Genomic DNA, 57,671 nt, shown 5'->3' on the forward strand with positions numbered 1-57,671 from the left:
GCTGGCGACAATAGCAAGAGTGAACCACCTGATCCCTTCCCGAACTCAGAAGTGAAACCTCTTAGCGCTGATGGTAGTGTGGGGTTACCCATGTGAGAGTAAGTCATCGCCAGCTCATTATTCGAAAACACCCCCTGATACGTCAGGGGGTGTTTTTTTATGCACGAAGAAAAAGGGGAAGCTGAATGGAGAGGGAATTAGAGTAAAATTAATAATAAATCTAATTAAATAATTCATTTATAAGGCGAATTGTTCCTAATAGAAGAATGAATTAGCTGAATAATGAGTCTAAAAAAGACAAAAAATCGGGCGTTCTCTTCGAAATTATGCTATAAAAAATAAAACGGCATAAAAATTGCTTATAAAGTGCGGTTAATTATAGGGGGAGTTATTAATGAAATTAGCGATGGGGTTAAAGGTTGCCAATTCCTTATCATTAACACCTCAATTACAACAAGCCATTCGTTTATTACAGCTTTCAAGTTTGGAATTGGAACAAGAAATTCAAATCCAACTCGACAGTAATCCTCTATTAGAGAAAGTTGAAGAACAAAATACCGTTGAAAGTTTAAATAGCTTACAAAAACAAGAAAGGGAAAATAAAGACTTAACCAATGAATTAAATGCCGATCATTTACCTGATGAGTTACCAGTGGATACAGAATGGGATGATGTATATACCCATCAACCCACAAGTTTAGGTGCTGCTGAATTTGAAGAGCGCGAAGATAATCGGCAGGGGCATCAAAGTTTACAAGCGCATATGCTTGAGCAAGTTAATCTTTTACACTTTTCTATGATCGATAAACTAATTGCACACTGTATTATCGATGCTTTAGATAACAAAGGTTTTTTAGATTGTGACTTAAATGAAATTACCCAATCGGTTCAGCATCTTTTAGACTCTATGGATTATGAAGAAGAAGTCGAAGATGACGAAGTTTTAGTAGTTTTAAAGCATATTCAGCGTCTAGATCCTGTAGGGGTAGGCTCACGCAATCTTGCCGAATGTTTAATGGTGCAAGTTGAAAATCTTCCTGAACATGTTGAATATCGATATGAAGCTATTTTATTATTGAAAAATTATGAATTGCTGATTAGTAATGAATTACCCAAGTTGATTAAGCAAACGGGATTAAATACAGAACAGCTCAAACTAGCCATTTCTTTGTTAAAAACATTAAAAGCGCATCCAGGGCAAGAGTTTGAAGATAAAGATTCAGACTATCAAATACCAGATGTTGTGGTCTTAAAAAAGAATGAACATTGGTTGGTTCAATTAAATCCTGATGTAATGCCAAAACTACGGGTAAATTCTTTTTATGCCAATATGATCAAGCGTGCAGATCAAAGTGACGATAATCAATATTTACGAAATCAAATGCTTGAAGCAAAGAATTTCATTAAAAGTATTGATGAACGACATAAAACATTATTAAAAGTAGCGACATGTATTGTTGAGCATCAACGAGCGTTCTTTGAACAAGGTCCTGAGGCAATGAAGCCTTTGGTACTACGAGACATTGCCGAAGAAGTCGAACTCCATGAATCCACAGTTTCCCGTGTAACCACAAATAAATATATGCTCACACCACGTGGATTATTTGAGTTGAAATATTTCTTCTCAAGTCATGTTGGAACGTCATCGGGTGGGGAAGCGTCTTCGACTGCAATTCGTGCAAAAATTAAAAAGCTGATTGCAGAAGAAAATACACGTAAGCCTTTGTCTGATAATGCAATTGCAGTTTTGCTTAATGCGGAAGGTATTGATGTTGCTCGTCGTACGGTTGCGAAGTATCGTGAATCGTTACATATTCCATCATCTTCAGAGCGAAAAGTGTTGATCTAAATTTGAAAATCTGACTATTCTAGAGGTTCATTATGACGAAATAATGAATCTCTTTTTTATATAAGGAATAGCCGAAATGATCTGATCGTGTAAATGTATGCTTCGCATATTGAGTTGGATAATTCGGCTTGAACTTTTCCAGTCCTGAAAGAAGGTGAGGGATAGAATTATGCAGATTACAATTCGTGGCCACCATTTAACAATTACGCCAGCAATAGAAGAAAATATTCGTCTTAAATTTGCGGAAATGACCAAACATTTAGATCAGGTCAATAGTATGCAAGTTAAATTGACCAAAGATCATCAAGTTGATAAACGTTCAAAAAAAGGTAGTGATAATCATATTGCGGAAGCGATTATACGATTACCTGGGACAGAACTTTTTGCACAAGCGTGCGCTGATGATATGTATACCTCGATCAAAAAATTGTCTGAAAAATTAAAAAAACAATTACATAAACATCGAAAAATGCAGCTCATTTATATGCCTTTAACGGTTTAGATTGTAAATTGTACAAAAAGAGGTTTTTTATAACCTCTTTTTTTATATATATAATGTATGTGACTAATGAATTATTTTTTAGATTTATAGTAAAATGACGGGTTTTACACCGTTAGTCCTATATGGGGTCTTGTGATGAATAGTGAACAGCTCACTGAAATTTTAAAAGCTGCTTTTCCAGAAGCTGAGGTTGCAGTTAGTGGGCAAGGCGGCAAATTTGATCTACGCATTGTCGATGATCAATTTGAAGGCAAACGTCCTGTTGCTCGTCAACAATCTGTTTATGCACCTTTGAACTCCTACATTGCCAGCGGTGAAGTACATGCAGTAACAATTCGTGCAATGACCAAAGAAGAATGGCGCAAAGCAAGCTTATTCGGAGCTTAATAATTAATGGATAAATTTCTGATTCAGGGCGGTACTAAGCTCGAAGGTGAAGTTCGTATTTCTGGTGCGAAAAATGCTGCATTGCCATTACTCGCTGCAACTATCCTTGCGGATACACCTATTACATTAACTAATGTGCCAAATCTAAAAGATGTGAACACCTTAGTGAAATTGATCGCAGGTTTAGGTGTTCAAATCAGTTATGAAGGTGATACGGTTAAGGCTGATACTTCTAGCTTAGATAATCAATTTGCACCATATGAACTCGTGAAAACCATGCGTGCATCTATTTTGGTGCTTGGCCCGTTATTGGCGCGCTATGGTAGTGCAAAAGTGTCTTTGCCGGGTGGATGTGCAATTGGTTCACGCCCTGTAGATCAACATTTAAAAGCTTTAGAAGCACTTGGTGCTGAGATCGAAGTTGAAGCAGGTTATGTGCATGCCAAAGTGGATGGTCGTCTAAAAGGTGGCGAAGTTGTCTTTGATATGGTCACAGTTGGTGGTACTGAAAATATTCTAACTGCTGCGGTTCTTGCAGACGGTGTAACGACCATTCGTAACGCGGCTCGTGAACCTGAAATTACCGATCTTGCTAATATGTTGATCAAGATGGGTGCAAAAATCGAAGGTTTGGACACAGATACTTTGGTTGTTACAGGTGTTGAAAGCCTACATGGCTGTGAATATGCCGTTGTTGCTGATCGTATTGAGACAGGTTCTTATCTCGCTGCAGCAGCGATCACTGGCGGTAAAATCAAAACCACACATACTGATCCAAACTTGTTGGAGTCTGTGCTAGATAAATTTGAAGAAATGGGCGCGGAAGTTACGCGCGGTGAAGATTGGATTGAACTGGATATGATGGGTAAACGCCCGAAAGCAGTTAGTTTCCAGACTTTACCACATCCAGAATTTCCAACCGATATGCAAGCACAGCTGATGGCTGTGAATGCAATTGGTCGTGGTTTTGCCACAATTTCTGAAACGATTTTCGAAAACCGTTTCATGCATGTACCTGAATTAGCACGTATGGGTGCCAATATTCAGGTTGAAGGTAATGATGCTGTTGTTACAGGTGTAGAGAAATTATCTGCTGCACCCGTGATGGCAACTGATTTACGAGCTTCTTTCTCATTGGTTTTAGCAGCACTTGCCGCTGATGGGGAAACGTTGATTGACCGTATCTATCATATTGACCGTGGTTATGAAGATGTTGAAGCGAAGTTACAAGGTTTAGGTGCCCAAATTAAGCGAGTAAGTTAATGAGCGATATGAGAAACGATGATCCCAATTTTGACGTAATGGGCAATTTTGATCATGGTTTAACTTTAGCATTAAGTAAGGGACGTATCTTAAAAGAAACTTTGCCATTGTTGGAAACAGCTGGCATTAACTTATTGGAAGATCCGGATAAATCTCGTAAGTTAATTTTTCCAACGACCCATAAGCACGTACGTATTTTAATTTTACGTGCTTCTGATGTACCAACTTATGTTGAAAATGGTGCTGCAGATATTGGGGTGGCAGGTAAAGATGTGCTGATGGAGCATGGTGCACAAAATGTGTATGAACCATTGGACTTAAAAATTGCCAACTGTAAGTTAATGACGGCTGGTAAAGTCGGCATGGTTCGTCCGAAAGGTCGTTTAAAGATTGCAACCAAGTACGTCAATTTGACCCGTCAATATTATGCAAGCTTAGGCGAGCAAGTTGATGTGATCAAACTGTATGGTTCTATGGAACTTGCACCTTTGGTTGGTTTAGGTGATTACATCGTCGATGTTGTGGATACAGGGAACACTTTACGTGCCAATGGTTTAGAGCCTTTGGAAGAAATCTGTAAAGTGTCTTCACGTTTAATCGTGAACAAAGCAAGCTTTAAACGTAAACAAATTTTGTTGAATCCAATTCTTGCACAGCTAGAAAAAGCCGTGGAAGAACGCGAGCAAGCAAAAAAAGCATAAGTTGTTAAGTTTCTAGCTATGCTGATCAAACCGCTCAAATTTGGGCGGTTTTTTTATGAAAACTGAAAAATAATGATAAAACTGTATTTTCATCAATTTTAACGAAAGTTATTTTCAATAAAACTCCACATGAACACATGCGATAGATGTCCACAAGCTGCTGTAAAACAGGTAAACTAATCTTTTCCAATAGATTACCTTGTGGGTAAATTGATGCGACGTTTATCGACTCAAGATCAAAACTTCAAGCAAGCTTTTGCTGACTTGTTGGCTTTTGAAACTGTGAATGATCCAGAACTTTTAAAAACCGTTGACCAAATCATTGCTGATGTTCGTCAGCATGGTGATGCTCATGTTCTTAAATTGACACAGCAGTTCGATCGACATCCAGCGCATCAATTCTCAGAATTAGAGCTGACACAAGAACAGCTGAAAGCAGCATTTGATGGTTTAAGTTCAGAAGTGCGTGAAGCCTTAGAACTTGCTGCGAACCGTGTTCGTGAATTTCACCAAGCACAAAAGCAAGACGGCTGGACCTATGTTGATGCTTTAGGAAATACCCTTGGTCAAAAGGTCACACCGCTGGACCGTGTAGGTATCTATGTACCAGGTGGTTTAGCTTCTTATCCGTCTTCTGTATTGATGAATGCTGTACCTGCGCATGTTGCTGGCGTGCCTGAAATTATTATGGTGGTGCCTGCGCCGAATGGTGATTTGAATCCATTGGTTTTGGCAGCAGCTTACTTAGCCGGCGTACACCGTGTATTTACCATTGGCGGCGCGCAAGCGGTTGCAGCATTGGCTTATGGTACAGAAACTATTCCATCTGTGGACAAAATTACTGGCCCGGGCAACCGTTTTGTTGCTGCAGCAAAACGTGCAGTATTTGGTCAAGTCGGTATTGATATGATTGCAGGGCCATCCGAAATTTTGGTCTATGCCGAAGGCCAAAACAATGCTGAATGGCTGGCAATGGATTTATTGTCACAAGCGGAACATGACACTGTGGCTCAAGCGGTATTTATTACGCCAGATGCAGAACTTTTAGATCAAGTTGAGCAATGGATTGAAAAGCATTTAGAAGCGTTACCAAAAGCGGATATTGCGCGTACTTCAATCGAAAACCGCGGCGCATTGGTTTTAGTCAAAGACCGTGCTGAAGGCGCTGAATTGATTAACCAAGTTGCGCCTGAACATTTGATGCTGTGCTTGGATCAAGCACAGGAAATGGCTGAAGATATCCGCCATGCCGGCGCGATTTTCATGGGTCGATATACACCGGAAGCGATTGGTGATTATTGTGCAGGTCCAAACCACGTGTTGCCAACCTCCGGCACAGCGCGTTTCTCATCACCGCTCGGTGTTTATGATTTCCAAAAGCGCTCAAGTTTAATCATGTGTTCTGAAGATGGCGTGAAAACTTTAGCGAAAACGGCTGATACATTAGCGCAGCAGGAAAACTTAGATGCGCATGCGAGATCTGCGAGATATCGTTACCAGTAATAAAATATAGACTAGGTGAAAAACTTAGTTTTCCAAAACTATAAACCTCTCCCTAACCCTCTCCTGAAAGGAAAGGGGAAATCTCATAAAATGAATATTCCTCTCCCTGAACGAGCTTTAAGGATTCCTTTAAAGCGAAGTGCAAGAGAGGTTAGGATAGGGTGAAAAAGAGCAAAATAAAATGCCAAATATTACCTCTGAACAAATGCGTTTTTGGAGCCCTGATGTACGTGAATTAGAACCGTACACACCGGGTGAGCAGCCTAAAATCCAAAATATTTTAAAACTCAATACCAATGAAAATCCGTATCCGCCATCGCCAAAAGTGGTGGAAGCAGTACAAAAAGTGTTGGTAAATTCTGCTGATGTTTTACGTTTATACCCAGATCCAGATGCGTCAGAGTTAAAGCAAGCGATTGCCAAACAGCAGCATGTGCCTGTTGAGCAAGTCTTTGTCGGCAATGGCTCGGACGAAGTGCTGGCGCATATTTTTAAAGCCTTTTTTGTGCAAGAGCTACCGGTTTTGTATCCAGACATTACCTACAGTTTTTATCCAGTATATAGCCAATTTTTTGGCATTGCGGCCAATACTAAAATTTTGCCGCTGAACGATGACTTTGAAATTGTGGTGGATGACTATAAACAGCCGAATGGCGGTATCATCATTACCAATCCGAATGCGCCTACCAGTATTGCTTTAGGTTTGTCTGCAATTGAGGAAGTGTTGCAAGCCAATCCGAATTCAGTGGTTGTGATTGATGAAGCGTATGTCGATTTCGGTGCAGAATCTGCTGTGGCTTTGGTTGCGAAATATGAAAACCTTGTGGTTTGTCAAACGACGTCTAAGTCGCGTTCACTTGCTGGTTTGCGTGTGGGTTTCGCGATTGCGCAGCCGCATTTAATCGCAGCGCTTGAGGCAGTAAAAAACAGCTTTAACTCCTATCCGATGGACCGTTTTGCGATTGCAGCAGCCGTGGCGTCATTTGAGGATCAAGCGTATTTTGAAGCGCAAAATGCCAAGGTGATTGTGAGCCGTGAAAAACTTGTAGAGCAGCTTTCTGAGCTGGGCTTTAAAGTATTACCCTCTGCGGCAAACTTTATTTTTGCATCATTGCCAACGAAAGACGCGGGTGAATTAGCTGCTGAATTGCGCGAACGCGGAATTATTGTGCGTTACTTCAATAAGCCGCGGATTAATCAGTTCCTGCGGATCACCATTGGTACAGATGAACAAAATCAGCGCCTTGTGGATACTTTGAAAAACGATATTTTGGCTTAATCTTTGCAAGCTCCGCGAAATGTAAATCTAGCCGAACCCTCCTTTTGAAAAGGGTAGTTGGGAGTGATTCATTAAAAAAGCGATTCAATTGAATCGCTTTTTTGTTATTCAGGTTTATGCCAGGTATTTAACAAATTCAGCATCGCTTCAACTTTATCAAAACATTCTTGATATTCAGCATCGCAATCTGATGCGATGGTGATTCCGCCGCCTGCCCACAGCGAAACCTGATCTTGGTATTTTTGAATAGAGCGGATCAAAATATTCCAAGAGCCCGTGCCATCGTGATTAAAATAACCCATCGAGCCGCAATAGGCACCGCGTGGGGAGCCTTCAAGTTCTTCAATGATTTGCATCGCACGAATTTTAGGCGCGCCGGTAATCGAACCGCCCGGCAGTGCCGACATCAGAACCTCAAAAGGATTTACATTTGTTTTCAGCACGGCTTCAACTTCACTGACCATGTGATGCACTTGATTAAAACTTTCAATATCAAAAAGTTTAGGTGTTTTTACAGAACCTGTTTCTGCATAAACACTCAAATCATTACGCAGTAAATCGACAATCATGACATTCTCAGCCATGTCTTTTTCAGATGATTTTAACCGTTGTTTTGACTGCTCATCTAAAATTGGATCTTCATAGCGAGGCATCGTGCCCTTGATTGGCTTAGTAATCATCTTGCGTTCAGGCTTAAAATCTATAAAAAGTTCAGGCGAACAACTTAAAATTTCAAAATCATCAATACGTAAGTAGCCTGAATATGGTGCATCAGTCAGTGACCAAAATTCTTGAGCGGTTTCTAAGAGTGAACCGTTTGCTTGAGCTGTGAATTCTTGGGTTAAATTAATTTGATAGCAATCGCCCGCTTTAATATATTCCTGCACTTGATCAAAGGCTTTTGTGTAGTCTGACTTGGACCATCTTGCAATACATTTTTGCGTTAATTTAAATCGATCTTGAGCGATCTCGGTTTGAATTAGGTGATCAATGTAGTCGTAAATCTTAGCTGCAGAATGATCAGAACTATAAAAATACCAACCATCATCTTCTAATTTTAAAAAACTGGAAAATTGTCCTAAAAACAAGCGAGGTTGCGCTTTGGCATGCAGGGAAATCTGTTGCTGCGCTGCATAATCATAGCTAATAAAACCAGCCCAGCCCCCAGAAAACCCGCTGCCCAATTTTGAACATAAATCTTGGAAGGCGATATCTTGTAAGGGCTGAGTATCACATTCCTCATATTGATCTAAATGACTACGGACATAAGTTTTAAGTTCATCATTCTTAAATTGCTGATATTGATTTGCCAAAAAGCAAATAACAGGTTGGTTTTGATCTTCTAAAAAAATCACATGTGACAAGGGTGCAAGCGCTTGCAAAAATTTTTGAGCACTAATAGTTTGTTTAAGAATAAATTTTTTAAAAAAAATCGGCTTTTGCATCAACAGAGAAATTAAATTTAAAAACTAAAATGGATTTTATACCATTCCTAATTCATTTGGTTTGCAAATACCGTTTATCGGTAAGAATTAGATTGCGACCAACGACAGTTGAACAAATTTTAGCTTGGATATAATTTAATCGAGCGAGCAAACGACTCAAGGAAAGGTTTAACAGTTGTCACAAAATAATATTACAGCTGAATAAATCGAGTGGTTGAAAATCAAAAAAAAATAAATACTCTTGGGAGAGTACCGTATGAAAAATTTCACTAAATTAGCTCTAGTTTCTTCAATCGCATTTAGTGCGAATGCTATGGCTATGCAAGCAATGGACGATGCTGCACTTAGTTCAACCACTGGTCAAGATGGTATTAACATCGGGATTGGTATTTCAAAAGTTGCAATCGAGAAACTTTACATTCACGATAATGACGGTTTAGCAACTGATGCAAAAAACGTTGTGACAGGTACAAAAGTTACTTTTGATACAACTACAACTCCTCCTACGCCAACAGGTTTTGCTGCAAATGCAGAAGTTTCTTCAACAAATATTGTTGGTGGTACAGGTGTAGCAGGTGCTCTTTTAATTAAGGGGAACGGGATAGCCGGTGATGCTAATGAAAAGCATGGTCTTGTAATTACTGCGAATTCACAAGCTTTGTTAGCAAGTCATAATTTGGCTGATTTACGTATTGACTCAGATGCTGGTAATTCTGCAAAAGGTGGAGCATTTGTTAATATTGCAGCACAAGTTTCAGGCTTAGATATTAAAATTGGTGAAATTGGTGTGACTGCATCAGGTACGGCTGGTACAACAGGTATTCGTCGTGGTGGTGATGATAGCAACTACAATGCAATTCTTTCTGGTTTAACTTTGAAAACAGGTCAGATGGCTGCAAATATTCAACTTGGTGCAGCTCCACAGGGTGCAATGATCAAATTGAATACAACTATGATTGGTGGTTTAGAGATTCAAAATCTAGGTATTCTGGATGCATCAACTAAAAACGCTACACGTGCTGCTGGTGAAATCTTTGTTGAAAGCATAAAAGTTGCTGATGCGGGTAAAACAGACTTAACCATTAACCAAGATATTAGTGTTTATGGTGCAGAAGGAACATCAAAAGGATATATTAAAATGGTGAGCAACTCTGGTCCAATTGATAACTATGTGAAAGGTGTTCATTTAGGTAGTCGTACTGCTGGTTCAATTGGTGATATCGAAGTTCAAGGCTTGCAAACATATTATAGCCCTAGTTTAGGTGTTTATAATCCAGGTTCTGTGATTACGATTTCTAGTAAGTAATTTAGAATAAAATAAGGCGCGTGTTGATCACGCGCTTTTTTTTACAAAAAAGTGCGGAATGACCCAACAAAGCATAAAAAAATGCTGTTTTTTTATAAAAAAAAAGGTATCTTGCATAATACATGGATGTAGAGCATTAGCTCTAAAAAATAATGAAAAAAGGCACATCATTGCCGATAACTAAAAGTTAGAAGATATGTTAGAGATAGCTGTAGGCTCGGCATTGATGTATTACTTTGCCAAAGAGTCCTTCGATTTAAAAGAAAAGCCAGTCGGAACAGTTCACTATACCGAAACATTGGATTCACGAAATGATTCCTTTACTCGGATGCACCGTGAATCTGTAAAAATTAAACCTGCCATAGAAGATCAATTTCGAGGCATCGTTCGGCAAGCCTACGACTACAGTTGTGGTTCAGCAGCCTTAACCACTTTATTAAATGGTTATGTAGGTACACAGCTGACTGAGCAACAGACCATGAATGGTTTGCTGAAATTTGGTGAAACTGAAAAAATTATCGAACGTCGAAGTTTCTCCTTATTAGACATGAAACGTTTTGTCGCTGCTGTCGGGCTAGAAAGTGGGGGCTACAAAGGGGAGTTTTCAGATCTAGTTAAGCAAGGTCAGCCTGCGATTGTTCCCATTTCATATGCTGGTTTTAAACATTTTGTGGTGTTTAAAGCCTATAAAGATGGGCGTGTTTATGTTGCAGATCCAGCACTGGGCAATATCAGTTTCGATGAAGTTCGATTCCAAGAAATATGGGAAAACAACACATTATTTTTAATCAATGTTGCGCCTGAGCAACGTAAAAATTTATTGGCTTTGCAAGATTCAGACTTGCGACATGTTGAAGATGCAACCGTGAACCGTTATGCATTGGTTGATATTCAATATCCGCAGTTTTACATGGAAAAAATTGCAGACAAGGCATCTACGATACGACTTGATAAAAATATGAATGAAGAGTCGGAGTCATATGGTAAATCGAATTACAACTTTCTAAGGCTTTACTATAAGAGTAAATAATTAGATGAATGCGTATAACAAAGCGTCAGGATTAAAAAAATAAAAACGGTGGGAAGGAACATGAATCGTAAATGGATGAACAAAACACTACTAGCCATGAGTATTCAGGTGGTGATGGGGGTTGCCTATGCAGCTGAAGAGCCAAGCCTTGGAGAATATGATCCGGTTGAACAAGAGACAGTCGTAGAAGAGTCTGTATCTCCTGCTGCTGTAACCCAAGCTGATACTGCACAAGAAGCTGCTGCCGAGCCAGAAATTGGACAGTATGAATCTGTTGAAGAGCCAGTACAAGCTGAGGCACCACAAGTAGAAAGTGCGACTGCCACTGAAAAGGCATCGACAGCACTTCAACAGCAAGAGGGTGATGCGAGTCAAGAAGCTAACTTACAGGAAGTATTTAGCTCGAATGATCGTCAGTATTCATTGATTAAAAAAGGTGAAATATCATCTTTTTATGATATCGATTATACCTATTATCGTGATACTCAACTTGATATGGAAATGGCACAAGGCCAACTTTATCAACTCCGTGTACAAGAGAATGCCACACACTCAATGACCAATACATTTACCGTGCAATACGGTGTAATGGACAATTTGACATTCTCTGCATCTGTGCCTTTAGTGGCGAAAACTGATTTATTAAAAGATACTTCAACCGCGGGTTTAGGGGATATTTCTTTAGGCGCACGTTGGGAACCCTTCCCATTGAAGCAAGGTCGTTTACCACTGATTTTATTTGGTAATTTGTCTACGAAAACAGGTGACAGTCCATACGAAGTCAATGCAGTAAATGATCTAGCAACAGGTAAAGGTTACTATTCGGCAGGTATCGGTGCCAGCACACGTAAATATATTGATCCCGTTGTGTTGTTTGCATCTGTCTCAGCCAACTATGGTTTCAAAGAAACTGGTTTAAACCAACGTCGTGGTACGCGTGTCATTGAAGAATTTGAACCGGGAATTAGTGGCGGTTTTGCATTCGGTTTTGCATACTCGTTTAACTACGATGTTTCCCTCACCATGTCATATCAACAAAGTTTCAACACTGGCGCAGAATTTACCTATAGCAGTGGCGAATCCTATTCACCTGCAGACCAAACCAGTTCAACTCTAGCGATTTCTTTAGGTGTACGTGTATCACCGGATACGATCGTGAACGGTACGGTGGGGCTAGGTTTAACTGAAGATGCACCAGATGTGTCATTAGGACTGTCTTTCCCGTTAGATATCCTAGGTTTTGGAAAAAAACTTCGTTAAGAGGGCTGTCGTATGCGTAAAATTCGACTCAGCCCACTTGTTAGTGCGATCGTTTTAACGGGCTGTTCTAGTGCTGCTTTTGCACAATTGGGTACCAACCTTTCAGTTGATGTAAGGTCACTTGCATTAGGTAATGCAGTGACTGCTGATCCTCCGGGGATTAGTGCCGTGCATTTTAACCCTGCAGCATTAACCAAAATTGAAGGTTTGCAAACCGATATGCAGGGGATTATTGCAAACTTTGATATTCAACGTGAATTTACCGTCCCTGCGGGTTATAACGTCTTTGGTTATTCTGATGACCCAATGGTCTGTAATGATGGCCCTGAAGTAACGGCAGATATATGTACGGACTTTAAAGATAAGGTTTCTGGTGATGTTGAATATGCATCCCTATATGTACCTGTCTTAAAAAAGATGGTGGATTTTGGTGCTGGACAACCCATTGCCGCGCCAACGATGGGAATTGCCTACAATCCACCAGGTTCTAAAGCAACATTTGCATCAGCCGTTTATGCGCCTTTGATTGCGGGTTTTGGTGCTGAAAATGGCAACCCGGGTAATTTTATGGGGCAACAAGTTGCTCTAGAGCGTATTACTTATCTATCGCCAACGGTGGGTTATCAAGTCAGTGATGAGCTATCGATTGGTGGTGGTGTAGGGATGTCCTATCAAGCCATTGGATTGAAATCTGATCTACGATTTCCCAATGAGTTGATCGGCATGTTAAGGATGATTGATGAGGTCGTCTGTACGCCATTCAAGGAAAATTCGGACATTATTACCGACATCTTGCTATTGGGGATGTGTAATACCGAAGAAGGGATGAACCCATTTGGTAAATTTGGTCAGATGGAGTTAGCTTTAGAGCAGTCACTGAGCCCAAGTTATAACTTAGGGGTTTTGTGGGAGCCACGCGAAGATTTTAGTTTTGGTATGGTGTACCAAAGCGCTGCGAAAATGCGCATGAAAGGCCGATATCGCATTCATAATGCAAAAGCGCCTCAGGAGATGATTAAGGGATTAATGTCATCACCAACAGGTCAAATTTTAGCTGCCATTTTAGGTTTTCCAAATGCCGTGCCTAACTCGGAGTCGGGTTTGGTTTCGATGGATTTTGAATATCCACAGCACGTACAGGCCGGGATCAAATATAAGGTTATGCCTGATTTACAAATTAATTTTGATGTGGGCTGGACCGATTATCGTGCTTGGGACAAATTCCGTTTTGAATTCGACCGTCAAATTTCAGCGCTGAAAATTGCAAAATTATTATCTGAAAATGTGACTGATAATTCTTTGGCCTTACCTTTGAAATTTACATCGCCTTGGAACTGGGGTATTGGTATTGAATATTCTGCAACAGATCGTTTGAAATTACGTGCAGGCTATGAACCACGGAGTACCTCTATTCCTGATGGTAAGCGAAATACCATGGTCCCAATTAATGGTGCGCAGCTCTTTGGTATGGGGATTGGATATCGTTTTGATGCAGATACGGATTTAGATTTATCAATCGGCTTTTTACGCAGTAAAGATAACATTCCAGCAAATACTAGTAGTCTTGCAAACTTAACCGGTGTGAATAACTTACTTTTAAACCCATATGCTGGACTGAATGTAAAAACCGATACGAAAATCACCATCCTAGGATTAAATTACAGAACTCGTTGGTAGGATAAGCAGACAGAATGAAAAGGATTTTATTCATAAAAACGTTACTTGCACTGTCTGTGGTGCAAGTGTCATATACCAACGCTGGGGGGTTTCATACCATTATTGGGCCAGATGGGCGCCCAATGGTGGTACAAGTGCAAGAAAAACCAGCAAAGAAACCTAAAGAAAGTCCAACTGCTAAAACGATAGACTCTCAACCTGTACAACAAATTATTCAACCATCCGTAAGCATTAGTCCGTCTCAAACCAAGACACCGATGACACGTCAAACGAGTCCAACAGCACAGGCTGTTGGACCGGTGAATTCTCAACATTTAAGTATACGCGAGCCGGAAAAACGGGATGAAATTAAAGCTGTCACAGTAGATAAAATTAAAGACGTCTCAGGGGATAAAGTTCGCAAATCTGAAAAGTCAGCACAAGCGGCAGATACGACAGCAAAAGTCTTGCCTTCAACCGCATGGACAGAAAATTTACAGCAATCAGAGCTAGCCCAACCTCGTGAAGCGTATCAGTCCACAGTTCTAGCTGAAAAAGATAAACCTGTCTTCGAGAAAAAGATCCTTGCTGAGAAAGTAGTCAGTACTGATCAATCCGTACGATCTTCAGGTGAAAACTTAGAAAATCATCCTTCAAAACAATCGGCTAAGGCAAAACAAGAGCAAGGCTTTTCGACGATGGCTGGTGAAAAGTATGTCAATAATGAATATCTTGAAGATAAAGAGTTTAACTTAGAAGGCAAAAAGCGCTTTTACACCATGCCCGAAGGCGTTATTGATAGCAAGATGGGGCAAACGCGAATGCAAACCATTGAACGTGAAAAAGGTGTCAGTCGCTCCGTCATTGATAATTTATTTAAACGTAATCAACCCGAAGATACAGGCCCAATCACTTTAGCCACATCATATTATCGGGTGTCACAAGCTGACACCATTCAAGGTTTAGGTCAGCAATGTTTTTCGAATAAAAAAATGAAGAAAGCCAAAGAGCTCGACTTAGCTCAAGATATTAACTTATGGCCTCGAGCACCATTGTCTGACGAATTTGACTATGAAGTCGTAAAACTAAAATCACCATTACAAAATATTCGTATACATTCATTTGCATCCAAAGTACAAAATCCTACATTTTATTGGCCATTTGCGGTATTTTTAGACAAAAATGGGTGTGTCATGGAAGGCGCAGGTGGATTCAAAAATAACCAAGGTGAAGCGGATCATCTTTACCATGAAAAAATTGAAGGCGTGATTCAAGTGCCTAAAGGTAGCCAGTATTTATTCTTAACGCCTTTAGCAACTGCAATAGACGTCGATGGCCGCGTATTAACCAATCAAGGCCAACTTAAATTAACAGCAATCCGTTAAGGACATAAGAAAGAGAATTAGGATGAAAAATAAAATTTTATTACCGTTTGCTTTAACGGCATTGGTTGCAGCGCTCAGTGGCTGTGGCGGTGAAAGTGCAAATGTGAATCCTGAAATTTATGATACCAGTACGACCAATGGTACTTGTAAAAGTAATACCGAAGGCTGTGTTGAGTTCGTTTTAGATTATCCAATTGAAGGTCTGAATTTTAATTGTTCGAGCGACGTTAAAAATACCTACATTACTTTATTTGATCTAAAAGAAGGTGTTTCGACAGGTGCTTGTAAGATTGGCGATACGGTAACTTTCTTTGTCCAAGGTGAAAAATCACGTCGAATTGATTTGGGTAAAGTAGATTTGAAGCAAATTTCAAATGTAGCCAGTGGCACGACACCCCCACGTTTGACCTTATTGGATTTGGCTGCCGGCATCGCAGGTAAACCTGCTGCAACAATTTCAAATAGCGACGCAACGGTTAAAGTGGCCATGCGTTTAGCCAAAATTATTCAAGCCTTGGCTTTGAAAAATAATAGCGCAATTACAGCTACAGATATCCAAGCGGTTTATATCAACAATGCAGATAAAGTACTGATTGATCAAATCACTCGAAATGTCGCGACTGCTGACTTCAGTATCAGTTCAGATACGGAATTTAATAACCTGTTTACGCCTTGGCTAGACTTGTCAGAAGTCAGCAATGAAAACGCATTTACCTTAGTTTCAAAACTCATGAATATCTCAACGGCTGCGGTATATCAGCCTGAGTTTGCGTTGTTTTCAACTGATGGAGTGATTACCAATGCCAGTGGTTCAAATGGACTGGTGGGCTGTGATAAAAATGAATGTTTGCCGACCGATAGTTCAAAAGTCAATTTATTTGGTCATTTCATGTTAATGACGGACCGTCAAGGCATGACCTTTGGTAGCGGTTTACAGTGGAAGGGTAAAGTTGATCAACAGTTGAGTACCATTGGTGGTGTGAATGTCTTGCTCTTGACGCAGGTACGACCAACACGTTTAACAGCAACGCCACAGGATAATTGGATTGATCCGCTTACCAAGCAAATTGATAAACCTGGCATTCTGGGTTTCCGTTTTGATGCAGAAGAAGCCAACTCTGGCCCGCTGATTATTAAACAAGGGACGCTACTTGCCGACAAAATGGTGGTCGGTACGGGTGGAAGTTTATATAAAACGTTAATGGCTAAAAAAGATGATTATGTTCTGACGGCCGATGATAAGAAAAAATTAGGCCTGTGGGAGCAAAACATTAACCAAGTGCAATTTAAAGGCACGATGGATTTATACAAGCTTTATCCGCTGTCGTATTTAGACAAAAAAGTCTTTAAGTCTGTTGAAAATGTTGCTGCTGGACAAAATTATATCTTCCCGTTGTATGCAGATTTAACTTTTAAATTTACCGATACTTCGACCAAAACAGTGAAATTGGGTGTGGTGATTGACCGTAATGGTGATATTCGCACAAATATAAAATCTGGCGTGCCAGACGATGTATTTACTCGTCAAGACAGTCAAATTGTCGATTTGTCTACACACGCGACGGAAGGCTGTAGCGGAAAAGATGTGCTTGACCCACTGTTAATGAAAGATGATAAAGGTGTACAGCAATATCGTATCGGAACGACAACCCGTACCTTTACACCTGAAGGAAATATCAATCCAAATACCATTTCGATTCGTATGATTTTAGCTGACCCATATTTCCATACGCTTGATGGCGCGCTGATTGGAATGAACTCAAGTGTGAAAACTTCAGCGGATACCTCAATGGTTGTAGGCGGTGCTTTAGTGCAGTTACACAATATGATCAATGCCAATGCAGGCACGCGTCCCTCTGGCGTTGCTTTGACGGATTCGGATAATAAAGTGGTGAAGTGGGGGAATAGTTTGGCCAGCTTTAGTTATATTTATAGCTTAAAAAATCCAAATGATACTGCTGCGGCTCAAACGGCGAAGTTAAGCGGTGGTGATATTTCATTAGAATTGGCCCCGTGTTACACCATCAAGGCTAAATAATAGTTTAAATCTTAGAAAAATAAAAAAGCCCATCAGTGATGGGCTTTTTTAATATTGAGAGTAGCAAATTAACCAGTGTGATCGAGTCGCGTACCAAGGGTTTCGAGATGCATTTCAAACTGACCTGTTTTGCGGTCAGCAAAATAATGCCGCAGCGTTCTTTCCACACTTGGAAAGGCTAAATCATCCCAAGGAATATCTTCTTCACTAAACAATCGTGATTCAATGGTTTCATCACCCGCACCAAATTCACCATTGATTAGTTCAGATTTGAACAAGGCATAAATTTGTCCAATACGGGGAATGTTATACATGCAATATAGTTGCTCAATGTTGACTTCTGCTTCGGCTTCTTCGCGCGTTTCACGCGCTGCACCTTGCTCCATTGTCTCATAGAGTTCCATATAGCCAGCGGGTAATGTCCATAGCCCATAACGTGGCTCAATCGCACGACGGCAAAGTAAAACTTGATTGTCCCAAACGGCTAAAGCACCACAAATGACTTTAGGATTCACATAATGAATAAACCCACATGCGGTACAAATACGGCGTATCTGATGATCTCCAAGCGGGATCGCTTCTTTTGTTTTTTGTCCGCAGTTTGAGCAAAAGTTCATATTCATCGTCATGGATTGTGTGAACCGTCAGAATAACTTAAAAATAAAACTTTGGCATCATTTCTAACCAGCTTGGCCGAAATTCAGCTATGATGAAAACAAGATAATTATAAGGATGTAATGTGGATGGATGAGGGTTTATTGACTCAGCGATTGCAGCAAAGTTTACGTTTTTCTAAGCGTATTCAACCTGCGCATGCTGCTGTATTGATTGCGATTACCCAAGAAGATAATCCACGTATTTTATTGACCCGCCGCTCACTCTATATGAATAATCATGCCGGTGAAGTGTCCTTTCCCGGTGGCAAACGTGATGCCCAAGACACCAGTAATATCGTGGTGGCGTTAAGAGAAGCCCAAGAAGAAACCGCTCTAAATCCATTTGATGTGCAGCTTTTGGGTGATTTACCGATGCAAAAAGCACGGAATGGGATGTTGGTTAAACCGATCGTGGGGTTGATCCCGCCTGACGTAAATTTGATACCTCAACCCACTGAAATTGACCGTATTTTTTTTGCATCATTAAGACAGCTTTTAGAAACGCCACCAACGCCGTATGAAGTTCGTTTTGCCCAGCAATCACTATATTTCCCCAGTTTAAGAGTTGAAAATGAAATCGTTTGGGGTTTGACTGCACGGATGTTGATTTCCTTATTTCAATATGGTTTGAATTATCAAAAAGAATGGCCTTTTTTATTAAATTCTCCTTCATTTCATTTGGGCCGTGAGCCTTAAACCTTTTTTAGAAAGTCAAAATAGGATGTTTGATCATGTTGTACAAGTTTCAAGGATATAGCCCGAAAGCCACACATCAACCTTGGGATGGTTGGGTTGCAGAAAATGCAACGGTCATTGGCCAAGTTGAATTAGGCCGAGAAGTGAGTGTCTGGTTCGGAGCCGTCATCCGAGGGGATAATAGTCGTATCAAACTGGGTGATTTTACCAATGTACAAGAAAATGCGGTGCTGCATACCGATGCGGGCATTGAAATGATCATTGGTGATTATGTCACGATTGGGCATCAAGCCATGCTACACGGATGTACCGTAGGTGATAATAGTCTGATCGGAATCAATGCCGTGGTTCTAAATCATGCTGTGATTGGTAAAAATTGCATCATTGGTGCAAATGCTTTAATTCCAGAAGGGAAGGTGATTCCGGATAACTCTGTTGTGATGGGGTCACCGGGTAAAGTTGTTAAGACTTTAGATGAACAAGCGGAAGCACGTCTAAAAATGAGTGCCATGCACTATGCCGCTCATTTTAAACATTTTACTCAACTCGAAGTCGCTGAACTTTAGAGCGCTATATATGGCAAGCAAAAGAGCCTCGACGTTTGTCGAGGCTTTTTTTATGGCTTAAAGACAGAAAGCGCTGTGTCTGAGGTGGAACATCTCGCGAACTGCGATGGAGTGGAGTATCATATTCAACGTTTTTTAAGATTAAATTTAATTAAGGTTGCGCATGAAATTACTGGCATTGGAAACTGCCAATGAGCAGTGTTCCGTCTCGATTGTAGATGAAACTCAAGAGCTTTATTTTCAACTCGATTTACGGGCAAAAGCGCAGACGCAAACCATTCTCCCAATGATTGAGCAAGGGCTTAATCAAACTGCTATTGAGTTAGCGGATTTAAATGCAATTGCATTTAGTCGTGGGCCTGGCTCATTTAGTGGTGTTCGTATTAATGCAGCGGTAACACAGGCTTTGGCATGGGCCAATGACGTACCTGTTGTTCCAGTCTCGACTTTGCAAGCTTTGGCTCAAGCGGCGCATCGTCTACATGGTTTGACTGAAGTAACAGCAGTCCTTGATGCTCGCATGCAAGAAGTGTATATCGCAAGCTATCAACTCGATGCCAATGGCATTATGCAGGCTGTAGATGAAGAACAACTATTAAGTTACGCAGATGCCACCACACCACAGATCAAATTTACTGTCGTGGGTTCTGGTAGTGAGCTCATTCAATCAGAACAAACACAATACAAAGACTTAAGTGCAACAGCACAAGATATTGCTACTATTGCCCGCGAAGCGGCGCAAAGAAAAGCATGGGTGAGTGCTGAACTTGCATTGCCCGTATATTTACGAGATAACGCCTGGAAGAAAATTTCAGAACAAGGCAAGCCATAATTAGGGTTATATATGGATCTTCTACTGCTGCTCAAAGCGGCAATCATGGGTATTGTTGAAGGTATTACCGAATTTTTACCGATTTCAAGTACAGGGCATTTAATTCTGGCTTCAGAATTAATGAACTTTTGGACCAAAGAAAAAAGTGATGTTTTCGTGATCGCAATTCAAATGGGGGCGATTGCGGCGGTGATTTATGAATACTGGGGCCGCCTGTGGGGCGCAGCAACCGGTATGGTGACTGGTGAAGAAAAAGGTCGCCGTTTAGGTTTTGGCTTAATTCTCGCTTCGATTCCAATCGTGTTGATTGGTTTGACGTTTGGTCAGACGGTGAAAGAACTGCTGTTCAATAACATTGCGATTGCTATGGGGTTGATTATCGGTGGTTTGATCATTATTTGGATCGAAAAAAATCCACCGCAGGTGCGTGCCAAAGAAGTAGAAGATTTAACCATTAAAGATGCGATTTGGATTGGTTTAATTCAGGTTTTATCTTTAATTCCAGGGACTTCACGTTCAGGTGCAACCATTATTGGTGCTATGTTCTTGGGTGTTTCCCGTAAAGCAGCCACTGAGTTTTCATTCTTTTTGGGTATTCCGGTTATTGTCGGTGCAGGTTTACTGGATTTATATCAAAGCTATGATGTATTTCAAGGCACTCAAGATTGGACTGTGATCGCCGTTGGTTTAATCGTTTCATTTGTCTCTGCATTGATTTTAATTCGTGCGCTTGTCGCTTATGTGGCAAAACGTGATTTTATGATTTTTGCGTGGTATCGAATTGTTTCAGGTTTATTGATTTTATTGTTCGCATTTACAGGCTGGAAATTATGGTAAGCGAAATCCGCTTATACACAGAACAAGAGTTTCATGAGAAAGCACAGCAGTATTCTGCTGTGCTTTCTTCACGTGGCGTATCTGTAAATATTGAATTAATTGAAAAATTAAACGCGCGTTTTTTACGTTTAAACCCTGAACTCAGTTTGTGTGTCGATGCAGATGGTTTGTGGTTGGCGGCCAATGGCATGAAGATGCAACCCGATTGGAAAGCAGAAGTGGGACGTTTAAAGCGAGCATCTTTAAAGTCTGAGATGATTGCACGTGCGTGTAATTTGGCAGAAAAACCACAGCTTGTGGATGCAACCGCAGGGCTAGGGCACGATAGTTTATTGATGGCCCATTTGGGTGCGCATGTGACCCTTGTGGAACGTCATCCGATTTTATTTACCCTATTGGAAGACTCACATCAACGTGCGCAGCAAGATGTATTTTTAAATTCGGTTGTGGCTCGAATTGAATTGGTCTTTTCAGATTCGGCAGATTATTTGCAACATTTATCGACGACCAATCAAATCTTTGATGTGGTTTATCTCGATCCGATGTTTCCGCAGCGAGATCAAAACCAGCAAGCCGTCAAAAAGCAAGCGCAGGTCAAAAAACAAATGCAATTATTGCATTTACTGTTACCTGAAGATGGTGAAATGGATTTAGGTGATAATTTACTGGATTTAGCACAAAAAATTGCTAAACGTGTTGTGGTTAAACGTCCACGATTGGCGGTTTTTTTAGCGAATCAAGAGCCGCAACATCAGTGGCAAGGTGATGCTTGTCGCTTTGATGCATATTTCCAACATGATCTTGTGACTTAAAATGATATTTGCTTCAATATTGTTCAAAGATTTGTTATATAGTTAAAAAATAGCATTGCTAAAAACGACATCAGGCATAAAATTATTTGTGCAATTAAGCGAGCCAAGGCCACCATCAGAACTCTATGATTGATTTCAAACCCTCCATCAATTTTTGGCATGATTTTAAAAGCAACCAAACTGCGGGGATGTGGTTATTTTTGGGGTCTCGTCGTTCTTTACAAATCGTTCGACCATCGATTTTACAATTGGTGTTTTGGGGGATTTTAGGTGGTTGTGCCAACAGTTTATTTAGTTGGCTCAGCACGGGGCGTATTGGCGAATTTAATGCCCAAGGTCTCATTAGCTACGCATTGTGGCCATTTATTGCTTTAATCGTGGGGATTTTCCTGTCACAACGTGTGAATAATCCACGGTTAATGTTGGTCCCAGCATTGCTCTGGTTGGTGCTTGATACGCACATCATGTTGTTTCAATGTTTGATTCAATATATGGGAGATCTCGATTTTCTCCCATACTTCCTATATGACTACATTCCAACGTTATTCATTATTCTATTTGTTTGGCAAAGTCTAGCTGTCGTTTGGGTATTTTCACGTGAACTGAAATGGCCATGGTGGGAGCGAGCACTGATTATGGGTGCGACGCTATTTACTTTGGTCGTGTGGCAAGTCTCAGTCAAAGATCAGCCGATTTGGAAAGTGGAAGAAGTTCCACCAAGCTTTGCTGAAGATGCCTTGTATGCACAAAGCCGTTTGCTCAATAAATCTTTAGACGCAGTGGAATATGGTGAATTTGCCCAATCCCATTGGTACTTCTTAGGGGTGGCTGGTGCGAGTTATCAAGATGTCTTTAAACTGGAAATTGAACGGATTAAAGAACAGTTTGATACACGTTTTGGCACCTATGGGCGTTCGGTTGAGCTTATCAATAACCCTGCAACGCGTACTGAAATTCCGCTGGCATCTAAAACCAGTATGGAGTTGGCGCTGCGTCGTATTGGTCAACAGATGAACCGAGAAAGTGACGTCTTATTTTTATATATGACCTCACACGGTTTACCTAATGTCTTTGAAATGGAAAATGCACCTTTGGATTTGGCGCAAGTCGATCCTAAATGGTTAAAAGAAGCCTTGGATGCATCCGGAATTCGTTGGCGAGTGATCGTGATTTCTTCATGTTATTCAGGCAGTTTTATTCCAGCATTGCAAAATGATAATACTTTAATCATTACTGCATCGGCAGCTGATCGACAGTCTTTTGGCTGTTCGAATGAAGCTGAATACACCTATTTTGGTCGTGCGTTCTTTGATCAGGCGATGCGTAAGCAGACCAGTATTCAAGCGGCATTTAATGAAACCAAAGCGACTGTTGCGAAATGGGAAGCAGCGCAAGGTTTCGAACCTTCTGAACCGCAGTGGTCGATGGGGAAAAACATGGCATTAATGTTGCCTCAATTAGAACAACGATTGTTCCCGCCGACAACTACTGCACCGGCTACGACGGTTACGCCTTAAAAGATCAAAAAAGTTTAGGATAAAGATCATGGAATTAGTACAACGAAATACCTGTTTTGCGGGTGAGCAGCGTATTTATCAATTGGATTCTTCAAGTTTAAAAACCACGACAAAGTTTGGTATTTTTCTGCCGCAAGCAGCCTTGCAAGGCCAAGCGTGTCCTGCATTGTTTTATTTGGCGGGATTAACCTGTACCGAAGAAACCTTTGCTATTAAAGCGCATGCACAGCGTTTAGCTGCGCAGCTCGGCCTGATTTTAATCAGTCCTGATACTTCTCCACGTGGGGAACAGGTAGCGCAAGGCGATCATTGGGATATTGGGCAAGGCGCAGGCTTTTATATTAATGCAACGGAACAACCGTGGGCCGAGCATTATCAAATGGAACGTTTTCTTACTGAAGAGTTGTATTCGCTAGTACAGGCTGAATTTCCGGTACAAAAAGCTGCGATTGGCATATTCGGACATAGTATGGGCGGTCATGGTGCATTAACTTTAGCGTTGAAGCATCCGGACCTGTTTAAATCGGTTTCTGCTTTTGCACCGATTTGTGCGCCGAGTCAGTGTCCATGGGGTGAAAAAGCTTTTAGCCAATATATAGGTTCAGACCGTCAGCAGTGGCTTCAGCATGATGCAACAGCTTTAGTGCAAACCAAAGGGGCTTTGTTTAAAACCATTTTGATTGACCAAGGCATTGATGATCAATTTTATAGCCAGTTAAATCCGGCGTTGTTTCAGCAAGCGTGTGAGCAAATTGGGCAGCCACTCGAACTGCGTGAACATGCAGGCTATGATCATGGGTATTATTTTATTCAAAGTTTTATGGATGATCATTTGCAATTTCACGCTGTCCAATTGCAAACAGTAGTTCATTAATTTAAAAGCCAGTGGTTAAAAAATATTGAGGCATAGCTTGCTTTGATATACGTATAAATAAAGCATGGTGATGTGCATTGCCATGCAAATGAATAAATTCGACATACCAAAAAAAATAATTTAGGGTACTTATGCAAAATTCACAAATGGAAACGCCGCTTCCGCCAGAGCTGCCCGTGATGAATCCACCGAGTCTATTTGGTGAGACAGAACAGGCTGATGTTTTGGGACGAAATTATCATTTTAGGTTTAAAGGTAATGCGTCTGAATATTTCGGTATTTGGATTGTGAATATCTTACTGACGATTGTCACGCTTGGACTTTATGCGCCTTGGGCAAAGGTCCGCCGTTTACGTTATTTTTACGGTAATACTTGGGTATTTCAGCGTCGTTTTGACTTTACTGGTTTGCCTACAAAAATTTTAGTTGGACGCATCATTGCGCTAGTGGTCTATGGTGGTTTCTCTTTTGCTGCAAAATATTCTTGGGAAGCTTTCTTAGCGGGCTTTGTCCTGATCTTTTTCGCAGTTCCTTGGCTCATCCGATCTACGATTCGTTTCCGTGCTCGTAACAGTAAGTTTAGTAATAGCCGATTCTTTTTTTCAGGGACAAATAAAAGCGCGTATTGGTGCTTTGTTAAATGTCTTGCAGTGGTTGTCTTTACCCTCGGTTTGTTTACACCAGTTGCGGTCTGGCTATATAAACGTGAATGTCTGAATCATTTATATCTAGGTCAGTTGAAATTTAATCTGAATAATACGTGGGGCGATTATATGCGTGCCATGTATGTGCCTTTATTTCTGTTTATGGGCTTTGGTGCATTGCTGGCAGTAATCTTTGCGATACTGTTTGGTAGTTCAGATGGTTTAAATGACGCATCTTATGTCTTCATTATTTTTGGTATGTATTTGATTGGCTATATGTTTATTTGGCCACTCACAGCTGCACGTATTTTTATTACCACTTGGAATAACACTACGTTGAGCCGCAGTCAGTTTCATACGGACTGTAATCAATGGCGCTATGCATGGATTGTCTTGAGCAATTGGTTGGCTAAAGTGATTAGCCTCGGTTTACTGACACCATGGGCAGTTGTACGACTATATAAATATCAGACTGAATCTTTGCACTTAATGTTGGTCGATGATCCAGACCAATTACAAAATCAAATGCAGCAAGATCACAATGCGATTGCTGAAGAATTATCCGATATTTTTGACCTAGATATTTCCTTATAACGCAGGTGAATTACATGAAAACATCAGTAGTGAATGCAACCTATTATGATGGGAAAGTGTCAAAACCCTTTGTTGCTCAAATCAGCGCAGATGGGGAACATGCTGTGATTGTGCGTTATGGTCAAGACCTAGAACAAACACAGCATTACACCTATCAAGATATGACGCTGATCGGTGCTTTGGGTGATATTCAGCCAGTGATCGAGTTAAAGAACGATGCTCGTTTAGAGTTTCATCAACCCTTGCCAGAGTGGTTTAATCTAGATGTAAAGTCGCGTTGGCATTCGATTTGGAAGTTAGAGCGTTCACCTTCTCTAATCATTTTTAGTGTGATTTTCGTGGTGGCTTTTGCTTTTGTATTGATTAAATGGGGCATACCTGCGGCGTCACATGTGGTGGCCAACCAACTTCCTGAGACAGCTTTAAAGAGTTGGGGCGATCAGGCTGAAAAATATATTATTGATATGACTGAACCCACAAAATTGCCACAAGCACGCCAAGATAAGTTGAAGCAAGAATATCAACAATTCGTGGCTGAAAATCGTCCTGCGAAGTTGTTATTCCGCGGTGGTGGCAGCATCGGTGCAAATGCATTGGCGATACCCAATAACACCATTATCGTGACAGATGAGTTGGTTAAATTAGCGAAAAATGATTATGAGTTAATTGGTGTACTTGCACATGAGCAGGGGCATTTAGTTCAACGCCATAGTTTGCAGCAAAGTTTGTCAGGTTTAGGCATCAGTATTATTTTGTTGATGATTACAGGAGATGGCTCTGACATTCTTACCAGTTTGCCGGTGGCTGCGGTGGGTGCGAGTTACTCTCGAGATTTTGAATCTGAAGCAGATTTATATGCCCTAAAACAACTTTCAAAACATCAAATTCCAACGGCACATTTTGCAAACTTCTTACAACGTATGGAAGATGAAGCTGATGGTGAAACAGCAAAAGAGAAAGGTGCAAAGGATGAAAGTGCCAAAGATCAGAGATCTTGGACAGACTTCTTTGAGTCACATCCAGCGACGAAAGCCCGTATTGATGCAGTCAGAAATTATCAATCACATCAGCATTGAGTGAAAGGCTTTGACAATATGGCGACGTAGACTACGGTTCGCGTTGCCATATTGCACTGAGTTCTTCTTGCCCCATGCGGATCAAATGATCTAATACCACATGTTCCAATTGATCTAGATTTGCACTTGGATTTTGGGCTGAAATCATCACGTCTAAAAATGCAGCTTGTGGTAAAAGACTGACTTCTGGAGAGGGCAGTTGAATCTTGAATGCAGTATTTTCTCCAATGATCTGTTCATTGACTTCAAATTTATGTTTCCAATGATTGACTAAGCGCTTAGCAACACGTGCTGCTTGGGCGGTGGTGATGTGTGTTGAACTTTTCATAGATGCAATTTTATTGTTAAGTCGTCAGTTCTTTAACTTAGTAAAGAAAATGGATGCCCGTTAAGTTTAAAAATGCAACGCTGTGTTTCTATCCCTGAGATCTTTATCCATATTAATCACTGATGCTACGCACGCAAAAAATAATTTTGCATTTTTAAAATGATATTTAAGTCAATTCGCCGGAGTCTTACATCTAGGGCTTAAATAAAGGGATTAGCCTTCGGCTGGAGGTACTCTTACGAAACGATGTTTCGCATTAGGCAAAATGAGCAGCGAAGCTTCGCAAGGAAACCATCTTGCAGAGCAATGCTCCTCACCGCAAAACTCGCTCTCTAGCGTCTATTTATTTAAAGTATTGCAAAAAAAAATTGATGAGAAGTCGTGCTGTCTCAAACAATTGCGGATGACGTTACCGCGTATCGTTCTTTTATTTGAACCAATTTCGCTTCTGATGTTACTGCGTAACATCAGTTCATCCTAGGTTTCTTTATTAGAGAGATCTCAATCATTGGCATCGAAAAAACGACTAAGGGCATGGGCAGCGAATAGGGGGACAATTTGCTATAATGCGTCAATCACTCCCTTTTCAAAGCTAGGTTTTTCATGTCCAAGCCATTCTTAATCGCACCTTCAATTTTGTCAGCAGACTTTGCGCGCTTAGGTGAAGAAGTTGAAAATGTTCTAGAAGCCGGTGCAGATGTTGTTCATTTCGATGTCATGGATAATCATTATGTACCGAACTTAACTTTTGGTGCGGGCGTTTGTAAGGCATTGAAAAAATACGGCATTAAAGCGCCAATTGATGTGCATCTAATGGTTTCACCGGTAGACCGTATGATTAGTGATTTCTTAGACGCTGGTGCAGATATCATCACTTTCCACCCAGAAGCGACTGACCATATTGACCGCTCTTTACAGTTAATCAAATCTGGTGGTGCGCAAGCAGGCTTGGTGTTTAACCCTGCGACACCTTTGCATTATTTAGACTATGTTTTAGATAAAGTTGACCAAGTCTTGTTGATGAGTGTGAACCCTGGTTTTGGCGGTCAAAAGTTCATTCCAATGACTTTAGAAAAGCTGCGTCAAGCACGAAAAATTATTGATGCTTCAGGTCGTGATATTCGCTTAGAAGTGGATGGTGGTGTTACCCCAGCCAATATCCGTGACATTGCTGAAGCTGGTGCAGATATGTTCGTTGCAGGTTCAGCGATTTTTGGTAAGCCTGATTATAAAGCTGTGATTGATGACATGCGTTCTGAATTGGCAAAAGTGCATGCTCAAGAGGCTTAAGCCTTTGGGTATAAGTTATTCATGGCTTGTGGATAACTATATGGATAACCGTATGGATATCTGTGTAGATAAGTATATGGATAACTTGAATAAATTATAAACGATTGTGCATCAATGGTTTAATAATTAGACGTATTAAGTATAAAAAGGACTCAATTGAGTCCTTTTTATATGGGTCAAAGTATTTGAAATATTGTGTATTTATTAATCTGTGGTAAATAATTAATCAGTTTAAAAAATAACTTTTATGTTTTAACTGGACGATATGCGCTGATTTTTATGATAGCGCAATAAATTTAAAACTGTTGTGAATAACTGCACAATTAATTATGCTGTTAGCAACTATTGAGATAAGCTGCGACTGGCAAAACACATCATCGATCGCACTGGATAATGCTTTTAGATATTTCTGAATGTATTTTTCATGATGGATAAATCGGTCCAGCTGCATGTCATGTTGATACGAATGTCATGTAATTGCATTTGAATCGTAAATAACTTCATCATGGTGTTTCATGCAGATTTTGGCTGAGCTGATCGCGTGATGTTTCTAAGGATGTGTTATTCGGGACATGTTGTCACAGTGCATCATTGGGTTGAATTAGGATACTAAATTGTTCAATTTTTTGCGTAAGCATCTTGGCTTTGCTTGGCTCATGGCGTTTGTCATGGGGTGGAGCAGCGTGGTCAGTGCACAGCAAAATTTTCAACATCAACAAATGATGACTGCGAATGCCCATCAGGCATCAGTTCATGCAGCACATACTGATCCTTCGCATTTTAAAATGGCAAATTGCCATCAAAATCAGCGGCAAGCTGTTCCTGAGCATGCAGCACATCATGGCAAGCAGACGACACCTGAAGTCATTTCAATGATGGATTGTCATCAATCTTTCGATGCGACATCTGCACTGCAAGATGGTCAGGCGCATCATTCAACGACACAAAGTACAGACTGTCAGGACTGTACACTCGCACACTGCCAAATCGGTACCTCTTATGTCGATAGCGCCTTGGTCGCATTGCAGACCTTCCATGTGCATCACTATACAGAACCTCCTCGTTTCATTTTTGCTGGACAGCATTCAAAAGGCTTTTGGCAAGAAATTCTAAGACCTCCGCAAGCTTAACCTGAGTTTTAAATACGTTTTTTCGTTATTTTATAAAGGTTAAGTCATGTCTAATTTATCTAAATCATGCCTCGTGCTCGGGGTGTGTCTGCTGTCTCCAACGTGGGCGTTTGCAGCCATTAAAGAATATCATCTGAATATTGATGAAAAGACCATCAATTTGACAGGTAAAGCGGTCAAAAAAATCAGTGTCAATGGTCAGTTTCCAGCACCTTTACTGGAGTTTGAAGAAGGCGATGATGCGGTCATCCATGTGCATAATCAGCTCAAAAAACAAAATACCTCGGTGCATTGGCATGGTCTATTGCTGCCCGGTTTAATGGATGGTGTACCCGGCTTTAATGGTTTCAATGAAATTCAGCCTGACGGTAGCTTTACTTACAAATTTAAAGTCCGTCAAAGCGGAACCTATTGGTACCACGCTCATTCCAAAGGCCAAGAACAAGACGGATTGTATGGCGCTTTGGTAATTTATCCGAAAGGTAAACAAGCACTTGCCGCACATGAACAATCGCAACGTGATTATGTGGTCATGCTGTCGGATTTTCATGAATCATCTAGCGCTGAGATTATGGCAAATCTGAAAAAGTCTGCCGAATACTATCAAAATCAGCGTGAAACAGTTTCAGATGTATGGACGCAGATTCAACGAACAGGTTTTAAAAATACGTGGCAAGACCGTTCGATGTGGAATCAGATGCGTATGCTGAAAACGGATTTGTCTGATGTCACGGGTTATACGTTTTTAGTAAACGGCAAAACACCACAGCAGAACTGGACGGGGATGTTTAAGCCCAATGAAAAAGTCAGACTTCGTTTTGTAAATGCTGCGGCCATGTCGTTTTTTGATGTGCGTATTCCTCAGCTCAAAATGACTGTGGTCAGTGCAGACGGTCAAGCGGTCAAGCCTATCGCTGTGGATGAATTCCGCATTGGTGCTGCGGAAACCTACGATGTGATCGTAGAGCCTAAGTCTGCGCATTATCAAATTGAAGCTGAATCGATCGATCGGACAGGATTTGCGATAGGCACTTTACATGATGAAACGCAGCCTCAGCACTCAGGCATTCACATGCCAAAAGCTCGGCCACGCGCTTTGCTGACCATGGAAGATATGGGCCATGGTTCAATGTCGGGTATGGACCATAGCAACATGGGACATACTGCTACAGGTTCAACCCAAACTTCAGCAAGCCAGCAAGCGAATGCTCATGAGCACAGCGCGCATACTGTCAATCCATCAAATATTCAGCCGAATCAAGCACATGATCATGCTGCAATGGGGCATGACATGGACCACTCCCTAGTGACTGCACAGACTGCTTTGCAGCATCCAGACATGCATAAACAGAACATGTCTGATTCAGCACATGCCAATATGGATCATAGCGTGATGGATCATTCCTCTATGAACCACTCTTCAATGGATTCATCAATGAAACATGATACGCATGCAGCGATGGAGCATGCACAGTCTAAAGAGGAGAAGCAAGTAGTTGAAAATTCAGCAACGGTTATGGGTTGGGCCAATGCTTCAACACCTGTCGGTGATAAGGCACTGCAATATAGTGATCTAAAAGCGTTAACCCCGCAGCCTGATACACGTGAAGCGACGCAAGACTTGGTCATTCATTTGGGTGGAACGATGGAACGCTATATGTGGACCATGAATGGCAAAAAATTCAGTGAAGCTGAACCACTAAGGGTGAAATATGGTGAGCGAATTCGACTGAAATTTGTCAATGACAGCATGATGGCGCATCCGATGCATTTACATGGCATGTTTATGCAATTGGAAAATGGGCAAGTGTCTTCTGAAATGCCAAATAAACATACGGTGATTGTGCCGCCGGGGAAAACAGTGACGGCTCTGTTAACGGCCAATGAATTAGGGGAATGGGCGATTCATTGTCACTTGCTGTATCACATGTCCGCAGGGATGATGAATAAACTCGTGGTCGCAAATGTCGCGGAGAATACGAAAACGGCGTCTGTACCGCAAAAGGAGGTGTCTCATGCGCATCATTAAACCATGCACATATACGGTTCTAAGTTTAGCTTTGGCATCGGTCACTCAAATAACCATGGCGCAAGATGCACATCACAGCATGCCGATGTCAGCTCAACATGAGTCGCATTCCTCACATGATTCGTCGCATCAAGAGCTGCAAACAGGGATTGAATCGAGCCAGATAGAGCATACTGCAGAACATGCAGAACATGCAGAACATGCAGAACATGCAGAACATGCAGAACATGCAGAACATGCAGAACATGCAGAACATGCAGAACATGCAGAACATGCAGAACATGCAGAACATGCAAAAGCATCATCTATTGCGTCACGTGCTGATTTTGCGCAGCATCCTGTTGATCATAAGCGTGAACATGGTGGACAGATTTATCAAGCGACCGAAATAGACAATCGATGGCTCAATAATGCCGATGGCCGAGGAAGTTTAAAGACCGAAATTGAGAGTCGAATCGGGACCGATGAAAATAAGCTATTCATCAAACTACATGCCGATAAAGCAGAATCTCAAGACGCTGATTATGCGGCTCAAGTGATGTATAGCCGTATGATCTCCGACTTTTGGGATGCACAAATTGGTGCGCGTTATCGGGTCGATGAACATCAAGTGACGGACAAAGAACAGTTAGATGCTGCGGTGGGTCTGCATGGTCTGGCACCGTATTTCTTTGAAACTGATGCTTATCTATATCTTGGTACAGATAATCAGGTCAGTTTTTCTTTAGAAACCGAACGTGATCTGCTGCTGACGCAAAAATTGATTTTAAAACCGTATCTGAACCTAGATGTGGTGCTGAGTGATGATTCCGCCTATGCACAAAAAACAGGACTCAGTGCTGTATGGCTAGGGCTAGAAACACGCTATGAAATCAATAAAAAGTTGATGCCATTTATCGATGTTGCTTACAGCTCCGAAAAAGGAAATCAGCATACGGCATGGCAAGCTGAAACTGGAAGTGAAAAACACTGGTGGTATGGCGCAGGCCTTCGTCTGAAGTTCTAATCGGCGAATAGACCAAATAAAGAGTGCATCATCAACTGGTTTTGGTGGTGCCTTTTTTATCTCCGAATCTGTCCTTTGAAAAGATATGCCATGTTTTGGCGTAATTCATTTGCACAAGTTTTTTTCCTTAACTGAATAACGCCCTGAATTTGGTCAAAAAATGTAAAGACTGCACTAAAATTCAGCATATTTGCTATACTGAGACAATATTCGGAGGAACGACCTCCCTTACATCTTTGTTCAAAACCAGTAAGAAAAATCGTCAGGACGACCTGACTCTACTAATATGGAGGAAGGCATTATGGCCTGGGTTGTTCTGGTATTCGCTGGTATTTTTGAAATCGTTTGGGCCTATTCGATGAAGCTCTCAGAAGGCTTTACAAAACTTGGCCCAAGTTTAGTCACTTTATTTTTTATGATCCTGAGCTTTGGTTTATTGGCCTATGCCATGAAAACGTTGCCTCTAGGAACGGCTTATACCATTTGGACAGGAATCGGTGCGATTGGCTCATTCCTCGTGGGTATTTTTATACTCGGTGAGCCTGCAACTGCCATGCGGATGTTAGCCGCAGTACTGATCATTTCTGGTCTAATCTTGATGAAATTATCTTCAAGTTAATATGTTCTAAAGCACAGAGCTCATTGACCTCTGTGCTTTTTTTATGGGTAAAAATATGGCTTGGGTTTTATTAATTGTAGCGGGATTGCTTGAGGTAGTCTGGGCATATTGTATGAAAGTCTCTGAAGGCTTTAGCAAACTGACGCCAAGTATTTTGACCATTGTTTTCATGATCGCAAGTTTTGCTTTATTGTCTTATGCAATGAAATCCTTACCGCTGGGTACAGCCTATACAGTATGGACAGGCATTGGTGCAGTGGGTTCATTTATCCTCGGCATCGTTGTATTGGGTGAGCCTGCCAATGCCATGCGTATGCTAGCTGCGGTCCTGATTATTTCAGGACTAGTCTTGATGAAATTATCGTCCTCCTGAATAATGAAGTGTTGCGATTTTGAGCTTGGAGTATGTCATGCAACTTTCTTATCAGTTTTTAGATTCACCCGTTGGACAATTAAAACTTGTTGCACATGAAACCGCATTGGTGGCTGTTCTTTGGGAAAATGAAAACCCTAATCGTGTGCGATTGGCGGCTTTGGTTGAAGATCTGCAACACCCGATTTTGCTCAAAACCGCACAGCAATTAAATGAATATTTTGCAGGTAAAAGACAGCAATTTGACTTGCCGCTAGACTTTGAAGGCACCGCATTTCAGCAACAAGTTTGGCAAGCTTTACTGACGATTCCTTTTGGAGAAACTCGCAGCTATAAACAAATTGCAGAGCAGATCGGCAATGTCAAAGCCGTACGTGCTGTCGGTGCAGTCAATGGTAAAAATCCAATTTCAATTATTGCACCCTGTCATCGTGTCGTGGGCGCAAATGGAAAATTAGTGGGTTTTGCGGGTGGTCTAGAAAATAAAGAAATATTGTTAAAAATTGAGAAATTACAATAAAATAGAAAATATACTTATTTAAAATAATGAATCAAATTAATGAATATTTCTCAAATCTTTGCACCCTTCATTTCGACGTTGTGGTGGCTAATTCCATTGTTACTGATTGTGGGGGCAATCAAAGCATTTAAACCTTATTTAAAGGGGAAAATGGGAGAGTTTGCTGTCGCCGTTCATGTCAAACTTTATTTGAAAGACCATTATATATTGTTAAATGATTTGACCTTACCAGATGGCGAAGGAGCTACAACTCAAATTGATCATCTTCTTTTAAGCCCATTTGGTGTGTTTGTGATTGAAACTAAAAACTATAAGGGCTGGATTTTTGGGAGCGAGAGACAAAAACAATGGACGCAAAAGATTTATAAAAAAAGTTTTAAATTTCAAAATCCAATTCACCAAAATTATAAACATATGAAAGTGTTAGAACAGGTGTTAAGCGATATTGTGGATAAAGACAATATGCATTCTGTGATTGTTTTTATGCCTGAAGCAGTGTTTAAAACAGAGATGCCGTCGAATGTATTTCGGGGTACAGCTTGGGTGGACTATGTTCAAACCTTTCAGCAACCCGTGGTCTCTGAAATGAAACTTAAACGAATACAGTTGCGTTTAGAAAAAGAAATTTTAGAAAAATCGTGGAAAACAAATCGACAGCACGTTGAAGATTTAAATCAACGGCATAATTCATAAACTTCCTGTATGCTGTGGATTGTGAACAGTATCTGACTGATAAAAATAGACGGACAATAACAATGAACGACACGCTTCAACATCTTTATGAATCGACTTTAGATCATCCTGAGCAATACCAAGACTTTTATCAGCAACTTTTAGCCAGCCAAGTATATTGTTTGGGTGAGCGTGATACAGAGCAGCATTTACATTTTCAATTGATGGAAACGGAGCAAGGCGAGCAAGCCATTCCATTTTTTCTGAGTCTTGCGATGCTTCAACAGGATGTTGGTGCAGATGCAGAGTTTGTCATGATCAGTGCTGAAAAATTATTTGCGATTACCAAAGGCGCAAGCTTGGTGATGAACCCGACTTCGGAACATCCTAAAGAGTTCTTGGCAGATGAGATCGACGCAATATTAGAGTTTGCCAAACAACAAAGCCTTTGAACACTGTAGGTATAATCAAAGGCTCTGCGGCTACGCTTAGATAGGTGTTTTCACACTTTTTCGTTTTCATATTGGGCGATGTGCTTTAAAACTTACATACCGGCTTTGAGTTTTTGCACGATTTCATCAAGTGGTTTGACACGTTTTACTTCATCCCAAAGGACTTTGGCTTCTGGATAGTGCTTCGACATCATGCCGAGCCATTGTTTATAACGACCGACCATATTCATTTCTTTTTTATACGAGCCATTTAAGAAACGAATTTGTAATCCAAGTAGTTCATGCCATGTAATCAGCGGTTCATCGGTATTACGACGGATACACTGTGTAATGTCAGGAGTGGTCACCGCAGCACGACCAATCATTAGGTCTTCACAACCGGATTCGAGTTGGCACTGTTTGGCATCGGCATTATTCCAAATTTCACCGTTAGCAATCACATTGATTTTCAATGCTTTACGAATGGGTTGCAATTGATCCCAAAAGGCAGGCGGGGTATAACCATCGGCTTTGGTCCGCGCATGGACTGTAACCCATGCAGCTCCTGCATCTTCGATGGCATGCGCATTTTCCATAGTGAAGTTACGGTCCATATAGCCCAAACGCATTTTTGCCGATACAGGAATATGACTCGGAACAGCATCACGCACAGCTTTGACTAACTCATACACCACTTCAGGCTCATCTAGCAGAACTGAACCACCACGGTGGCGGTTGACGGTTTTTGCAGGGCAACCAAAGTTCATATCAATCGCAGGGGCACCAAGTTCTACCGCGCGTACAGCATTTGCCGCGAGCATAGTGGGATTGTTACCTAAGAACTGCACATGAACCGGTGTTCCTGCTGCAGTTTTGCCTTCATTGTTTAGTTCAGGACAATAGCTATGATAAATATGATCGGGCAGGACAGAGTCCGTGACACGGATAAACTCGGTTACACACCAGTCAAAACTCCCCACATGCGTCAACACATCTCGCATAATTGGATCGGTTAAGCCTTCCATCGGCGCAAGAACAAGTTTCACGGTCACACAGCCAAAAATTGAAAAACGGAGTTATACGTGGTTTTGAAAGGGATGTCTAGGTTTTGTGCTTATGGTGACGCGGAATACGAAATGACAAGATTTTATGTAACTATTTGGTGAAATTAGGACCAAAGTCGTAAAGTATTGACTGACATAAAACTTTAACAATAAAATGAGTAAATACATATGGATAGTAATAATAAGAAGATGGCTTATACTGTTGTTTTTTAATGGAATCAACAACATATACTGTGCTTGAATCTTTTAAGATTTCATGTATGATGGCTGCAACTAGAAAAAAAGTATTGTTTCGTAAATTTTCTTTAAGTATCGCAGTGTTAGTCATAATCCTTCGTTTTTTACAGAAATGAAGTTCAATTCTTTATTATTTTCCAAGTTATAGTCAGTCATCATCCAATGGCTAAATCAACAAATTAATAGGTATTATTATGTCTAATACAGTTACTGGTACAGTTAAATGGTTCAACGAAACTAAAGGTTTCGGTTTTATTGCACAAGACAACGGTCCTGACGTTTTTGCTCACTTCAGCGAAATCACTGGTTCAGGCTTCAAAACTTTGCAAGAAGGCCAAAAGGTTTCTTTCAGCATCGCTCAAGGTCAAAAAGGCCCGAATGCTGTAAACATCGTTGCTCTATAATTTAGACGTAATGAAAAAAAAGCGCTGTATAGCGCTTTTTTTATGCCAGTTATTTCTGTGTGAATAATCAAGCTATAATAAAGAGAGCCTTAGCTCCTTTCTTGATAAAACTTACTTCTTAATAAAACTTAAAATCGTTTCATCGTCGACTTAGCGGCCCAAAACCATTTCTAAAATAAACTTAGATCCAATAAAGCCGACTGCCAAAAGACAAAAACCAATAATGGTAAAGCGAATAGCTTTTTGACCACGCCAGCCAAAACGATAGTGTCCAATAAGCAAAGCTCCATAGACGAACCATGAAATAATGCTAAAGGCTGTTTTATGTGCCAAATGCTGTGCAAAGAAGTTATCGATGGTGAAGAAACCAAACCCAAGCGCCACGGTCAGTAGTGCAAATCCAGCAATCAATAAATCAAATAGCAAAGATTCCATGGCTTGGAAGGATGGAAGCAGACTCACCCATACACGCTTTTTCTGCTTGTTTTTTAGTTCACGGTCTTGTAAACGCAAAATAACCGCTTGAATTGTTGCCATCAGCAGGACGGCATATGCGGAAAGTGACAAAATAATATGGATGTCTAAACCCAGTGAATGTTGTTCTATAAATTGATTTTGTCGACTAAATGCAAAGCCCAAAATCAATCCCGTCGCTGCCACAGGAATGCCCAATAGGTTCATCGCAAGCACAGGTCGATAGGTACTAAATAACACACTGAGTAATAGCATGAGACCTGAAGTAAATGACATCAGGTTGAACACGTCATAGTTCACACCCATAGGCGTCAACATGTCGTTATATAAAACACCTGCATGCAATAACATGCCTAAACCAAGTACAACACCAATAAACCAATGGTTCGGCGCACGTTTAGACATTAAATGGCTGAATAAATACCAAAAAGACGTGGTATAAGCGATTAATGCTAGGATCGTGTAAACCAAGGGGAGACTGATCATGTCAAACCTTTTTCAGGATGTTGAATATTCATTTATATAAATTCTGCAAGAACTAAAGTATCCTATAGCATTCTATGCATAAATTTTCTATTTTAAGAAACAATTTTTTGCTCATGGCTATTTTAAGCGGATTTTGCAATGTTTGATACCTTAACAGAACGACTCACGCAGAGTTTAAGAAATGTTACTGGCTCAGGGCAGCTAACCGAAGACAATATTAAAGATACGTTACGCGAAGTACGTATGGCACTTCTTGAAGCCGATGTTGCGTTACCTGTAACTCGTGAATTCATCGCGAAAGTTAAGGAAGAAGCATTGGGCCAAGAAGTGATGACTCAGTTATCACCGGGGCAGGCTTTCGTCAAAATCGTTCATGACGAATTGACCAAAATGATGGGTGAGGCGAATGAAAGCCTAGACCTAGCGGCAAAACCACCAGTTGTTGTGCTTCTTGCAGGTTTACAAGGTGCGGGTAAAACAACCACTGCGGCAAAACTTGCACGTTTCTTACAAGAACGTCAAAAGAAAAAAGTAGCAATGGTGTCTGCCGACGTTTATCGTCCAGCAGCGATTAAGCAGCTACAAACGGTTGCAGGTGAAGTTGGCGCGATTTTCTTTGAATCAAGCGCAGAAGAAAAACCAATTACCATCGCAAATCGTGCGATTGAGCAAGCAAAAATTCAATTTGCTGATGTCTTGATTGTCGATACAGCAGGTCGTTTACATGTAGACGACGAAATGATGGATGAAATTAAAGAGCTACATGCAGCAATTAAGCCAACTGAAACATTGTTCGTGGTTGATGCCATGACTGGTCAGGATGCGGCGAATACTGCAAAAGCCTTTAATGATGCCTTACCTTTAACAGGTGTGATCCTGACAAAAACGGATGGTGATGCACGTGGTGGTGCAGCACTTTCTGTTCGTGCCATTACTGGTAAGCCAATCAAATTCTTGGGTATGGGTGAAAAACTCGATGCCCTAGAGCCATTCCATCCTGAACGTATCGCACAGCGTATTTTGGGTATGGGTGACGTACTTTCTTTGGTTGAAGAAGTTGAACGTAAAATCGACAAAGAAAAAGCCGAAAAAATGGCAAAAAAACTGCAAAAAGGCGGTAGCTTCAACTTTGAAGATATGCTGATGCAGTTTGAACAAATGAACAAAATGGGCGGCATGATGGGCTTCCTGGATAAACTTCCAGGCATGAGCAACTCAGGGATTCAAGATGCAATTGCACAAGCAAATCCTGAAAAGCAAGTGAAGAAAATGGAAGCGATTATTCAATCGATGACCATTAAAGAACGTCGTAACCCAGACTTGATGAATCCAAGCCGTAAAAAACGTATTGCAGCAGGCTGTGGTATGGATGTTGCGGAAGTAAATAAACTCATCAAGCAACATGCGCAAATGGCGAAAATGATGAAGAAATTTGCCAACCCAACGGGTATGGCAAAAATGATGAAATCATTAGGCAATATGCAAAAACAATTTGGCGGCGGTGGCATGGGTCCATTGTTCGGCAGTAAAGATCCGAAGTAATTTGGACTTAAAAAAAAGGCGCATTCAGCGCCTTTTTTTATGGCTGCAATTTGACGAGACTGTGCGTTCAAGTAAAGTGGTAGGGTACATTTGATAGCAAGTGCTGGAAAAATTTGACTATATGAGCCGATAGATAACGTACTGAGCTAAATCATTACAAAAAGATGCCAAATTGACATTGAGAGCGTTTAGGTGACAGGTTTAAAACAGAGGTGAAAATTTGCCGAACTGCAAATTGAAGGTTTAACCAAAAATAATCACCTAAAATAAGAATCAAATCATGAATACACCGCATACGCCAGAAAGCCAAAAGATCTATATTGTTCATGGTCATGATGCATCACCGAATGATCATTGGTTTCCTTGGTTAGGACGAAAGCTGCAGGAAGCAGGACATTATTCTCGACGCATCGTGATGGCAAATGCAGCACAACCTGATTTTGACCATTGGCAAGAATTTCTAGCGTTGCAAATACCAGATTTGGATGAAAATACCATTGTGATTGCCCATGGTTTGGGGTGCTTAACCACGCTGCATTATCTCAATCAATATTTTGAACAGCATGGCACACGGATTAAAGCGGGCGTTTTTGTGTCAGGTTTTAAAAGTAGTTTACCGACACAACCTGAATTAACCGCATTTATTCAACGTGCAAAAATGGATAGTGGTGTTTTACAGACCTATATGCCAATTTGTATTAGTTTGATTTCATCCAATGATCCTATCGTGCCGCCGCCGGTTGCGATCCAATTGGGCAATTTTATAAATGCACAAATTTATGAGGTGAAAGAAGCGGGGCATTTCACAGCACAGGATGGCTTTTCTGAAATTCCACAACTGTGGCACGTGTTAAAGCCGATTTTAACGGCTTAGCTAGGTTCTGTGCGCGTGTTTAATAGATCGCGTGTTTTGTAGATAAGATATTTAGTGAAGACTGAGATTGCAATCATGCAATTGGTGCAATTGAAGAGAAAAAAGGCGCAATCTGCGCCTTTTTTGTTTGTTCGAACTGTTGAAAGATCAGTCGAGTTCTAAAGCAACACGTTCACGAATGTCGTCAATGTCGTCATTGGCTTCACGACCATCTTCCTGCCAAGCTTTATAGCCACCAACATATTCACCGTCGGTATCGACCACATATTCAGCCGCAATTTTTCCTGAGGCATACCATAAGCGATAGGCGTCATTACCATTTTCATCGACTTTATACGCTGCGCCACGTTGTCCTGTTGGATAAAATTCTTCGCCTTGGATGCTCACGCCATCTTGGTTTACAAAGGTAGATTCTACTTTGCCGTTTTTACGATAAAGCGTTACCGGACCTTCGATGTCACTGCCACTGAAACTAAATAATTTCATCGGATCTTTAACCCAAGCAGGTGAGGATTGAGGGGTTTTGGTTTCTTGGTAAAAATCTTGAACTAAAAAATCACCTGTGGCATTACGACCTAAAAGTACACGGTAATATCCGTCTTTGACTGGAGTCATGTAATAGCTTGAGTCAATATATGATACGCAGCCGCAGTAATCAGGATTATCTTCATCTCCAAAATAGCCCAAAACTGCTTCAGAGGTGCTGAGCTGTGATTTGATTTCGGTAGGGATTTTAGAGTTGGCTAGATTTTGTGTCGTGGTACAACCGCCGAAGAATAATGTAGAGGCGAGCAGGCTTAAACCCAGTAAATTTTTAAATTTCATATCTATACTCTTCGTCTTATATTCTATCTTGAAAGACATTTTTAAATTATAAAGTTGCTGATGTATCTGTCGATCATCGCAGGCTATTGTAATTCCTTGGACGAAAAAAGGTCATGAATCGCGATACAATTTGTAACCACGCTTATATGAAATGACCATCAATAAAAAAGCGTGATCACCATTGGTCATCACGCTTTCACAGTTTGCTATCAAAAAATGGCTAAATTACACGCCATTTACATAACTTTGTAGGCCTCGAAGCAGCAAATCTGCTTCGACAGCTGGCTGATATTGTTCTAAATAGCGTGCAAATAGCGCAGCATCGCCACCGGTTAAAATCAACTGACTTGGATATTTGTCGAGAACCTTTTCAATGGTGCTGACCAAGCTGAGCAAGATGCCATGATGAACAGCATCTATGGTGTTTTTACCAGGAGACAGCTCATCAAAGGTGGCATCTGGAATTTTAATGCCTTTGGTGTTTTGGATGAGCGAATCACGTTGCAAATACAAATTTGGCAAAATATAGCCGCCTAAATGTTGTAAGCCATCCGTTAAGTCAATGGTGAGTGCCGTGCCACAGCTAATGACACAGTATTTTTGTGTAGGGTCTTTGACCACAGCCAGCATTTGCAGCCAACGGTCGATCCCGAATTTACTGGTGTCTTCATATGCACAGCGTAAGCCCGCATATTCGGCATGAACTTTGGCAATGGTGACAGGAACCGATAAAAATTTAAGAATTTTTTGAATCCGATCATTATTTTTCTTGTCGAGTACTGAAGAAATCCCGACCTGATCTAAGTCCAAGCTTTTAAAGTGCTGGATCAAACCGAGTAGGAGTTCGGCAGGCGACTGTAAATGCAGTTCCGCAGTATGCTCTATAATTTGATCATGTTCGGTAATCCAGTATTTCAGCCGGGTATTACCGACATCGAGCCATAATTTTTTCATCAGTAGGCCTTTGCAATCCTGTTTATGATTGATCTGCTAAACGTAAGCGACCTTGGAAATGATTTTCTAAGCGCTGTGACGTTTGGATGTTGATCGAACCATCATTTTCAATACCGAGAAAGCGGCCTTGGCTTTTGCCTTGTAGGTGTTCAAGCTCAACAGGCTGTTGCATAAATGCAGCATAATGGTTGAATCGTGCAGCGAGGTTATAGCAGTTATGATCGAACCATTCACCTGCAAGTTGAATCGCTGCATAGAGTTCAGCGATTAACTGTAAACGGTTTGGCGAGTGAAGTCCGAGTTCATATAACGACGTTGCGCGTTGCTCAATTCCTGTGGATGGAATCGGAAATAAGTTCATGCCCACGCCGACAATCGCTTGATGTGGCGAAATTGGTTCAATCAAAATCCCGCCCCATTTGCCTTGTGGGCTATATAGGTCATTGGGCCATTTCACTTGTAATGCGAGATTTTGCAAACTTGGCATTTGCAAGATATTTAAGGCAATTTCGAGTGCAAGCCGTCCATCTATCGCTGTCTGTAAATTCAGCAATGTGCTTAAATAGATATTACCAACGGGTGAGACCCATTGATGATCGCGTTGCCCACGGCCCTGAGTCTGTTGTTCACTGCATACCAAAACATGCTGAATGCCTTTTTTGGCAATCTCACGGACATCGTCATTGGTCGATGTAGTAATGGGCTTCAGTAATAAAACTTCAGGCGGTTGAGGTACTGTGCTCAGCAATTGCTGTAAGTGTCTGGTCTCTAAATCCATTTGAATCTGAGAGTTGTGGAATAATATTGATGGAGTTAATCATATATTTACTGATTGGTGCAATCGCTGGTTTTGCTGCGGGGCTATTTGGTGTTGGCGGTGGTCTGATTATTGTGCCGATTTTATTCATCGTTTTTACCCAACTTCAGTATGATCCCAGTGTGATTATGCACATGGCGGTGGGCACATCTTTAGCCACGATTATTGTCACCTCACTCAGTTCGGTTTCGGCGCATCATAAAAAAGGTGCAGTGCTGTGGAATGTCTTTCGGAATTTGGCACCAGGTTTGGTGATCGGTTCATTTCTCGGTGCAGGCATTGCTGATTATCTCTCAGGGCAGGGTTTGCAACTGTTAATCGGCTTTTTTGCGGTCTGGGTAGCCTTTAAAATGTTTCGAGGTGCAGCAACACCTGTCGATCCGAATAAACATTTACCCTCACAAGCCATGCAAATGGTAGCAGGCGGTGGTATTGGGATTGCTTCTGCGATCTTCGGTATTGGTGGTGGTAGCTTAACCGTCCCGTATTTGAATAAAAACGGCGTCATTATGCAAAAAGCGGTCGCGACATCTGCTGCATGTGGTTTACCGATTGCGATTGCAGGGGCCCTTGGCTTTATGTGGTTTGGTCATCATGCCGATATCGAGGTTCCCAATACCATTGGTTATATCCATATTTATGCATTTATCGGGATTAGTGTCATGAGCTTCATCACTGCGAAATTGGGTGCGAAAGTGGCTCATATGTTGTCGCCATTTATGCTAAAGCGTTGTTTTGCATGTTTATTAACAACAGTCGGCTGCTATTTTATTTACCAAGGTATGCAAGCCTTTGGCGCATGATTGTCCGTTTTGACTGAAAAAATTGGCTTTGTTGACACAAGATTGTCAGACAATGTCATGTTCAATTAGGTTGCTTATCGTTTCTAATGCAAATAGATTGAGTGTAAATCTGAACATTGCATCTTATAAAAAAAAGATAGGAACAGTATGCAACAACAAGAAGCGGACAGTTTGTCAGAACAAATTGCCAAACACATCGGTGAACAAATTATTCGCGGTGAGTTGGTCGAAGGCGAGCGTATTCAGGAACTTAGAATTGCGGCCGAATTGGATGTGAGCCGTGGCTCTGTTCGTGAAGCTTTATTGATTTTAGAACGGACCCAACTCATTGAAATCTACCCGCGACGTGGCGCCTTAGTCTCTGAAATGTCGGCTTTACAAGTGCGCTCATTATTTGATATTGCAGCATTATTGTTGGGCCAAATTGTGCATCGTATGGCGGAAACGTGGCGCAGCCATGAAGCTGAGCGTATTCAGTTATTACTTGAACAATTAGACGTGGAAACTCGCCAAGGCAATACCGAAAAGTTTTATGATCTGATTTTTCAGGGCATGGCTCGTCAGCATGAAATGGTGGGAAATACTTACCTGATGCGTTATTACCAAGAATTGTTGCCATCACTCAGACGTAGTTATTTCCTGACACTGAATATTTCACGACGTGAAATACAAGAATCTTTTGATTTGTTTAAATTAGTGACTGATGCAGTTTTAATCAGAAAATCACATCAAGCCACTTTATTTATGGAAGATTTTTGTCGACACTTACGCAACCTTGTGTTGGAATCACTAACACGGATGAAACAAATTGAATTAGCGTGGGCGAGACGTTCACGCCGCTGATCAGGACATTATGCGTTTAAGCAGTTTAAAACTTTCCGGCTTCAAATCTTTTGCCGATAGCACAACTCTAAAATTTGAAGGCAACCGTAGTGCGGTTGTTGGACCGAACGGCTGTGGTAAATCCAATGTGATTGATGCCATTCGTTGGGTTATGGGGGAGTCCAGTGCCCGTCAATTGCGTGGTGGCACCATGCAAGATGTTATTTTTACCGGAACGGCAAAGCGTAAACCAGTCGGGATGGCGAGTGTTGAACTGCGTTTTGATAATACCTATGGCAAGCTAGGTGGCGCTTATAATGCCTATACTGAACTAGCAGTTCGTCGTCAGGTCAATCGTGATGGTAAATCCGAATATTTCCTCAACGGCACCAAATGCCGCCGTCGTGATATTACCGATATTTTCTTAGGTACCGGTTTAGGTCCACGTTCGTATGCGATTATTGAACAGGGCATGATCAACCGTTTGGTCGATGCCAAACCTGAAGAAATGCGTGTGTATATTGAAGAAGCAGCTGGGGTTTCTCGATATCAAGCTCGTCGTCGTGAAACTTTACAGCATCTAGAACACACCACTCAAAATTTAGAACGTCTCGAAGACATTGCATCAGAACTGAAGTCTCAGTTGAAAACCTTAAAGCGTCAGTCTGAAACGGCGGTGCAATATAAAGAATTAGAAACCCAAATTCGTACTATTAAGATCGAAGTGCTGTCTTTCCAATGTGAGCAAAGTATGCGTTTACAGCAAGAATACACGCTTCAGATGAATGAGCTCGGGGAAACCTTCAAACTGGTGCGTTCTGAGCTGAATACTCTAGAGCATGACTTATCTTCCACCAGTGCTTTATTTCAACGGCTTATTCAGCAGTCCACCCCCTTACAAAGTGAATGGCAACAGGCGGAAAAGAAACTGTCTGAGTTGAAAATGACACTGGAGCAAAAGCAGGGTTTATTTGCACAAAATTCGGCAAGTTTGGTGGAGCTTGAAAAGCAAAAAGCTCAAACCAAAGAACGTTTACAGTTATTGGAGTTACAACTGGAAACGCTGCAAGAACAGCAAGATGGATTTGTTGAGCAATTACAGCGCCAAGAAAGCAGTAGTCAGGAACAGACCCAGCAGTTAGCCGATTTGAAAGCTCAGCATCAACAAGCGGTTCAACAATTTGAACAATGCCGTGGGCAAGTTGAAAAGCAGCAACAGCAAAAGCTACAGATGTTGGCGCAGAGTGAACAATTGACCAAAAATATTGGTCGTATTGAGCAACAACGTGAGACTCTGCAACAGCAACGAGGTCAAATTCAGCATCAGGCGCAGCAAGATGAGTTGGAGCAGTATCAGCAAGATAAGCAGCAGCTCGAACAGCAAATTGTGCAACAAGAGCTGGTGATTGCCGAAACTCAAGCACAGCTTGCAGCTGCACAAGAACAGCAGGCACAGCACAAAAATACGGTGTTGCAGCTAAAGTCAGAAATACAGGTGCTGTTGTCAGAGCATAAAAACCTAAATCAATTGATGATTAAAGCTAGTCCAAAGCAGCAAAGTCAGCGTCAACATTTAATGCAGCAGTTGCAGTTGAGCACACAAGGTAAACAGCATGCACAACTGGTCGAGAAATTTTTGTCTAAATGGCTGAGTGCCCAAGTCTTAGGACACAGTGATAATTTTCAAGACGGTATTGCACGTCAGGTCAAAGGCAATCATCACACAGCAGTACAAATCGTTGGATTAGACGCTTTGGCGAGGTGGATTGAAGCACCACAACTTTCGATCTGGCAGCAGGTCGCGATTGCTGAAACATTGACGGTGGCATTGAGCCATCAGGCTAAACTGGCCGCAGGTCAGTCAATACTCACGCTCGATGGTTATCATGTCGGTGCAGATTGGGTGATTGGTCTAGATTATGATGAGGACAGCCAAGCAGGGCAAAGTGCATTGAGCCACCGTATTCGCTTAGATGAATTGACTGAATTACTTGCAGAGCAGCAGCCAAAGCTAACGCAACTAGAAGGCCAATTGCCTGAGTTGCAAAATGCCGTACAAGCTTTACAGCAAAATCTGCAACAGCAACATAGCCAATTAAAAAATTGGCAAAAAGACATTCAAAATGCTGATGTTGCCATTGCGAAGGTACAAAGTTCCAATCAGGCTTTTGCATTACAAAAGCAGCAGTTAGAAGATCAATTACAGCAACTTGAAGCACAGCTTGAAGAAGATGCCATGCAAAAAGACGATTTGGAAATTGATTTGCATGCGCTGACGATGAAGCTTGAGCAAGCTTTGCCCAATTATAAAACCTTGCAATTCCAAGTTGAAGAGTTGAGTCTAGCACTGGAAAGTGCTCAGCAAGTGGCATTACACAGTCAGCAAGAATTGGAAATTGTGCGTCGTCAGTCTGTACAGACAAAACAACAGATTGAATTATTAGAAAAAGACACGGTCTTTTTGAAAGCGCAAACTCAGCAAATTATTGGACAGATGGAGCAGGCAAAGAAATTTGTCGATCCAGTACAGTTAGAATTGCCTGCGCTTGAGTCACAGTATTCAGAGCAGGCTCAAGTCACTGAACGTTTACAAAAAACCTGGAATGACTGGCAGCTTGAACTCAATAATGTTCAGAGCAAACAACAGACATTGACGGAACAACGCCATTCACATCAACAGCAAGATGAAAAATTGCGTACGCAATTGGAAGAAAAGCGTCTGGCTTGGCAATCCGCGCAGTCTGATTTACAGCATTATTCTGAACAGCTGAAAGAAATGAACAGCGAAATGCTGACAGGTTTAAGCATTGATGTGGTATCCCATCAGCAAAAACTAGAAAAAGCACAGCAGCAGTTTGATAAATTGGGTGCAGTCAACTTGGCTGCGGCAGAAGAATATACTGAAGTTTCTAAACGCTTTGATGATTTAAGCCACCAAATTGATGACTTGCAAAAGACCGTTGAACAACTGCAAGCTGCGATGAAAAGCATTGATCAGGAAACGCGGAAGCTGTTTATGAGCACTTTTGATAAGGTCAATACAGAACTTCAAGCGTTATTTCCGAAAGTATTTAATGGTGGTGAAGCAAGCTTAAGCCTTGAAGATGGTTGGCAATCGGGTGTAAAACTGATGGCACGACCACCGGGTAAACGAAACAGCTCTTTGGCATTATTGTCAGGTGGTGAAAAGGCACTGACCGCATTGGCTTTGGTTTTTGCGATTTTCCGCCTAAATCCTGCACCATTTTGCGTTTTAGACGAAGTCGATGCACCTTTAGACGATGCAAATGTAGGAAGATTTTGTAATCTTGTAAAAGAGCTTTCAGAACAAGTGCAATTTATCTACATTACACACAATAAACTGGCTATGACAATGGCAACTGACTTACTTGGTGTGACCATGCCAGAACCAGGAACTTCAAAATTAGTGACTGTGAATATAGAGCAAGCCAAAGAATACGGTTTAGCTGCGGAGGCATAACATGGAAATCACCACTATAGTTGGGATTGTAATCGCTGTAATTATCATGGTTGTGGGCATTCGAATGATGTTTCGTAAACCTGCGGATGCAGCGCCATCACTTGACACCGAATTACATATTGATCCTGATAGTCAGCAACCTGTTATTCCGCGCCATGTACGCAATCAGTTAAATACACCTGAAACCACGCAACGTGTTGAGCCGACTTTGGCTGAGGAAAAAGTCACAGCGGTTGAAACGACTGAAGCTGTTCAAGCAAATGTAACGCCAGAAGCAACGGCAACGGAACAAGCAGAGCAGAGCGTTGAGGCTACGGCAAAGACTGAGACGACAACGACGGATCCCGTTTCAGTTGAAAACGCTCAAACTGCAACAGAAGACAGTACATTGTCTACAGAAGCAACTGACTCTACAACGGTTGCATCTGTAGCCGCCGATGCCAATCATGCAGCGACTGCTGCGACGGAAGTTCAGGCTGATGCTGTTCCTGCTGAAAAAGCGCCAGAATTTAGTGTAAATAGCGCAATTGAAAAAGCTGAAATCAGCGATTTTGATGAAGAAAGCAGTATTTTGGATGCGCATTTACATGAACAAAAAATTGTTGATGAAGAAAGTGCTTTAGCGACTGCGGAAACTTATATCGCCTTAAATGTGTTCCCGGATAGCCGTGCCTTGTCGGGGGAAAAAGCATTAAAAGTGTTACTGAAATACGGTTTACGCTTTGGCGAAATGGCTTGTTTCCATCGCTATGATGAAGAAGGTACAAAGTTATTATTCTCTGTATTGCAAATGAATAATGATGGCGCTGCGCAAGGTTTTGATCTTGAAACTTTATCGACTGAAGAAGTAAAAGGTTTGGCCTTCTTCTTAGCGCTGCCACACAGCGATGTACAAAATGCCTTTGATACCATGGACAGCATTTCACGTCTAATTGCCCGTGAAATTGACGGTACTGTGTATGATCAAAATAACCAAGAATTTACACCGCAGATGCGTGAACATTGGCGTCATCAAGCGATTGATTATCGTCAAGGTCAAGCTATCGAAGTCTAAGCGTCTTTGATTGAAACTCACCGAGTGGGTTTCTATAATAGCAACAGATAATGAAATTTGAGGGCGGAGCATGAACCGCCCTTTTTTATGGTGAATGTATGACACAACAATCCACTGTCGTTGCACAGATGCGACAACTGATTCAACTCTTGGCGAAGCATAACCATGCCTACTATGTCATGGACACGCCAGAAATTGAGGACAGTGAATATGATCAACTTTTTCACCAATTAAAAGCTTTAGAAGAGCAATACCCTGATTTAGTACAACCTGATACACCAACTACAAAAGTGGGTGGAAAGGCCTTATCTAAGTTTGAATCTGTAACCCATGCAGTGCCTATGTTGTCATTAGGTAATGTGTTTAATGCAGAAGATTTATTTGCCTTTGCCCGCCGCGTAGAAGAGCGCTTACCGAATCAAAAAATTGAATATGATGTCGAATTAAAATTTGATGGACTGGCGATTTCTCTCTGGTATGAAAATGGCATTTTAGTCCGTGGTGTGACACGGGGCGATGGTGAAACAGGGGAAGACATTACCCAAAATGTAAAAACCATTCGTAATTTGCCTAAAGTACTGACCTCTACACAGACTGAAATTCCAAGTCTGCTTGAGGTCCGTGGTGAAGTCCTGATGCCAAAGTCAGGCTTTGAAAAGCTTAATGCTGAAAATGAAGCTAAAGGTGAAAAAACCTTTGCCAATCCACGAAATGCAGCAGCAGGAAGCTTACGTCAACTCGACCCTGCAATTGCAGCTTCGCGTCCTTTGGCTTTTTATGCTTATGGCATTGCACAGTGCGAACCACATCATGGTCAAACCACCATGTCTGCAAGTCTTGAGTGGTTGACACAATTTGGCTTTGCCGTGGGTGAGCGTCATTTTATTTGCGACAACATTCAGGACGTACAAGCTGCGTATGAGCAAATGATCATTGATCGACCAAGCCTGAGTGTTGAAATTGATGGCATGGTGATTAAAGTTAACAGCCTGAAGCAACAGCAAACACTGGGCTTTTTAAGTCGTGAACCGCGCTGGGCAACGGCATATAAGTTCCCTGCAGTTGCAGCGCTCACGACGGTTGAAAATATTGATTGGCAAGTGGGGCGTACAGGGACTTTGACCCCAGTCGCACGTTTAAACCCTGTGGCAGTCGGAGGGGTAACGGTTTCCAATGTCACTCTACATAATATTGGTGAAATTCACCGTTTAGATGTCCGTGTGGGTGATACAGTCAGTGTCTACCGTAGTGGCGATGTGATTCCAAAAGTGGAAAAAGTATGGCCTGAATTCCGTCCTGTAAATACGGTAGAAGTTCAGTTACCTGCATATTGCCCAGTCTGCTCATCTCCAGTGGTGATGCCCGAAGGTGAAGCCTTGGCACGTTGTTCAGGTGGTTTGTACTGTGCTGCACAGCGTATTGAGGCAATTCGTCACTTTGTATCGCGTAAAGCTATGGACATTGAGGGCTTAGGCGACCGTTGGGCGGAATCACTTTTACATTTGGATTTGCTCAAAGATGTTGCTGATATTTATAGCTTGCCAGAGCATCGTGAAAAATTACTGACCATTGAAAAAATGGGTGAGAAGTCGGTTCAAAACCTCATCGATTCTATTGAAAATAGTAAGAAAACGACACTAGGTGCATTTATTTATGCACTCGGCATTCGAGGCGTGGGTGAAACCACGGCACGCATGCTCGCCAATACCTTCCAAACCTTTGATGCGATTCGTCATGCAGATCTCGAATCCTTGAAAAAAACGCCAGACGTTGGTGATATTACCGCTGAATGGATTGTCGACTTTTTCCAAGCGCCGCATAACCTCGAAGTGGTTGATCGTTTGTTGGCAGCTGGGATTCATTGGGATGCACCTGTTGCACCAAGTCGTCAGCCGCTGAATGGCGAGAGTTGGGTGATTACTGGAACATTGAGTACCATGGGGCGTGATGAAGCGACGCAAATGCTTCAAGCCTTAGGCGCACGTGTCAGTGGTAGTGTTTCGGGTAAAACCAAATGTGTAGTTGCAGGTGAAAAGGCAGGTTCTAAATTAGAAAAGGCTGAAAAGTTGGGTGTACCTGTGATGAGTGAAGAGGAGTTTATTTCCTTTGTACAACAGCAAAATGCTTCTTAAGTATTGAAAAATTTAATCTGAAAACGTAGTTACTTTTGAACAAACGCCTGATGCATTGCATTGGGCGTTTTTATTTTCGGTGCTTAACATGATTGAGTGAGCGTATCAGTTGTTGGTGATAGATCAGACAGTATTCCTCAACATTACTCACGAAATATTTTGCTAAAGCGTGAATGTATTGAGATACAATTTTAGCCATAAAAAAAGCAGCTCTTATGCTGCTCTTTTTATTCAGTGATCACATTATTCTTGATCAACTTTCATCGGTTTTACATCCATTTCTTGATAGGAAACCAACTTAGTTTTGTGTTTCCACTTATAACCGAACCAAATGGCAAGGAATAAGAAAATACCAATATAGGTAGAAACAACGGCCAACCATTCACCATCTAAAACGGCTTGATAGTTCTGACCAAGGACTACGATGGCACACAAAACAAAGGCAAACCACGGTGCAAATGGGAAGAATTTTGCACGGTAAGCAAGATCTTCTAATTTATTGCCTTGAGCCAAGTAGCCTTTACGGAAGCGATAATGTGAAACTGCAATACCGAGCCACACAATAAAGCCACACATACCTGACATGTTCAGTAACCAGTTAAAGACCGCTTGTTCACCGATAAAAGTGGTTAAGAAGCACAATGCCGCAATCGCCGTTGTTGCATAAAGCGCATTCATCGGTACGCCACGTGCATCTAAGCGACCAAAGACTTTCGGCGCACTGCCTTTACGTGCCATATCAAACAGCATACGAGTAGAGGAGTACATACCAGAGTTACCCGCTGATAAAATCGCAGTCAAGATCACCGCATTCATCACCGATGCAGCAAAAGCAAAACCTGCTTTTTCATACAGTAAGGTAAATGGTGAAAGTGCAATATTTTCAGTAGATGCTGCTTGTAATAAACGTGGGTCATCATAGGCAATGAGAGTGCCGATAATGAAGATACACACGATATAAAACAACAAGATACGCCAGAAAATTTGCTTGATGGCAATAGGAATGGTCTTTTCAGGATCTTTCGATTCACCTGCAGCCACACCAACCATTTCAGTCCCTTGGAAAGAGAAACCGGCAATCATGGCCACACCAATCAAGGCAGATAAACCGCCGACAAATGGGGCTTCACCCTTGGTCCAGTTGGCAAATGTTTCTACGCCCGGTGTCAGCATGATTTTGCCAATCATAAACAGGCCGATAATGATAAAGGCAACAATTGCGAGCACTTTAACAAGCGAGAAGAAGAATTCGGATTCACCAAAGCCTTTTACGGTCAGCGCATTAATGGCAAAGACGATTGCGAGGAAAATCGCACTCCAGTAAAAGCCCGGAATATCTGGAAACCAGAATTTCATAATGAATTGGACTGCAACCAATTCAAATGCCACGGTAATTGCCCAGTTATACCAATAGTTCCAACCCAAAGCGAAGCCGAAACCACCCTCGACATATTTGGTGCCGTAGGTAAAGAATGCACCCGAAGTTGGATTATGTGTTGCAAGCTCACCTAGACTGGTCATCAAGAAGTAAATCATGATACCAATTAAGCAGTATGCAAGCAGGGCGCCACCTGGGCCTGCATTGGCAATGGTTGCACCTGAGGCAAGGAATAAACCTGTACCAATTGATCCACCAATTGCAATCATGTTGAGATGGCGAGCACCCAACTTACGCTGAAGCTGAGCTGGTTTTTGAGTTTCGCTCATCATTGTTCCTTAAGATTTTTTTGCGTGCTCGCAAACAAGACTTTAAATCCTTGTTGGTCGGCTTTGATTGTACATTGACCGTAATGTTGCTCAATTAAAGTCGGATAATTGAGGAATCGGTTGGCAACAATCCAAAGCTCACCCCCAGACTTCAAATGTCTGCGCGAAGTTTTGCATAGATTTTCACTGGCATTGTAGTCGGTTTGAATCCCTTGATGGAAGGGTGGATTGCTGACTATGGCATGTAAAAATAATGGAGCATCCTCGATTCCTGTGACCGCTTTAATCTCAAGTTGTTCAGGTTCAAGCAAATTTTGTTCAAATGTCATTTGTGTAGACGCCAGTGCAAAGGCATCTACATCCATGGCAAAGATACGATTTTTAGGATTCAGTTTGGCTAAATAAGCACTGATAACACCCGCACCACAGCCAAAATCTGCAATTTTGCCCGAAGTGACTTGTGATAAATAAGGCAATAAGGTAGCCGTACCCACATCTAAACGGTTCTGGCTAAATACGCCAGGCAGTGCGCAAATCGTAAGCTCACCATTTGGGGTTTCAACTGGATATTTTTGCACCCAATCTTGCAGTGGCTTGAGTGTTACAGTTTTTTCTAAGAGGGTTTGCCACATTTGACAGTGACGCGCACTATCAATTTTTAGGGTTTTACCAAAGGGTTGTAATTGTTTTGCTGCGCGTTCAACACCGCCTTTTTTCTCACCCACGAGGAAAATAGACGCACCTTGAGCAAGATGACTTGCGACATTGTGTAATAAATAATTCAGCAGCTCTTTTGATTTCGGAACAAAAATAACCGCTTGATCAAACTGACCTTCAGGAAAATCGACACCAAAATGGACGTTTGACTGTTGATTTTGAAAGTACTGAAAATCATTAAAATTCCAGCACCAAATCGATGGCTTAATATTGTCATTCAATTGACTGAGTAAGTCATCTGTCGGTGCATTTACGAAAAGCACGCGATCTTGTAATAAATCGATCTGTCGTATAACGACTTCACTTGTGAGATCCATAGATTTCTCCATCATAAAAAACACTGCCTAGGGCGGAACCTAGGCAGTGTTCTTTGACAAATGAACTTACTTCTTCACTTCAGGAAGAACAATATTCAAAATAAGGGCAGCGATACCACCAGTGGCAACGCCTGAACTGAAGATATTACGGAACAATTCAGGAAGATGTTCAAGGATTTGTGGTACTTGTGCAACACCTAGACCCAATGCCAATGAAATCGCAATGATTAATAGTGCGCGGCGGTCTAAATGAATGCCTGACAAGATATTAATACCCGAGGCAGCCACGGCACCAAACATCACCATCACAGCACCACCAAGCACGGCTTGTGGAACTGCCTGAATGACACCTGCTACAGCAGGAAGTAAGCCTAAAATAACCAATAGGGCAGCAATCCAAATGCCTACATAGCGGCTTGCAACACCTGTTAACTGAATGACACCGTTGTTTTGCGCGAAAACAGAACTTGGGAACGTGTTAAAGATACCGGCAAGGAATGAGTTTGCACCATTCACCAATACACCACCTTTAATACGCTTCATCCATTCAGGGCCATCTACAGCTTGATTTGAAAGCTTAGAAGTCGCGGTAATATCGCCAATCGCTTCCAAAGATGTCACAAGGTAGATAAATGCCATTGGAATAAACAAGCTCCAAGAGAAGCTTAAGCCAAAGTGCATCGGTGTTGGAATTTGAACCAGTGGAGCATCTTTTAAGCCATCAAAGTTTAAATGACCCATAAAGCCTGCAAGGATGTAACCCACGACTAAGGCAATTAGGATGGCAGAACTTTTTACCCATGTAATACGCACACGGTTCAATAAAATGATCAGTGCCAAAACCGTACATGACATGATGAGGTTGTCTGCATTGGCAAAGGTTTTATCGCCCATAGCTTGATAACCACCACCCATACTGATCAGGCCTTCTTTAATTAAAGTCAGACCAATCAATAGCACCACAATACCTGTTACCAATGGGGTAATCAGTTTTTTCACCCACGGTAAGATCCGTGACACACCCATTTCAATGAATGAACCCGCGATCACCACACCAAAGATAGATGCCATGACTGCTTCTACAGGTGTGCCTGCCGCAACCATCGCAGAACCAATACCGATAATAGGACCAATAAAGTTAAAGCTGGTTCCTTGTACAATCAGGAGACCTGCACCAAATGGACCGACTTTTTTACATTGTAAAAAGGTTGCGATACCAGAGATCACCAATGACATCGACAGAATCATATTGGTGTCTTCTTTTGATACACCAAGTGCTAAACAGATCAGCAAACCCGGCGTCACAATCGGGACAATAATGGCCAATAAATGTTGGAACGCAGCGAGAAAAGCAATAAAAGGTTTTGGTCGATCATTCAATCCATAGACTAAATCGAGTTGATCTTTTGCTTCGGGAGATTGGTTTAAATCAGACATGCGGCACTGAAAATTAAGGCTAGGTGGCGCTATTCTAATCTGTTTACACAGCTTTACAAAACCAAAAGCGTACCAGTCGTCAAAAAAAATGCGATTGTCAATAAACTGTCACTACTAAAATCTATATTTTTTCTGTATAATTTGCCCTCAAACTTTAGGCGTATCGAATTCACATGTCAGATATTAAAACTCTCCGTAACATTGCCATCATCGCGCACGTCGACCATGGTAAAACTACTCTTGTAGACAAACTTTTACAGCAATCAGGTGCTCTTGGCGATCGCGCAGGCGAGATCGAACGTGTAATGGATTCTGGCGCTATTGAAAGTGAACGTGGTATTACCATTCTTGCAAAAAACACTGCAATCAAATGGTTAGACAAGCGTACTAACACTGAATACCGTATCAATATCGTGGATACCCCGGGACACGCCGACTTCGGTGGTGAAGTAGAACGTGTAATGTCAATGGTTGACTGCGTACTTCTTCTTGTTGACTCTCAAGAAGGCCCAATGCCACAAACTCGTTTTGTAACGCAAAAAGCGTTCGCACGTGGTTTGAAACCAATCGTAATTATTAACAAAGTCGACAAGCCAAACGCTCGTCCAGACTGGGTAATTGACCAAGTATTCGATTTGTTCGACAACCTTGGTGGTTCTGACGAACAGTTAGACTTCCCAGTTGTATATGCTTCAGGTCTTCGTGGTGTGGCTGGTCCATCTCCAGAAGAACTTGCTGAAGACATGACTCCATTGTTCGAAACAATTGTAGACATCGTTGAACCACCAGCGGTTGACGTTGACGGTCCATTCCAAATGCAAGTGTCTTCACTTGACTATAACAGCTTCGTAGGTGTTATCGGTGTTGGTCGTATTCAACGTGGTTCAGTGAAATTAAACACTCCTGTAACTGTAATCGACAAAGACGGTAAAACACGTAACGGTCGTATCTTAAAAATCATGGGTTACCATGGTTTAGAGCGTATCGATGTTGAATCAGCTTCTGCTGGTGACATCGTTTGTGTAACGGGTATTGATGAACTTCATATCTCTGACACAATCTGTGATCCAAAAGCAGTTGAAGCTTTACCTGCACTTTCTGTAGACGAACCTACAGTATCGATGACTTTCCAAGTAAACAACTCACCGTTTGCTGGTAAAGAAGGTAAATTCGTAACTTCACGTAATATCCGTGAACGTCTAGATCGCGAATTGATTCACAACGTAGCATTACGTGTTGAAGATACTGACAGTCCTGACCGTTTCAAAGTATCTGGTCGTGGTGAGCTTCACCTTTCAGTTCTTATTGAAAACATGCGTCGTGAAGGCTTCGAAATGGGCGTATCACGTCCACAAGTAATCATCAAAGAAATTGATGGTGAAAAACAAGAGCCATACGAAAACGTAACGTTTGACGTTGAAGAGCAGCACCAAGGCGCTGTAATGGAACAAATGGGTCACCGTAAAGGTGAAATGACCAATATGGAAGTTGACGGTAAAGGCCGTATCCGTATTGAAGCAACTGTTCCTTCACGTGGTTTGATTGGTTTCCGTTCTGAATTCTTAACTATGACTTCAGGTACAGGTATCATGACTTCTAGCTTCTCGCACTACGGTCCTATGAAACAAGGTACTGTTGCGAAACGTCAAAATGGTGTGTTGATTTCTATGGTTCAAGGTACTTGCTTGGGCTATGCACTATTCAGCTTACAAGACCGTGGCCGTCTATTCGCTAAACCTCAGTTAGAAGTTTATGAAGGTATGATCGTTGGTATTAACTCACGTTCAGACGACATGACTGTTAACCCAACTAAAGCGAAACAGCTAACTAACGTACGTGCTTCTGGTACTGATGATGCGTTGACTCTTGTTCCGCACATTGAATTTACGCTTGAACAAGCGCTTGAATTTATTGAAGACGACGAATTAGTTGAAGTAACGCCTAAGTCAATCCGTATCCGTAAACGCTGGTTGACTGAAAACGAACGTAAACGTAACCGTAACGTTTAATTTTACAGTTTCAAAAAAACCGCTGACTTAGGTTAGCGGTTTTTTTATGCATGGGCGTTTTGAATAAAAATGCAAAAATTGAATGACTTTATTCATTTAATTCGACATGCATAATTTTGATAAATCCTTTTTAATAGAATGTATTACCAAAATCAAAAATGTTTTGTGTGAATTTTTATACATGGCATTTAGAATCTAATAAAAACCAAGTAAATTAGGTGGAAATAGTTATACAGATATAATGTATACTTCGTCACAAAATTAAAGCTGAAAAAATTTCTGGAGATCACATGAGTATTATTCAAGAATTTAGAGAATTTGCCGTAAAAGGCAACGTGATGGACTTGGCTGTAGGTGTCATCATTGGTGGTGCTTTCGGTAAAATCATCGATTCCATGGTAAAAGACAT

At 41.5% G+C, this 57,671-nt stretch carries 52 protein-coding genes and 1 rRNA gene (1 of these 53 running past the window's edge); 42 read left to right on the top strand and 11 right to left on the bottom strand.

Going from position 1 to position 57,671, the window contains the following annotated elements; all coding sequences use genetic code 11:
• From rrf to hisC, 8 genes are all read left to right on the top strand, one after another.
• Nucleotides 1–115 (top strand): 5S ribosomal RNA (gene rrf / locus FTT85_RS08425).
• A gap of 279 nt (nucleotides 116–394) precedes the next feature.
• Complete coding sequence (locus tag FTT85_RS08430; protein WP_180183306.1) at nucleotides 395–1,849, top strand: RNA polymerase factor sigma-54; 1,455 nt, start codon at nucleotides 395–397, stop codon at nucleotides 1,847–1,849.
• 169 nt (nucleotides 1,850–2,018) lie between these two features.
• A complete protein-coding gene (gene hpf / locus FTT85_RS08435) occupies nucleotides 2,019–2,351 on the top strand; it encodes a ribosome hibernation-promoting factor, HPF/YfiA family (RefSeq protein WP_078191195.1) in 333 nt (110 codons plus the stop codon).
• Nucleotides 2,352–2,486: 135 nt separating this feature from the next.
• Nucleotides 2,487–2,738 (top strand): BolA family iron metabolism protein IbaG, encoded by a 252-nt coding sequence (gene ibaG / locus FTT85_RS08440; protein ID WP_078191194.1) that lies wholly within the window; start codon nucleotides 2,487–2,489, stop codon nucleotides 2,736–2,738.
• Between the two features lie 6 nt (nucleotides 2,739–2,744).
• Nucleotides 2,745–4,001 (top strand): UDP-N-acetylglucosamine 1-carboxyvinyltransferase, encoded by a 1,257-nt coding sequence (murA, locus tag FTT85_RS08445; protein WP_078191193.1) that lies wholly within the window; start codon nucleotides 2,745–2,747, stop codon nucleotides 3,999–4,001.
• Nucleotides 4,001–4,702: an ATP phosphoribosyltransferase gene (gene hisG / locus FTT85_RS08450; protein WP_180103104.1), complete on the top strand. Its 702-nt coding sequence runs from the start codon at nucleotides 4,001–4,003 to the stop codon at nucleotides 4,700–4,702. Before murA ends, hisG begins: the two co-directional genes overlap by 1 nt.
• Nucleotides 4,703–4,903: 201 nt before the next feature.
• Nucleotides 4,904–6,205: a histidinol dehydrogenase gene (gene hisD, locus FTT85_RS08455; protein ID WP_180059839.1), complete on the top strand. Its 1,302-nt coding sequence runs from the start codon at nucleotides 4,904–4,906 to the stop codon at nucleotides 6,203–6,205.
• Between the two features lie 181 nt (nucleotides 6,206–6,386).
• Complete coding sequence (gene hisC, locus FTT85_RS08460; protein WP_180183307.1) at nucleotides 6,387–7,484, top strand: histidinol-phosphate transaminase; 1,098 nt, start codon at nucleotides 6,387–6,389, stop codon at nucleotides 7,482–7,484.
• Nucleotides 7,485–7,588: 104 nt separating this feature from the next.
• On the opposite strand, the gene pabB is transcribed toward hisC, so the two are convergent.
• On the bottom strand, nucleotides 7,589–8,929 hold the full coding sequence (pabB, locus tag FTT85_RS08465) for an aminodeoxychorismate synthase component I (protein ID WP_180183308.1): 1,341 nt from the start codon (nucleotides 8,927–8,929) through the stop codon (nucleotides 7,589–7,591).
• A 256-nt stretch (nucleotides 8,930–9,185) separates the two neighbouring features.
• On the opposite strand from pabB, the gene FTT85_RS08470 reads away from it, so the two are divergent.
• The 6 genes from FTT85_RS08470 (at nucleotide 9,186) to FTT85_RS08495 (ending at nucleotide 17,604) form a co-directional block, all read left to right on the top strand.
• The gene (locus FTT85_RS08470; protein WP_180183309.1) at nucleotides 9,186–10,235 is read left to right on the top strand and encodes a DUF6160 family protein; all 1,050 of its coding nucleotides are present in this window, start codon (nucleotides 9,186–9,188) and stop codon (nucleotides 10,233–10,235) included.
• 196 nt (nucleotides 10,236–10,431) lie between these two features.
• Complete coding sequence (locus FTT85_RS08475; RefSeq protein WP_180040850.1) at nucleotides 10,432–11,265, top strand: C39 family peptidase; 834 nt, start codon at nucleotides 10,432–10,434, stop codon at nucleotides 11,263–11,265.
• Between the two features lie 60 nt (nucleotides 11,266–11,325).
• Nucleotides 11,326–12,525, top strand: coding sequence for a hypothetical protein (locus tag FTT85_RS08480; protein WP_180183310.1), 1,200 nt, complete (start codon nucleotides 11,326–11,328; stop codon nucleotides 12,523–12,525).
• A gap of 12 nt (nucleotides 12,526–12,537) precedes the next feature.
• Nucleotides 12,538–14,202 (top strand): OmpP1/FadL family transporter, encoded by a 1,665-nt coding sequence (locus FTT85_RS08485; protein ID WP_078192369.1) that lies wholly within the window; start codon nucleotides 12,538–12,540, stop codon nucleotides 14,200–14,202.
• A 14-nt stretch (nucleotides 14,203–14,216) separates the two neighbouring features.
• On the top strand, nucleotides 14,217–15,566 hold the full coding sequence (gene filE, locus FTT85_RS08490; protein WP_180183311.1) for a putative pilus assembly protein FilE: 1,350 nt from the start codon (nucleotides 14,217–14,219) through the stop codon (nucleotides 15,564–15,566).
• 22 nt (nucleotides 15,567–15,588) lie between these two features.
• On the top strand, nucleotides 15,589–17,604 hold the full coding sequence (locus FTT85_RS08495) for a hypothetical protein (protein WP_180183312.1): 2,016 nt from the start codon (nucleotides 15,589–15,591) through the stop codon (nucleotides 17,602–17,604).
• 68 nt (nucleotides 17,605–17,672) lie between these two features.
• Here FTT85_RS08495 and FTT85_RS08500 read toward each other — a convergent pair whose 3' ends face one another.
• Nucleotides 17,673–18,221, bottom strand: coding sequence for an NUDIX hydrolase (locus tag FTT85_RS08500; protein WP_078192366.1), 549 nt, complete (start codon nucleotides 18,219–18,221; stop codon nucleotides 17,673–17,675).
• A gap of 126 nt (nucleotides 18,222–18,347) precedes the next feature.
• On the opposite strand from FTT85_RS08500, the gene FTT85_RS08505 reads away from it, so the two are divergent.
• The 9 genes from FTT85_RS08505 to FTT85_RS08545 all read left to right on the top strand — a co-directional run bounded on the left by FTT85_RS08505 (nucleotide 18,348) and on the right by FTT85_RS08545 (nucleotide 26,708).
• Complete coding sequence (locus FTT85_RS08505) at nucleotides 18,348–18,956, top strand: CoA pyrophosphatase (protein WP_078191182.1); 609 nt, start codon at nucleotides 18,348–18,350, stop codon at nucleotides 18,954–18,956.
• 35 nt (nucleotides 18,957–18,991) lie between these two features.
• Entirely contained in the window at nucleotides 18,992–19,522 is a 531-nt protein-coding gene (locus tag FTT85_RS08510) for a gamma carbonic anhydrase family protein (protein ID WP_078192364.1), read from the top strand.
• Between the two features lie 163 nt (nucleotides 19,523–19,685).
• Nucleotides 19,686–20,354 (top strand): tRNA (adenosine(37)-N6)-threonylcarbamoyltransferase complex dimerization subunit type 1 TsaB, encoded by a 669-nt coding sequence (gene tsaB / locus FTT85_RS08515; protein ID WP_180183313.1) that lies wholly within the window; start codon nucleotides 19,686–19,688, stop codon nucleotides 20,352–20,354.
• Between the two features lie 12 nt (nucleotides 20,355–20,366).
• The gene (locus FTT85_RS08520; RefSeq protein WP_078191179.1) at nucleotides 20,367–21,191 is read left to right on the top strand and encodes an undecaprenyl-diphosphate phosphatase; all 825 of its coding nucleotides are present in this window, start codon (nucleotides 20,367–20,369) and stop codon (nucleotides 21,189–21,191) included.
• 5 nt (nucleotides 21,192–21,196) lie between these two features.
• Nucleotides 21,197–22,003 carry a class I SAM-dependent methyltransferase gene (locus tag FTT85_RS08525; RefSeq protein WP_180183336.1) on the top strand — a complete coding sequence of 269 codons (807 nt, stop codon included), beginning with the start codon at nucleotides 21,197–21,199 and terminating at the stop codon, nucleotides 22,001–22,003.
• A 125-nt stretch (nucleotides 22,004–22,128) separates the two neighbouring features.
• Nucleotides 22,129–23,520 (top strand): C13 family peptidase, encoded by a 1,392-nt coding sequence (locus FTT85_RS08530; protein WP_180183314.1) that lies wholly within the window; start codon nucleotides 22,129–22,131, stop codon nucleotides 23,518–23,520.
• Nucleotides 23,521–23,548: 28 nt separating this feature from the next.
• Nucleotides 23,549–24,394, top strand: a complete 846-nt coding sequence (fghA, locus tag FTT85_RS08535) for an S-formylglutathione hydrolase (RefSeq protein ID WP_180183315.1) — start codon at nucleotides 23,549–23,551, stop codon at nucleotides 24,392–24,394.
• Between the two features lie 131 nt (nucleotides 24,395–24,525).
• A complete protein-coding gene (locus FTT85_RS08540) occupies nucleotides 24,526–25,632 on the top strand; it encodes a YjgN family protein (protein WP_180109464.1) in 1,107 nt (368 codons plus the stop codon).
• Nucleotides 25,633–25,646: 14 nt separating this feature from the next.
• Nucleotides 25,647–26,708: a M48 family metallopeptidase gene (locus tag FTT85_RS08545; RefSeq protein ID WP_180183316.1), complete on the top strand. Its 1,062-nt coding sequence runs from the start codon at nucleotides 25,647–25,649 to the stop codon at nucleotides 26,706–26,708.
• A gap of 31 nt (nucleotides 26,709–26,739) precedes the next feature.
• Here FTT85_RS08545 and FTT85_RS08550 read toward each other — a convergent pair whose 3' ends face one another.
• Nucleotides 26,740–27,036: a DUF2218 domain-containing protein gene (locus FTT85_RS08550; RefSeq protein WP_180183317.1), complete on the bottom strand. Its 297-nt coding sequence runs from the start codon at nucleotides 27,034–27,036 to the stop codon at nucleotides 26,740–26,742.
• Nucleotides 27,037–27,639: 603 nt separating this feature from the next.
• On the opposite strand from FTT85_RS08550, the gene rpe reads away from it, so the two are divergent.
• From rpe to FTT85_RS08595, 9 genes are all read left to right on the top strand, one after another.
• Complete coding sequence (gene rpe, locus FTT85_RS08555) at nucleotides 27,640–28,326, top strand: ribulose-phosphate 3-epimerase (protein ID WP_180005004.1); 687 nt, start codon at nucleotides 27,640–27,642, stop codon at nucleotides 28,324–28,326.
• A gap of 614 nt (nucleotides 28,327–28,940) precedes the next feature.
• Nucleotides 28,941–29,456: a hypothetical protein gene (locus FTT85_RS08560; protein ID WP_180183318.1), complete on the top strand. Its 516-nt coding sequence runs from the start codon at nucleotides 28,941–28,943 to the stop codon at nucleotides 29,454–29,456.
• 46 nt (nucleotides 29,457–29,502) lie between these two features.
• Complete coding sequence (locus FTT85_RS08565) at nucleotides 29,503–31,485, top strand: multicopper oxidase domain-containing protein (RefSeq protein WP_180183319.1); 1,983 nt, start codon at nucleotides 29,503–29,505, stop codon at nucleotides 31,483–31,485.
• Complete coding sequence (locus tag FTT85_RS08570; RefSeq protein WP_180183320.1) at nucleotides 31,472–32,491, top strand: copper resistance protein B; 1,020 nt, start codon at nucleotides 31,472–31,474, stop codon at nucleotides 32,489–32,491. Before FTT85_RS08565 ends, FTT85_RS08570 begins: the two co-directional genes overlap by 14 nt.
• Nucleotides 32,492–32,792: 301 nt before the next feature.
• Nucleotides 32,793–33,110 carry a multidrug efflux SMR transporter gene (locus tag FTT85_RS08575; protein ID WP_078191168.1) on the top strand — a complete coding sequence of 106 codons (318 nt, stop codon included), beginning with the start codon at nucleotides 32,793–32,795 and terminating at the stop codon, nucleotides 33,108–33,110.
• 55 nt (nucleotides 33,111–33,165) lie between these two features.
• The gene (gene sugE, locus FTT85_RS08580; protein WP_078191206.1) at nucleotides 33,166–33,483 is read left to right on the top strand and encodes a quaternary ammonium compound efflux SMR transporter SugE; all 318 of its coding nucleotides are present in this window, start codon (nucleotides 33,166–33,168) and stop codon (nucleotides 33,481–33,483) included.
• Between the two features lie 37 nt (nucleotides 33,484–33,520).
• On the top strand, nucleotides 33,521–34,003 hold the full coding sequence (locus tag FTT85_RS08585; RefSeq protein ID WP_180183321.1) for a methylated-DNA--[protein]-cysteine S-methyltransferase: 483 nt from the start codon (nucleotides 33,521–33,523) through the stop codon (nucleotides 34,001–34,003).
• Nucleotides 34,004–34,042: 39 nt separating this feature from the next.
• A complete protein-coding gene (locus FTT85_RS08590) occupies nucleotides 34,043–34,696 on the top strand; it encodes a nuclease-related domain-containing protein (RefSeq protein ID WP_180048993.1) in 654 nt (217 codons plus the stop codon).
• A 62-nt stretch (nucleotides 34,697–34,758) separates the two neighbouring features.
• On the top strand, nucleotides 34,759–35,127 hold the full coding sequence (locus FTT85_RS08595; RefSeq protein ID WP_180023108.1) for an SseB family protein: 369 nt from the start codon (nucleotides 34,759–34,761) through the stop codon (nucleotides 35,125–35,127).
• A gap of 92 nt (nucleotides 35,128–35,219) precedes the next feature.
• On the opposite strand, the gene FTT85_RS08600 is transcribed toward FTT85_RS08595, so the two are convergent.
• Complete coding sequence (locus FTT85_RS08600; protein ID WP_180114645.1) at nucleotides 35,220–36,152, bottom strand: tRNA-dihydrouridine synthase; 933 nt, start codon at nucleotides 36,150–36,152, stop codon at nucleotides 35,220–35,222.
• Nucleotides 36,153–36,601: 449 nt separating this feature from the next.
• Here FTT85_RS08600 and FTT85_RS08605 point away from each other — a divergent pair, with 449 nt between their 5' ends.
• Nucleotides 36,602–36,811 (top strand): cold-shock protein, encoded by a 210-nt coding sequence (locus FTT85_RS08605; RefSeq protein ID WP_067761877.1) that lies wholly within the window; start codon nucleotides 36,602–36,604, stop codon nucleotides 36,809–36,811.
• Between the two features lie 150 nt (nucleotides 36,812–36,961).
• Here the strand turns inward: FTT85_RS08605 and FTT85_RS08610 are convergent, their stop codons facing one another.
• Nucleotides 36,962–37,771, bottom strand: a complete 810-nt coding sequence (locus tag FTT85_RS08610; RefSeq protein ID WP_078191164.1) for an inner membrane protein YpjD — start codon at nucleotides 37,769–37,771, stop codon at nucleotides 36,962–36,964.
• Nucleotides 37,772–37,909: 138 nt separating this feature from the next.
• On the opposite strand from FTT85_RS08610, the gene ffh reads away from it, so the two are divergent.
• Both ffh and FTT85_RS08620 read left to right on the top strand, forming a co-directional pair.
• Entirely contained in the window at nucleotides 37,910–39,313 is a 1,404-nt protein-coding gene (gene ffh / locus FTT85_RS08615) for a signal recognition particle protein (RefSeq protein ID WP_180114647.1), read from the top strand.
• Nucleotides 39,314–39,593: 280 nt separating this feature from the next.
• Entirely contained in the window at nucleotides 39,594–40,187 is a 594-nt protein-coding gene (locus FTT85_RS08620) for an alpha/beta hydrolase (RefSeq protein WP_180183322.1), read from the top strand.
• 147 nt (nucleotides 40,188–40,334) lie between these two features.
• Here FTT85_RS08620 and FTT85_RS08625 read toward each other — a convergent pair whose 3' ends face one another.
• The 3 genes from FTT85_RS08625 to FTT85_RS08635 form a co-directional block, all read right to left on the bottom strand.
• Nucleotides 40,335–41,012, bottom strand: a complete 678-nt coding sequence (locus FTT85_RS08625) for a hypothetical protein (protein WP_180183323.1) — start codon at nucleotides 41,010–41,012, stop codon at nucleotides 40,335–40,337.
• Nucleotides 41,013–41,237: 225 nt separating this feature from the next.
• Entirely contained in the window at nucleotides 41,238–41,966 is a 729-nt protein-coding gene (locus FTT85_RS08630; RefSeq protein ID WP_180183324.1) for a type III pantothenate kinase, read from the bottom strand.
• Nucleotides 41,967–41,988: 22 nt separating this feature from the next.
• Nucleotides 41,989–42,744 (bottom strand): biotin--[acetyl-CoA-carboxylase] ligase, encoded by a 756-nt coding sequence (locus FTT85_RS08635; RefSeq protein WP_180183325.1) that lies wholly within the window; start codon nucleotides 42,742–42,744, stop codon nucleotides 41,989–41,991.
• Between the two features lie 29 nt (nucleotides 42,745–42,773).
• Between FTT85_RS08635 and FTT85_RS08640 the strand changes: the two genes are divergently transcribed.
• The 5 genes from FTT85_RS08640 to ligA all read left to right on the top strand — a co-directional run bounded on the left by FTT85_RS08640 (nucleotide 42,774) and on the right by ligA (nucleotide 51,075).
• A complete protein-coding gene (locus tag FTT85_RS08640) occupies nucleotides 42,774–43,586 on the top strand; it encodes a sulfite exporter TauE/SafE family protein (protein ID WP_180183326.1) in 813 nt (270 codons plus the stop codon).
• A gap of 147 nt (nucleotides 43,587–43,733) precedes the next feature.
• Nucleotides 43,734–44,429 carry a GntR family transcriptional regulator gene (locus FTT85_RS08645; RefSeq protein ID WP_180021411.1) on the top strand — a complete coding sequence of 232 codons (696 nt, stop codon included), beginning with the start codon at nucleotides 43,734–43,736 and terminating at the stop codon, nucleotides 44,427–44,429.
• 10 nt (nucleotides 44,430–44,439) lie between these two features.
• On the top strand, nucleotides 44,440–47,889 hold the full coding sequence (gene smc, locus FTT85_RS08650) for a chromosome segregation protein SMC (RefSeq protein ID WP_180183327.1): 3,450 nt from the start codon (nucleotides 44,440–44,442) through the stop codon (nucleotides 47,887–47,889).
• A gap of 1 nt (nucleotide 47,890) precedes the next feature.
• On the top strand, nucleotides 47,891–48,943 hold the full coding sequence (locus FTT85_RS08655; RefSeq protein WP_180183328.1) for a cell division protein ZipA C-terminal FtsZ-binding domain-containing protein: 1,053 nt from the start codon (nucleotides 47,891–47,893) through the stop codon (nucleotides 48,941–48,943).
• Between the two features lie 98 nt (nucleotides 48,944–49,041).
• A complete protein-coding gene (gene ligA / locus FTT85_RS08660) occupies nucleotides 49,042–51,075 on the top strand; it encodes an NAD-dependent DNA ligase LigA (protein ID WP_180183329.1) in 2,034 nt (677 codons plus the stop codon).
• A gap of 243 nt (nucleotides 51,076–51,318) precedes the next feature.
• Here ligA and FTT85_RS08665 read toward each other — a convergent pair whose 3' ends face one another.
• The 3 genes from FTT85_RS08665 to FTT85_RS08675 all read right to left on the bottom strand — a co-directional run bounded on the left by FTT85_RS08665 (nucleotide 51,319) and on the right by FTT85_RS08675 (nucleotide 55,253).
• Nucleotides 51,319–52,782 carry an amino acid permease gene (locus tag FTT85_RS08665; RefSeq protein WP_180042200.1) on the bottom strand — a complete coding sequence of 488 codons (1,464 nt, stop codon included), beginning with the start codon at nucleotides 52,780–52,782 and terminating at the stop codon, nucleotides 51,319–51,321.
• Complete coding sequence (locus FTT85_RS08670) at nucleotides 52,782–53,816, bottom strand: methyltransferase (protein WP_078192341.1); 1,035 nt, start codon at nucleotides 53,814–53,816, stop codon at nucleotides 52,782–52,784. The genes FTT85_RS08665 and FTT85_RS08670 overlap by 1 nt, the downstream gene beginning before the upstream one ends.
• Nucleotides 53,817–53,882: 66 nt before the next feature.
• Nucleotides 53,883–55,253: a uracil-xanthine permease family protein gene (locus tag FTT85_RS08675; protein ID WP_078191151.1), complete on the bottom strand. Its 1,371-nt coding sequence runs from the start codon at nucleotides 55,251–55,253 to the stop codon at nucleotides 53,883–53,885.
• A 173-nt stretch (nucleotides 55,254–55,426) separates the two neighbouring features.
• Here FTT85_RS08675 and typA point away from each other — a divergent pair, with 173 nt between their 5' ends.
• Complete coding sequence (gene typA, locus FTT85_RS08680; RefSeq protein WP_078192340.1) at nucleotides 55,427–57,262, top strand: translational GTPase TypA; 1,836 nt, start codon at nucleotides 55,427–55,429, stop codon at nucleotides 57,260–57,262.
• Nucleotides 57,263–57,552: 290 nt separating this feature from the next.
• Nucleotides 57,553–57,671: the 5' end (the start) of a large conductance mechanosensitive channel protein MscL gene (gene mscL, locus FTT85_RS08685; RefSeq protein WP_078192339.1), read on the top strand. The gene runs 313 nt beyond the window's last position; only the first 119 of its 432 coding nucleotides appear in the window; its start codon is at nucleotides 57,553–57,555; its stop codon lies beyond the right edge, outside the window.

This window comes from Acinetobacter sp. YH01020, from assembly GCF_013420275.1.
GTDB classification, from domain to species: Bacteria; Pseudomonadota; Gammaproteobacteria; order Pseudomonadales; family Moraxellaceae; genus Acinetobacter; species Acinetobacter amyesii.

What these genes read in the sequence shown, in the direction of transcription:
- hisC (WP_180183307.1), top strand. Translation starts at nt 6,387, where the DNA reads ATGCCAAATATTACCTCTGAACAAATGCGTTTTTGGAGCCCTGATGTA.
- FTT85_RS08530 (WP_180183314.1), top strand. Translation starts at nt 22,129, where the DNA reads ATGATTGATTTCAAACCCTCCATCAATTTTTGGCATGATTTTAAAAGC.
- typA (WP_078192340.1), top strand. Translation starts at nt 55,427, where the DNA reads ATGTCAGATATTAAAACTCTCCGTAACATTGCCATCATCGCGCACGTC.
- filE (WP_180183311.1), top strand. Translation starts at nt 14,217, where the DNA reads ATGAAAAGGATTTTATTCATAAAAACGTTACTTGCACTGTCTGTGGTG.
- rpe (WP_180005004.1), top strand. Translation starts at nt 27,640, where the DNA reads ATGTCCAAGCCATTCTTAATCGCACCTTCAATTTTGTCAGCAGACTTT.
- FTT85_RS08610 (WP_078191164.1), bottom strand. Translation starts at nt 37,771, where the DNA reads ATGATCAGTCTCCCCTTGGTTTACACGATCCTAGCATTAATCGCTTAT.
- ffh (WP_180114647.1), top strand. Translation starts at nt 37,910, where the DNA reads ATGTTTGATACCTTAACAGAACGACTCACGCAGAGTTTAAGAAATGTT.
- FTT85_RS08595 (WP_180023108.1), top strand. Translation starts at nt 34,759, where the DNA reads ATGAACGACACGCTTCAACATCTTTATGAATCGACTTTAGATCATCCT.
- FTT85_RS08495 (WP_180183312.1), top strand. Translation starts at nt 15,589, where the DNA reads ATGAAAAATAAAATTTTATTACCGTTTGCTTTAACGGCATTGGTTGCA.
- tsaB (WP_180183313.1), top strand. Translation starts at nt 19,686, where the DNA reads ATGAAATTACTGGCATTGGAAACTGCCAATGAGCAGTGTTCCGTCTCG.
- FTT85_RS08430 (WP_180183306.1), top strand. Translation starts at nt 395, where the DNA reads ATGAAATTAGCGATGGGGTTAAAGGTTGCCAATTCCTTATCATTAACA.
- murA (WP_078191193.1), top strand. Translation starts at nt 2,745, where the DNA reads ATGGATAAATTTCTGATTCAGGGCGGTACTAAGCTCGAAGGTGAAGTT.
- FTT85_RS08625 (WP_180183323.1), bottom strand. Translation starts at nt 41,012, where the DNA reads ATGAAATTTAAAAATTTACTGGGTTTAAGCCTGCTCGCCTCTACATTA.
- FTT85_RS08675 (WP_078191151.1), bottom strand. Translation starts at nt 55,253, where the DNA reads ATGTCTGATTTAAACCAATCTCCCGAAGCAAAAGATCAACTCGATTTA.
- FTT85_RS08485 (WP_078192369.1), top strand. Translation starts at nt 12,538, where the DNA reads ATGCGTAAAATTCGACTCAGCCCACTTGTTAGTGCGATCGTTTTAACG.
- FTT85_RS08575 (WP_078191168.1), top strand. Translation starts at nt 32,793, where the DNA reads ATGGCCTGGGTTGTTCTGGTATTCGCTGGTATTTTTGAAATCGTTTGG.
- FTT85_RS08635 (WP_180183325.1), bottom strand. Translation starts at nt 42,744, where the DNA reads ATGGATTTAGAGACCAGACACTTACAGCAATTGCTGAGCACAGTACCT.
- FTT85_RS08665 (WP_180042200.1), bottom strand. Translation starts at nt 52,782, where the DNA reads ATGAGCGAAACTCAAAAACCAGCTCAGCTTCAGCGTAAGTTGGGTGCT.
- pabB (WP_180183308.1), bottom strand. Translation starts at nt 8,929, where the DNA reads ATGCAAAAGCCGATTTTTTTTAAAAAATTTATTCTTAAACAAACTATT.
- FTT85_RS08500 (WP_078192366.1), bottom strand. Translation starts at nt 18,221, where the DNA reads ATGAACTTTTGCTCAAACTGCGGACAAAAAACAAAAGAAGCGATCCCG.
- FTT85_RS08550 (WP_180183317.1), bottom strand. Translation starts at nt 27,036, where the DNA reads ATGAAAAGTTCAACACACATCACCACCGCCCAAGCAGCACGTGTTGCT.
- hpf (WP_078191195.1), top strand. Translation starts at nt 2,019, where the DNA reads ATGCAGATTACAATTCGTGGCCACCATTTAACAATTACGCCAGCAATA.
- FTT85_RS08470 (WP_180183309.1), top strand. Translation starts at nt 9,186, where the DNA reads ATGAAAAATTTCACTAAATTAGCTCTAGTTTCTTCAATCGCATTTAGT.
- FTT85_RS08630 (WP_180183324.1), bottom strand. Translation starts at nt 41,966, where the DNA reads ATGAAAAAATTATGGCTCGATGTCGGTAATACCCGGCTGAAATACTGG.
- FTT85_RS08510 (WP_078192364.1), top strand. Translation starts at nt 18,992, where the DNA reads ATGTTGTACAAGTTTCAAGGATATAGCCCGAAAGCCACACATCAACCT.
- sugE (WP_078191206.1), top strand. Translation starts at nt 33,166, where the DNA reads ATGGCTTGGGTTTTATTAATTGTAGCGGGATTGCTTGAGGTAGTCTGG.
- smc (WP_180183327.1), top strand. Translation starts at nt 44,440, where the DNA reads ATGCGTTTAAGCAGTTTAAAACTTTCCGGCTTCAAATCTTTTGCCGAT.
- FTT85_RS08655 (WP_180183328.1), top strand. Translation starts at nt 47,891, where the DNA reads ATGGAAATCACCACTATAGTTGGGATTGTAATCGCTGTAATTATCATG.
- FTT85_RS08620 (WP_180183322.1), top strand. Translation starts at nt 39,594, where the DNA reads ATGAATACACCGCATACGCCAGAAAGCCAAAAGATCTATATTGTTCAT.
- FTT85_RS08520 (WP_078191179.1), top strand. Translation starts at nt 20,367, where the DNA reads ATGGATCTTCTACTGCTGCTCAAAGCGGCAATCATGGGTATTGTTGAA.
- FTT85_RS08570 (WP_180183320.1), top strand. Translation starts at nt 31,472, where the DNA reads ATGCGCATCATTAAACCATGCACATATACGGTTCTAAGTTTAGCTTTG.
- ibaG (WP_078191194.1), top strand. Translation starts at nt 2,487, where the DNA reads ATGAATAGTGAACAGCTCACTGAAATTTTAAAAGCTGCTTTTCCAGAA.
- hisG (WP_180103104.1), top strand. Translation starts at nt 4,001, where the DNA reads ATGAGCGATATGAGAAACGATGATCCCAATTTTGACGTAATGGGCAAT.
- FTT85_RS08540 (WP_180109464.1), top strand. Translation starts at nt 24,526, where the DNA reads ATGCAAAATTCACAAATGGAAACGCCGCTTCCGCCAGAGCTGCCCGTG.
- FTT85_RS08505 (WP_078191182.1), top strand. Translation starts at nt 18,348, where the DNA reads ATGGATGAGGGTTTATTGACTCAGCGATTGCAGCAAAGTTTACGTTTT.
- FTT85_RS08585 (WP_180183321.1), top strand. Translation starts at nt 33,521, where the DNA reads ATGCAACTTTCTTATCAGTTTTTAGATTCACCCGTTGGACAATTAAAA.
- fghA (WP_180183315.1), top strand. Translation starts at nt 23,549, where the DNA reads ATGGAATTAGTACAACGAAATACCTGTTTTGCGGGTGAGCAGCGTATT.
- FTT85_RS08640 (WP_180183326.1), top strand. Translation starts at nt 42,774, where the DNA reads ATGGAGTTAATCATATATTTACTGATTGGTGCAATCGCTGGTTTTGCT.
- FTT85_RS08590 (WP_180048993.1), top strand. Translation starts at nt 34,043, where the DNA reads ATGAATATTTCTCAAATCTTTGCACCCTTCATTTCGACGTTGTGGTGG.
- FTT85_RS08475 (WP_180040850.1), top strand. Translation starts at nt 10,432, where the DNA reads ATGTTAGAGATAGCTGTAGGCTCGGCATTGATGTATTACTTTGCCAAA.
- FTT85_RS08545 (WP_180183316.1), top strand. Translation starts at nt 25,647, where the DNA reads ATGAAAACATCAGTAGTGAATGCAACCTATTATGATGGGAAAGTGTCA.
- ligA (WP_180183329.1), top strand. Translation starts at nt 49,042, where the DNA reads ATGACACAACAATCCACTGTCGTTGCACAGATGCGACAACTGATTCAA.
- FTT85_RS08565 (WP_180183319.1), top strand. Translation starts at nt 29,503, where the DNA reads ATGTCTAATTTATCTAAATCATGCCTCGTGCTCGGGGTGTGTCTGCTG.
- FTT85_RS08670 (WP_078192341.1), bottom strand. Translation starts at nt 53,816, where the DNA reads ATGGATCTCACAAGTGAAGTCGTTATACGACAGATCGATTTATTACAA.
- FTT85_RS08480 (WP_180183310.1), top strand. Translation starts at nt 11,326, where the DNA reads ATGAATCGTAAATGGATGAACAAAACACTACTAGCCATGAGTATTCAG.
- FTT85_RS08645 (WP_180021411.1), top strand. Translation starts at nt 43,734, where the DNA reads ATGCAACAACAAGAAGCGGACAGTTTGTCAGAACAAATTGCCAAACAC.
- FTT85_RS08605 (WP_067761877.1), top strand. Translation starts at nt 36,602, where the DNA reads ATGTCTAATACAGTTACTGGTACAGTTAAATGGTTCAACGAAACTAAA.